The sequence below is a fragment of the Streptomyces luteogriseus genome, from assembly GCF_014205055.1.
Lineage (GTDB): Bacteria > Actinomycetota > Actinomycetes > Streptomycetales > Streptomycetaceae > Streptomyces > Streptomyces luteogriseus.
Genome location: NZ_JACHMS010000001.1, coordinates 2,680,227 through 2,737,897, shown reverse-complemented (window position 1 = coordinate 2,737,897; position 57,671 = coordinate 2,680,227). Strand labels below are relative to the sequence as shown.

The 57,671-nt window shown below is 71.3% G+C and carries 41 protein-coding genes (2 of these 41 cut by a window edge); 16 read left to right on the top strand and 25 right to left on the bottom strand.

From position 1 onward, the window contains the following. The 4 genes from BJ965_RS11860 to BJ965_RS11845 all read left to right on the top strand — a co-directional run. Window positions 1-220 carry the 3' end of a DUF6114 domain-containing protein gene (locus BJ965_RS11860; RefSeq protein ID WP_184908628.1) on the top strand. Its footprint begins 365 nt before the window's first position, so only the last 220 of its 585 coding nucleotides appear in the window; its start codon lies off the left edge, out of view; it ends in the stop codon at window positions 218-220. 91 nt (window positions 221-311) lie between these two features. Next, window positions 312-1,550 (top strand): hypothetical protein, encoded by a 1,239-nt coding sequence (locus BJ965_RS11855; protein WP_221513107.1) that lies wholly within the window; start codon window positions 312-314, stop codon window positions 1,548-1,550. A gap of 415 nt (window positions 1,551-1,965) precedes the next feature. Beyond that, on the top strand, window positions 1,966-5,832 hold the full coding sequence (locus BJ965_RS11850) for a hypothetical protein (protein ID WP_184908626.1): 3,867 nt from the start codon (window positions 1,966-1,968) through the stop codon (window positions 5,830-5,832). An 18-nt stretch (window positions 5,833-5,850) separates the two neighbouring features. Then, the gene (locus BJ965_RS11845) at window positions 5,851-6,240 is read left to right on the top strand and encodes a hypothetical protein (protein WP_184908625.1); all 390 of its coding nucleotides are present in this window, start codon (window positions 5,851-5,853) and stop codon (window positions 6,238-6,240) included. Between the two features lie 98 nt (window positions 6,241-6,338). Here BJ965_RS11845 and pyk read toward each other — a convergent pair whose 3' ends face one another. The 3 genes from pyk to pta form a co-directional block, all read right to left on the bottom strand. After that, on the bottom strand, window positions 6,339-7,766 hold the full coding sequence (gene pyk, locus BJ965_RS11840) for a pyruvate kinase (RefSeq protein ID WP_184908624.1): 1,428 nt from the start codon (window positions 7,764-7,766) through the stop codon (window positions 6,339-6,341). A 74-nt stretch (window positions 7,767-7,840) separates the two neighbouring features. Next, entirely contained in the window at window positions 7,841-9,055 is a 1,215-nt protein-coding gene (locus BJ965_RS11835; protein WP_184908623.1) for an acetate kinase, read from the bottom strand. Further along, window positions 9,052-11,154 (bottom strand): phosphate acetyltransferase, encoded by a 2,103-nt coding sequence (gene pta, locus BJ965_RS11830; protein ID WP_184908622.1) that lies wholly within the window; start codon window positions 11,152-11,154, stop codon window positions 9,052-9,054. The genes BJ965_RS11835 and pta overlap by 4 nt, the downstream gene beginning before the upstream one ends. 221 nt (window positions 11,155-11,375) lie before the next feature. Between pta and BJ965_RS11825 the strand changes: the two genes are divergently transcribed. Continuing rightward, window positions 11,376-12,401 (top strand): ATP-dependent 6-phosphofructokinase, encoded by a 1,026-nt coding sequence (locus BJ965_RS11825; RefSeq protein WP_031105025.1) that lies wholly within the window; start codon window positions 11,376-11,378, stop codon window positions 12,399-12,401. A gap of 51 nt (window positions 12,402-12,452) precedes the next feature. On the opposite strand, the gene BJ965_RS11820 is transcribed toward BJ965_RS11825, so the two are convergent. Beyond that, window positions 12,453-13,214, bottom strand: a complete 762-nt coding sequence (locus BJ965_RS11820) for an XRE family transcriptional regulator (protein WP_221513106.1) — start codon at window positions 13,212-13,214, stop codon at window positions 12,453-12,455. A 168-nt stretch (window positions 13,215-13,382) separates the two neighbouring features. Between BJ965_RS11820 and BJ965_RS11815 the strand changes: the two genes are divergently transcribed. The 3 genes from BJ965_RS11815 (at window position 13,383) to BJ965_RS11805 (ending at window position 16,805) form a co-directional block, all read left to right on the top strand. Then, window positions 13,383-13,841, top strand: coding sequence for a PPOX class F420-dependent oxidoreductase (locus BJ965_RS11815; RefSeq protein ID WP_184908620.1), 459 nt, complete (start codon window positions 13,383-13,385; stop codon window positions 13,839-13,841). Window positions 13,842-14,052: 211 nt separating this feature from the next. Beyond that, complete coding sequence (locus BJ965_RS11810) at window positions 14,053-15,390, top strand: gluconate:H+ symporter (RefSeq protein WP_184908619.1); 1,338 nt, start codon at window positions 14,053-14,055, stop codon at window positions 15,388-15,390. Between the two features lie 77 nt (window positions 15,391-15,467). Next, window positions 15,468-16,805 (top strand): enolase C-terminal domain-like protein, encoded by a 1,338-nt coding sequence (locus tag BJ965_RS11805; RefSeq protein WP_184908618.1) that lies wholly within the window; start codon window positions 15,468-15,470, stop codon window positions 16,803-16,805. Window positions 16,806-17,176: 371 nt separating this feature from the next. Here the strand turns inward: BJ965_RS11805 and BJ965_RS11800 are convergent, their stop codons facing one another. The 5 genes from BJ965_RS11800 to BJ965_RS11780 all read right to left on the bottom strand — a co-directional run bounded on the left by BJ965_RS11800 (window position 17,177) and on the right by BJ965_RS11780 (window position 22,798). Then, on the bottom strand, window positions 17,177-18,016 hold the full coding sequence (locus BJ965_RS11800; protein WP_184908617.1) for a carbohydrate ABC transporter permease: 840 nt from the start codon (window positions 18,014-18,016) through the stop codon (window positions 17,177-17,179). A 5-nt stretch (window positions 18,017-18,021) separates the two neighbouring features. Next, window positions 18,022-18,942 (bottom strand): carbohydrate ABC transporter permease, encoded by a 921-nt coding sequence (locus tag BJ965_RS11795; protein ID WP_184908616.1) that lies wholly within the window; start codon window positions 18,940-18,942, stop codon window positions 18,022-18,024. A 16-nt stretch (window positions 18,943-18,958) separates the two neighbouring features. After that, window positions 18,959-20,326: an extracellular solute-binding protein gene (locus tag BJ965_RS11790; protein WP_184908615.1), complete on the bottom strand. Its 1,368-nt coding sequence runs from the start codon at window positions 20,324-20,326 to the stop codon at window positions 18,959-18,961. Between the two features lie 115 nt (window positions 20,327-20,441). After that, window positions 20,442-21,131 (bottom strand): response regulator, encoded by a 690-nt coding sequence (locus BJ965_RS11785; protein WP_184908614.1) that lies wholly within the window; start codon window positions 21,129-21,131, stop codon window positions 20,442-20,444. Further along, window positions 21,128-22,798 carry a sensor histidine kinase gene (locus tag BJ965_RS11780; protein WP_184908613.1) on the bottom strand — a complete coding sequence of 557 codons (1,671 nt, stop codon included), beginning with the start codon at window positions 22,796-22,798 and terminating at the stop codon, window positions 21,128-21,130. Before BJ965_RS11780 ends, BJ965_RS11785 begins: the two co-directional genes overlap by 4 nt. A gap of 188 nt (window positions 22,799-22,986) precedes the next feature. Here BJ965_RS11780 and BJ965_RS11775 point away from each other — a divergent pair, with 188 nt between their 5' ends. Continuing rightward, window positions 22,987-24,381, top strand: coding sequence for a cation:dicarboxylate symporter family transporter (locus BJ965_RS11775; RefSeq protein WP_184908612.1), 1,395 nt, complete (start codon window positions 22,987-22,989; stop codon window positions 24,379-24,381). A gap of 120 nt (window positions 24,382-24,501) precedes the next feature. On the opposite strand, the gene BJ965_RS11770 is transcribed toward BJ965_RS11775, so the two are convergent. Then, window positions 24,502-25,116, bottom strand: a complete 615-nt coding sequence (locus BJ965_RS11770) for a TetR/AcrR family transcriptional regulator (protein ID WP_184908611.1) — start codon at window positions 25,114-25,116, stop codon at window positions 24,502-24,504. Between the two features lie 109 nt (window positions 25,117-25,225). On the opposite strand from BJ965_RS11770, the gene BJ965_RS11765 reads away from it, so the two are divergent. Continuing rightward, window positions 25,226-26,899: a DHA2 family efflux MFS transporter permease subunit gene (locus BJ965_RS11765; protein ID WP_184908610.1), complete on the top strand. Its 1,674-nt coding sequence runs from the start codon at window positions 25,226-25,228 to the stop codon at window positions 26,897-26,899. A 335-nt stretch (window positions 26,900-27,234) separates the two neighbouring features. Here the strand turns inward: BJ965_RS11765 and BJ965_RS11760 are convergent, their stop codons facing one another. Both BJ965_RS11760 and BJ965_RS11755 read right to left on the bottom strand, forming a co-directional pair. Next, window positions 27,235-28,155 carry an aldo/keto reductase gene (locus BJ965_RS11760; RefSeq protein WP_184908609.1) on the bottom strand — a complete coding sequence of 307 codons (921 nt, stop codon included), beginning with the start codon at window positions 28,153-28,155 and terminating at the stop codon, window positions 27,235-27,237. A 1-nt stretch (window position 28,156) separates the two neighbouring features. Continuing rightward, window positions 28,157-29,071 carry an NAD-dependent epimerase/dehydratase family protein gene (locus BJ965_RS11755; protein ID WP_184908608.1) on the bottom strand — a complete coding sequence of 305 codons (915 nt, stop codon included), beginning with the start codon at window positions 29,069-29,071 and terminating at the stop codon, window positions 28,157-28,159. Window positions 29,072-29,116: 45 nt separating this feature from the next. Here BJ965_RS11755 and BJ965_RS11750 point away from each other — a divergent pair, with 45 nt between their 5' ends. From BJ965_RS11750 to BJ965_RS11735, 4 genes are all read left to right on the top strand, one after another. Next, window positions 29,117-29,626 (top strand): Lrp/AsnC family transcriptional regulator, encoded by a 510-nt coding sequence (locus tag BJ965_RS11750; protein WP_221513105.1) that lies wholly within the window; start codon window positions 29,117-29,119, stop codon window positions 29,624-29,626. Between the two features lie 29 nt (window positions 29,627-29,655). Continuing rightward, on the top strand, window positions 29,656-30,084 hold the full coding sequence (locus tag BJ965_RS11745; RefSeq protein WP_184908607.1) for a MerR family transcriptional regulator: 429 nt from the start codon (window positions 29,656-29,658) through the stop codon (window positions 30,082-30,084). Window positions 30,085-30,089: 5 nt separating this feature from the next. After that, window positions 30,090-30,404 carry a thioredoxin family protein gene (locus BJ965_RS11740; protein WP_184908606.1) on the top strand — a complete coding sequence of 105 codons (315 nt, stop codon included), beginning with the start codon at window positions 30,090-30,092 and terminating at the stop codon, window positions 30,402-30,404. 163 nt (window positions 30,405-30,567) lie between these two features. Beyond that, entirely contained in the window at window positions 30,568-32,829 is a 2,262-nt protein-coding gene (locus tag BJ965_RS11735; protein WP_246545882.1) for a HelD family protein, read from the top strand. 38 nt (window positions 32,830-32,867) lie between these two features. On the opposite strand, the gene BJ965_RS11730 is transcribed toward BJ965_RS11735, so the two are convergent. Continuing rightward, window positions 32,868-33,278 (bottom strand): hypothetical protein, encoded by a 411-nt coding sequence (locus BJ965_RS11730; protein ID WP_184908605.1) that lies wholly within the window; start codon window positions 33,276-33,278, stop codon window positions 32,868-32,870. 237 nt (window positions 33,279-33,515) lie between these two features. Between BJ965_RS11730 and BJ965_RS11725 the strand changes: the two genes are divergently transcribed. After that, a complete protein-coding gene (locus tag BJ965_RS11725; RefSeq protein WP_246545881.1) occupies window positions 33,516-34,100 on the top strand; it encodes an alpha/beta fold hydrolase in 585 nt (194 codons plus the stop codon). A 48-nt stretch (window positions 34,101-34,148) separates the two neighbouring features. On the opposite strand, the gene glgB is transcribed toward BJ965_RS11725, so the two are convergent. From glgB to BJ965_RS11700, 5 genes are all read right to left on the bottom strand, one after another. Beyond that, window positions 34,149-37,133 (bottom strand): 1,4-alpha-glucan branching enzyme, encoded by a 2,985-nt coding sequence (gene glgB / locus BJ965_RS11720; protein ID WP_184908604.1) that lies wholly within the window; start codon window positions 37,131-37,133, stop codon window positions 34,149-34,151. A 31-nt stretch (window positions 37,134-37,164) separates the two neighbouring features. Next, complete coding sequence (locus tag BJ965_RS11715; RefSeq protein ID WP_184908603.1) at window positions 37,165-38,607, bottom strand: maltokinase N-terminal cap-like domain-containing protein; 1,443 nt, start codon at window positions 38,605-38,607, stop codon at window positions 37,165-37,167. Window positions 38,608-38,799: 192 nt separating this feature from the next. Continuing rightward, window positions 38,800-40,500, bottom strand: coding sequence for a maltose alpha-D-glucosyltransferase (treS, locus tag BJ965_RS11710; protein WP_184908602.1), 1,701 nt, complete (start codon window positions 40,498-40,500; stop codon window positions 38,800-38,802). After that, entirely contained in the window at window positions 40,497-42,620 is a 2,124-nt protein-coding gene (locus tag BJ965_RS11705) for an alpha-1,4-glucan--maltose-1-phosphate maltosyltransferase (RefSeq protein ID WP_184908601.1), read from the bottom strand. Before BJ965_RS11705 ends, treS begins: the two co-directional genes overlap by 4 nt. 215 nt (window positions 42,621-42,835) lie before the next feature. Continuing rightward, window positions 42,836-44,038, bottom strand: coding sequence for a S8 family peptidase (locus tag BJ965_RS11700; protein ID WP_184908600.1), 1,203 nt, complete (start codon window positions 44,036-44,038; stop codon window positions 42,836-42,838). Between the two features lie 276 nt (window positions 44,039-44,314). Here BJ965_RS11700 and BJ965_RS11695 point away from each other — a divergent pair, with 276 nt between their 5' ends. Then, the gene (locus BJ965_RS11695) at window positions 44,315-46,933 is read left to right on the top strand and encodes a glycosyltransferase family 1 protein (protein ID WP_184908599.1); all 2,619 of its coding nucleotides are present in this window, start codon (window positions 44,315-44,317) and stop codon (window positions 46,931-46,933) included. 76 nt (window positions 46,934-47,009) lie between these two features. On the opposite strand, the gene BJ965_RS11690 is transcribed toward BJ965_RS11695, so the two are convergent. The 7 genes from BJ965_RS11690 to BJ965_RS11660 all read right to left on the bottom strand — a co-directional run. After that, complete coding sequence (locus BJ965_RS11690) at window positions 47,010-47,540, bottom strand: DUF1990 family protein (protein ID WP_376777915.1); 531 nt, start codon at window positions 47,538-47,540, stop codon at window positions 47,010-47,012. A gap of 68 nt (window positions 47,541-47,608) precedes the next feature. Next, complete coding sequence (locus BJ965_RS11685) at window positions 47,609-49,255, bottom strand: M4 family metallopeptidase (protein WP_184908597.1); 1,647 nt, start codon at window positions 49,253-49,255, stop codon at window positions 47,609-47,611. Window positions 49,256-49,481: 226 nt separating this feature from the next. Further along, on the bottom strand, window positions 49,482-51,542 hold the full coding sequence (locus tag BJ965_RS11680; RefSeq protein ID WP_184908596.1) for a M4 family metallopeptidase: 2,061 nt from the start codon (window positions 51,540-51,542) through the stop codon (window positions 49,482-49,484). Between the two features lie 292 nt (window positions 51,543-51,834). Then, window positions 51,835-53,607: an ABC transporter ATP-binding protein gene (locus BJ965_RS11675; RefSeq protein WP_184908595.1), complete on the bottom strand. Its 1,773-nt coding sequence runs from the start codon at window positions 53,605-53,607 to the stop codon at window positions 51,835-51,837. Next, window positions 53,604-55,319: an ABC transporter ATP-binding protein gene (locus tag BJ965_RS11670; RefSeq protein WP_184908594.1), complete on the bottom strand. Its 1,716-nt coding sequence runs from the start codon at window positions 55,317-55,319 to the stop codon at window positions 53,604-53,606. The genes BJ965_RS11675 and BJ965_RS11670 overlap by 4 nt, the downstream gene beginning before the upstream one ends. A 25-nt stretch (window positions 55,320-55,344) precedes the next feature. After that, on the bottom strand, window positions 55,345-57,231 hold the full coding sequence (locus BJ965_RS11665; RefSeq protein ID WP_184908593.1) for an ABC transporter ATP-binding protein: 1,887 nt from the start codon (window positions 57,229-57,231) through the stop codon (window positions 55,345-55,347). Beyond that, window positions 57,228-57,671, bottom strand: the 3' portion of a protein-coding gene (locus tag BJ965_RS11660) for an ABC transporter ATP-binding protein (protein WP_184908592.1). 1,374 nt of this gene lie beyond the right edge of the window; 444 of the gene's 1,818 nt are visible here — the last part of the coding sequence; the start codon falls outside the window, past its right edge — the gene reads right to left on this strand; it ends in the stop codon at window positions 57,228-57,230. The genes BJ965_RS11665 and BJ965_RS11660 overlap by 4 nt, the downstream gene beginning before the upstream one ends.

Below are 57,671 nucleotides of genomic sequence, written 5' to 3'. Positions count from 1 at the left end.
CGCTCTCGCCGTCGCCTGGGTGCCGGGCAAGTCGGAGGAGACGAGGAAGGGGCGTCGGGCGGCCGGCAAGGGACCGAAGGGGGATGGAGCCGTGGAGCCCTCTTCCGAGGGCCCGGCCGGTGAGACGGGCGGGACCCACGCCCCGTTCGGGACCGGCGACGACGGCACCGCGGAGGGCGTCCGGCCCGAGGCCCACAACGGGGGGTACCGTGTCGGCTGACCCCCGCGACGGTTCTCCCGCCGCCCAGGCGAAGGCGAGAACGGGGCCACGTCACGCGGCTCCCAAGAAGCCGCTCTTCACCCGGTTCCAGATGCCTGCCGGCAAGGCGATAGCCATGGCGGCGATGCCCACCGCGGTCCTCATGGGCATGGGATTCACCCCCACGCTCGCCCTCGCCGACGAGCAGCCGTCGACCTCCAACAGCCTGAAGGCCGACGAGTACAAGGACTGCCTCGCGGCGCTGGAGGACGACAAGGACGGCGCCTCCCCGTCGCCCTCGGCGAGCGAGAGCGAGGCCGCGGGCGACGAGGACAAGGACGCGGCCGAGCCGAGTCCCTCGACGTCCGCCGGCTCGGACGCGGGTGCGGACAAGGGCGACTCGTCCTCTTCGTCGGATTCAGGTTCCGACGACAAGGGCGACAAGACCGAGCCCACCCCGACCCCTTCGGCATCCGAGGGCACGTCGGGCGAGGACGACGAGGCGACGCCCAGCCCGTCGGCCTCCCAGAGCGGCGGCAACGTCCTCGAGGACATCGGCGACGCGATCGGCGGCATCTTCAACGGCGGCAAGTCCACCGAGAGCCCGAGCCCGACGCCCTCCGCGTCCGCCTCGCCGTCCGGGGACACGAGCAAGGCCGAGGACACCGAGACGTCCTCGGACACGAGCGAGGACGACGCGTCCGACGCCGTCGAGAAGACGACCGACACGGTCGAGGACACCGTCAAGGACACGACGGACGCGGCATCGAAGGCGGCCGGGGACACGAGCAAGGCCGTCGAGAAGGCGGCCGAGGATGCGGCAGAGAAGGCCACCGCCTCTCCCAGCCCGTCCGCGAGCCCCTCCGTGGACCCCGAGGACTGCCCGGCCGCCACGGACGCCGAGGGCGGGGTGGACAACGAGCTCCTCGTGCCCGACGAGCCCTGGCGCCTGGAGGCCAGCTCGCTGACGCTGAAGGGTGCCGACTACCAGGGCATCGTCGAGGTGAAGACCGCGAGCGGCGCCACCAAGAAGGTCCTGAAGTACGTCATCAACGACGGGACCGACATCGGGGACCTGCACCAGCTCGTCACGGACAAGCAGTCCGGCAAGACCCACCACGTCCAGGCGGCCAAGGGGTCGAAGTCCACGATCACCGACGGCAAGACGGTGATGTACACGGAGAAGATCTCGGGCAACCTGCTCGGCCTGATCCCGGTCACGTTCGACCCGGAGCACCCGCCGCCCCTGAACATCCCGCTGATCTACTTCACCAACGTGAAGGTCGTCCAGGCCGGCCAGTTCGGCGGCACGCTGACGGTGCCGGGGCTGCATCAGTACGTGACCGACTGATCCGGTCTTCTCCGGGAGCCGCGAAAGGACTGTGCCCCGCCGGGCCTCGAACCGGCGGGGCACAGTGCTGTGCCTCGCCGGTTCATCGCCCGGCGGGGACGTAGTCGAACGTAAACCCGAATAAGGCTTTCGTGAACGGATTCCCGATGTCATGATGATCGCGTCCCCGTGGGGAGGGGGGCGAAGGCTGCGTGCTGACCACACGCACTACATTCGGGGACTCTCATTTCCTGACTTTCCTTGCGGGCGCGCCGTCGGCTGACCACCGGCCGGGCGTCGACGGGACCCTTTGTCATGCCTCCTTCCTGTGTGGACCGACAGACCATTCGGACTGACCACCCGTGGAGGATTTGACGTGCACACATCACGAAGACGCCCGCTGAGACGGTTACGGACCGGCCGCATACCACGGGGCGTGGCGGCTGTCGCGCTTGCGACCGCGACCGCCGTGCTCGGCGGGCTGGTCTCCGCGTCCCCCGCCGTTGCGGACGAACCGGGGGACAATCCGGCAAACCCATACGAGCGCACCCTCCGCATCAGCCTCGGTGCCCAGGCCCGCAAGGACCGTTGCCAGGTGGCGCGGGCCGTCCACTACGGCGGGCCTGAGATGAAGGCGTACGCGGCGGGCAAACTCGCCGGCACCGACGCCGACTTGCGCACCGTTGTGGCCAACTGGAGCTTCGGCGAACTCGGTGACGCCCACCGACGGGACGTGGACGCGGGCACGGCGGATCTGACTGCCTACCGTGACCGCCAGGACAAGCTGGACACCGCCAACAAGCCGTATGCGGCGGTGAACTCGTCGGGTGGCCGCGACTATTTCGCGCCGGACTTCGGCAAGGACGTCGTCGCCTTCACCCTCGGCACCCAGCGCGACCTCTACAACCAGACCTGGGAGAACCCGACACCGAGGCCGGGCAAGGCCTCGCTGGATCAGGCAAAGAAGGTGCTCGACGCGTTCGACACCGGCGACGACGCCTGGGCCTCCGCGTACAAGGACGTCGCAGGGAAGGAACTGCTCGACACGAGCAACCTCGGCTATTCCTCGGCCAACGACGTTGCCACGTTCCTGCGCTTCGGCGGCTTCCCGACCAAGGCTCCGGAGCCGGAGTCGCTGGAGTTCCGTACCGAGGTCGAGGCGCTGAAGACGGCCTGGGCGGCCTGTGACAGCGCCAACCCGATCGACCACTACAGGGTGCTGACCGGGCCGGTCATGCAGGCGTACTCGGAATGGGAGTCGGAGTACGGCGGCCAGGCCGAGCAGCGCAAGGCGATCGTCACCGCCGAGTCCGCCGCGGCGAAGGAGACCCGGATCGCCACGGGCGCCATGATCGAGGCGGTTCGGCAGGCCTGGCAGGCGGACCAGATCCTGTACTGGCAGAAGTACTGGGCCGCGCACAAGGACTCCATCAACTACCCGAAGCCGGCTGTCTTCACGAAGGCGACAGCCGATCTGAACGCGGCGAAGACGGCCGCCGCGAAGCAGGTGGCGGTCGCGGACGCGGCGGCGGCCCGGGCCAAGACGGCCGCGGACACCGCGAACACCCAGCAGACGAAGGCGTGGGCGATCGCCGACGCCGCGAAGCTGCCGCGCGGCCGGGGTCTGCTGCACGCCCAGCAGTCCGTGCAGGTCGCCAAGGCCTCGGCCGCCGCCGCACAGGCAGCGGCAAAGGCCACGCTGACCGCGTCGAACGCGGCGAAGGCCACGGTGGCCGATTCCCAGACGCTGCTGGCGCTGGCGAAGACGCAGACGCACGCGCTGAACACGGAGTTCCGCAAGACCGCGGCCCTGGAGGCAAAGGCGCAGGCCAAGGCCGCCGCCGAGTCCGCGGCCAAGCTGGCCGCCGGGGCCGCGGCCGACGCCGCCACCGCGAAGAAGGCCCGCGATACCGCCGAGAAGGCGGAGCAGACGGCCAAGGAGCAGGCCGCGGAGGCGAAGCGGCAGCGCTCGATCGCGGAGGCCGAGAAGGCCACCGCCGAGCGTGAGCGGGACATCGCCGCGAGCGAGAGGGCGAAGGCCGGCACGGCCGAGGAACGGGCGCGGACCGAGCAGGGCAAGGCTCGCCAGGCCCGTACGGCCGCGGAGTCCGCGGGCACGACGGCGTCGGAGAAGCTGGCGGCGGCGCAGGGTGCCGAACTGCGTGCCTACAAGGCCCGCAACGCGGCGGTGAAGGCCGAGCACGAGAAGAACGCCACCGCCTCCCGCGCGTCGGCCCTGGAGTCCGCGGCAGCCGCTGCCGAGGGCACCGCGGCCGCGGCCGAGACCCGGCAGGCGGCCACCGAGGCACGTTCCGCCGCCAACGACGCGGCGGGCGCGGCGACCCGGGCGCGTACGGCGGCCAACGAGGCGACCACGGCGGCGGTCAACGCCCGAGCGGCGGCGACCCGCGCGCAGGGCGCGGCCGAGCGTTCCCGGTCCGCCGCGGAAGCGGCCCAGTCGGCGTACGCGAAGACCCACGCGGCCGCCCAAACCGCGCACGCCGCGGCGGCGGAGGCGATCGACGCGGCCGCCTCCGCGAAGACGAAGGCCAAGCAGGCGGACTCCGAGGCCAAGAAGGCCCAGGCCGCGGCGATCACCGCGCGCAAGGAGGCCACCGCGGCGGTGGCCGAGGCCGCGAAGACGGCCGCGTGGGCGGCGAAGACCGCCGGGTACGCCGCCGCCACGGCCCACTACGCGCAGGGCGCCCGCGATGCCGCGACCGCGACCACCAAGGCGGCCGACGCGGCGATCACCATCGGCTCCCCGTATCGCGAGACCGACACCTCGGCGGCGTACGCGGTGCTGATCGGGCAGACCTCCAAGACGCTGGCCGAGCAGCAGGCCACGGCGGCCAAGGCCAAGTCGGACGAGGCGAAGAAGGCGGCGGCGCAGGCCAAGGCGCTCGCCGAGAAGGCCGCCGGCGATGCCAAGATCGCCCTCCAGGCGGCGGCCGATGCCGCGGACTACGCGGTGCAGGCGGTCGAGTCCGCCGCCGCGGCGAACGCTTCCGCCAAGGCCGCCGCGACGGACGCCGCCGCGGCGAAGAAGGCCGACGCGAGCGCCCAGAAGTATGACCAGCAGGCGGGCACCGACGCCTTCTACGCCAACTCCGCCGCCAACGAGGCCGAATCGGCGGCCGCCCAGGCCGACCGCGACGCCACGGACGCCGAGCGGGACGCGGTCGGCGCCCGTTCCGCCGCTTCCGCCGCCGAGTCCGACGCTGCCGTCGCGGACCGCGTCGCCACTTCCGCCGAGTCGGACGCGGTCAAGGCCGAGAAGGCGGCCTCCAACGCCGACGGCGCGGCGAAGGAGGCGGACGCCGCCGCCACCCGCGCCGAGGAGGCGGAGCGCAAGCGTCTGGAGGAACTCCGCAAGGAGCAGGCCGACCAGGCGGCCAACCCCGGCCCGGCCCTGTCCTCCGATGAGGAGGCCGCGCTCCTGCGCATGTGCGGGCAGGAGTGCGTGGACCAGTACCGGTCCGCGCTCGCCCTGGCGTCCCTGAGCCTGCTGGACTGGGTCAAGCAGAACGGCGGGCAGATCCTCCTCGACGAGATCGGCTGGACCGACCTCAAGAACTGCCTGACCAAGGGCGATGTCGAGGCCTGCCTGTGGACACTGGCCAAGGCCGTCCCGGCGAACAAGATCCTCGGGGTGGGCAAGGCGATCGTCCGGATCGCCTCGGGTGTCTACGGGTTCTTCGAGAAGTCGGCGAAGGCGAAGAAGACCCTCGACAAGCTCCGCAAGCTGGCCGAGAAGGCGAAGAAGGAGCCGGACCTCCCGGCCTGCAAGAAGAAGCCCGCGAAGAGCGCCGCGTCCGCCAAGAGCGCCGCGTCCGCCAAGAGCGCCGGGACCGTGCGGACGGCAGGGTTCGCCACGGCGTCGTCGTCCGCCGCGGCCTCGTCGGACGATGACGACGACGAGCCCATCGACCTGGGTGCCTGCGACTTCGACCTGGTGGACGACCTGCCCTACGAGGTGCTGGCGGACATCGAGAAGAGGTTCGGCACCGATGTCTCGGAAGGCGTCGAGTACCAGTGGCGGCGGATGGGCGACCCGGACCTCGAGGTCGCGGCGGACCACGACCTTCCGGGTGTCGGCCGCAATCTGCAGGACATGGCCGACTACTTCAAGAAGTGGCAGGGCAAGGCGACCCACTTCGACACGAAGAAGAAGAACCCCGTCGCCTACGATGAGGACAAGGGCCTGATCATCATCATCCAGAATTACCGCATCCACGCCTACAAGATGCACAAGGACACGTTCACCAACGGCGGCCGCTACGAGCCCCTCAACAAGAGCTGACGGGGGAAGGCGAGACAGTTGAGAACACAGTTGAAGGTCACCCGCGACGGCGACGCGTTCATCGCCCGGCTCGCGCCCTCCCAGGCGTCGGCGATGTACGAGGCGTTGAGCTATCTGCGTGGGAGGGACCGCGGCGACACGGAGCTGATCCTGCTGGTCGGTGCGGGCCGGGAGGCGGTCGACGCGTTGTTGGAACGCCTGGCCGGACCTCACAAGGAGTCACGGGACTTCCGGCTCGCCCTGGAGGAACTGCACGTGCTGCACAGCGCCCTGTGCGCTACGCCCACCCTGTTCCTCGAGCGCAGCGGCCTCTTCGCGGAGGAGCCGTTCAACATCCGCCTGGGCTTTTATCGGGAGAACTTCGACGCCCTGGCCCAGGCCGTCGTTCGGGCGGTTGCCGAGGCGTGACACCCGACGGACGTCACTGAGCGCCGAAGGACGAGGGCGCCCCCTGGATCCCAGGGGGCGCCCTCTGTCGTGTACGGGCCTTCACGGCCCTGTGCGGATCAGCCCTTGGCCTCGCCCAGGTGGTGGACCCGCACCATGTTGGTGGTGCCGGGCACGCCGGGGGGCGAACCGGCGGTGATGACCACGATGTCGCCGTCGTTGAAGCGGTTCAGCTTCACCAGCTCCTGCTCGACCAGGTCGACCATCTCGTCGGTGCTGTTCACGAACGGCACCACGTGGGGCTCCACGCCCCAGCTCAGCGCCATCTGGTTGCGGGTGCCCTCGTCGGTGGTGAAGGCGATGATCGGCTGGACCGCGCGGTAGCGCGAGAGACGGCGGGCGGTGTCGCCGGACTGCGTGAAGGCCACCAGGCCCCGGCCGCCGAGGAAGTCGGCGATCTCGCACGCGGCGCGGGCCACCGAACCGCCCTGCGTGCGCGGCTTCTTGCCCGGCACCAGCGGCTGCAGGCCCTTGGACATCAGCTCCTGCTCGGCCGCGGCGACGATCTTCGACATCGTCTTCACGGTCTCGATCGGGTAGGCGCCCACGCTCGACTCGGCGGACAGCATGACCGCGTCGGCGCCGTCCAGGATCGCGTTGGCCACGTCGGAGGCCTCGGCGCGGGTCGGACGGGAGTTGGTGATCATCGACTCCATCATCTGGGTCGCCACGATCACCGGCTTGGCGTTGCGCCGGCACAGCTCGATCAGGCGCTTCTGCACCATGGGGACCTTCTCGAGCGGGTACTCGACGGCCAGGTCACCGCGGGCGACCATGACACCGTCGAACGCCAGCACGACGTCCTCCATGTTCTGCACCGCCTGCGGCTTCTCCACCTTGGCGATGACCGGGACGCGGCGGCCTTCCTCGTCCATGATGCGGTGCACGTCCTGGACGTCCTTGGCGTCCCGGACGAACGACAGCGCGACCAGGTCGCAGCCCATCCGGAGGGCGAAGCGGAGGTCCTCGATGTCCTTCTCCGACAGGGCGGGCACGTTGACGGCCGCGCCGGGCAGGTTGATGCCCTTGTGGTCGGAGATGACACCGCCCTCGATGACGATCGTCTTCACCCGGGGCCCGCTGATGTCGGTGACCTTCAGTTCGACGTTGCCGTCGTTGATGAGGATCTGGTCGCCGTGGGAGACGTCGCCGGGCAGGCCCTTGTAGGTCGTCCCGCAGATCGTCTTGTCGCCGGGGACGTCCTCGGTGGTGATGGTGAACTCGTCACCGCGCACCAGCTCCACGGGACCCTCGGCGAAGGTCTCCAGGCGGATCTTCGGGCCCTGGAGGTCGGCGAGGACACCGATGGCCCGGCCGGTCTCCTTGGCGGCGGCACGGACCCGGTCGTACCGGCCCTGGTGCTCGGCGTGGCTGCCGTGGCTGAAGTTGAAGCGGGCCACGTTCATGCCGGCTTCGATCAACGCGACAAGCTGATCGTGGGAGTCGACCGCGGGGCCGAGAGTACAGACGATTTTCGAACGGCGCATGGGGGCGATCCTATCGGTTTGTTTCGCAACGGAATATTCCGTCTGGCGGAAAATACAAAAGGGCGGGATGCCGCTCAGGTGTGATTCCCCGAACCAATTACCAGCGCGTAGGTCTGTGTCGCGATCTCCAATTCCTCGTCAGTAGGTACCACCGCCACCGCGACCCGGGCGCCCTCGGGCGAGATCAGCCGCGCCTCGTCGCCGCGTACGGCGTTGCGCTCGCCGTCCACCGCCAGGCCCAGCTCCTCCAGACCCGCCAGGGCGGCCGCCCGCACGGGAGCCGCGTTCTCGCCGACACCTGCGGTGAAGGCGACCGCGTCCACCCGCCCGAGCACGGCGTAATAGGCGCCGATGTACTTCTTCAGCCGGTGAATGTAGATGTCGAACGCCAGCTCCGCCTGCTCGTCGCCCTCGTCGACGCGGCGGCGGATCTCCCTCATGTCGTTGTCACCGCACAGACCGATCAGACCGCTCTTCTTGTTGAGAAGAGTGTCGATCTCGTCGGCGGACATTCCGCCAACACGCATCAAATGGAAGATGACGGCCGGGTCCATGTCTCCGGAGCGCGTACCCATCACGAGCCCCTCCAAAGGCGTCAGCCCCATGGAGGTGTCCACGCAGCGACCGCCCCGCACCGCCGAGGCGGACGCCCCGTTGCCCAGGTGCAGCACGATCACGTTCGTCTCGGACGGGTCCTTGCCCAGGAGCTCGGCGGTGGCGCGCGAGACGTACGCGTGCGAGGTGCCGTGGAAGCCGTAGCGCCGCACGCGGTGCTCGTCGGCGGTCTTCACGTCGATCGCGTAGCGGGCGGCCGACTCCGGCATGGTCGTGTGGAACGCGGTGTCGAACACGGCGACCTGCGGCAGGTCCGGACGCAGCACCTGGGCCGTGCGGATCCCGGTGAGGTTGGCCGGGTTGTGCAGGGGGGCCACCGGGATGAGCCGCTCGATCTCGGCGAGCACGGCGTCGTCGATCACGGTCGGCTCGGTGAAGGTCTTGCCGCCGTGCACCACCCGGTGCCCGATCGCGGCCAGTTCGGGCGAGTCCAGGCCCAGGTCGTCCTTGGCGAGCTCCTCGGCGACGGCCTTCAGGGCGGCGTCGTGGTCGGCGATCGCACCCTCGCGCTCGCGGCTCTCGCCGCCCGCCGGGGTGTGCTTCAGCCGGGACGTCTGCTCGCCGATGCGCTCCACCAGGCCCACCGCGAGCCGGCTGCTGTCGCGCATGTCGAGCAGCTGGTACTTCACCGACGAGGAGCCGGAGTTGAGGACGAGGACACGGGTGGGGCTCACTGGGCGGTCGCCTTCTCGCTCGGGGACGGGGCGGGCATCTGGGCCTGGATCGCCGTGATCGCGACGGTGTTCACGATGTCGGAGACCATGGCGCCCCGGGACAGGTCGTTGACCGGCTTGCGCAGACCCTGCAGCACCGGGCCGACCGCGATCGCGCCGGCCGAGCGCTGCACGGCCTTGTAGGTGTTGTTGCCGGTGTTCAGGTCGGGGAAGATCAGCACGCTCGCCTGCCCGGCGACCTCGGAGCCGGGCAGCTTGGTCGCCGCGACCGACGGCTCCACCGCGGCGTCGTACTGGATCGGTCCCTCGATCTTCAGGTCGGGCCGGCGCGCGCGCACCAGCTCCGTGGCCTCGCGCACCTTGTCGACGTCGGCGCCGGAGCCGGAGGTGCCGGTGGAGTACGACAGCATCGCGATCCTGGGCTCCACGCCGAACTGCTCGGCCGTGGCCGCCGACTGGATGGCGATGTCGGCGAGCTGCTCGGCGTTCGGGTCCGGGTTGACCGCGCAGTCGCCGTAGACGAGGACCTTGTCGGCCAGGCACATGAAGAACACGGACGAGACGATGCCGGCGTCCGGCTTCGTCTTGATGATCTCGAACGCCGGGCGGATGGTCGCGGCCGTGGAGTGCACCGAGCCCGACACCATGCCGTCGGCGAGGCCCTCCTGGACCATCAGCGTGCCGAAGTAGTTCACGTCGGAGACCACGTCGTAGGCGAGCTCCACGGTGACGCCCCGGTGGGCGCGCAGGGCGGCGTACTTCTCGGCGAAGGAGTCGCGCAGGTCGGAGGCGGCCGGGTCGATCAGCTGGGACTCCCCGAGGTCGATGCCGAGATCGGCGGCCTTCTTGCGGATCTGGTCGACCGGGCCGAGCAGGGTCAGCTCGCACACGCCGCGGCGCAACAGCACCTCGGCGGCGTGCAGCACCCGCTCCTCGGTGCCCTCGGGCAGGACGACCCGGCGCAGGTCGGAGCGGGCCTGCTCCAGCAGCTTGTGCTCGAACATCATCGGCGTGACGCGGTCGCTGCTCGGAGCGGAGACCCGGCGCGCGAGGTCGACGGTGTCGGCGTACCGCTCGAACAGGCCGAGGGCCCGCTCGGCCTTGCGCGGGGTGGCCGCGTTCAGCTTGCCCTCCAGGGAGAACAGCTGCTCGGCGGTGGGGAAGCTGGTGCCGGCCACCGACAGCACCGGGGTGCCGGGGGCGAGGCGGTCGGCGAGGGTGAGGATGTGGTCGCCGGGCACCTCGTCGAGGGTGAGCAGCACGCCCGCTATCGGCGGGGTGCCGGCGCTGTGCGCGGCGAGCGAGCCGACGACCAGGTCGGAGCGGTCGCCCGGGGTGACGACGAGGCAGCCCGGGGTCAGGGCGCTCAGGAAGTTCGGCAGCATCGCGCCGCCGAAGACGAAGCCCAGCACGTCCCGGGCGAGCCCGGAGTCGTCGCCGAGCACCACCTTGGCACCGAGGGCGTGGCCGATCTGCGAGACGGTCGGCGCGGACAGCGCGGGCTCGTCGGGCAGGACGTAACAGGGCACGGGCAGCCGGGAGTCGAGCTGGCCGGCGATCTCGTCGCGGTCCTCGCGGGCCACCCGGTTGGCGACCATGGCCAGGACGTCGCAGCCCAGGGTGTCGTAGGCGCGGTAGGCGTTGCGCGTCTCGGCGAGCACCGACTCCACGGTCTGCTTGCGGCCGCCGACGACCGGGATCACGGACGCGCCGAACTCGTTCGCCAGCCGGGCGTTGAGCGACAGCTCGTCCGGCAGCTGCGTGCCGGCGTAGTCGGTGCCGAGGACCAGGACGACGTCGTAGTCCCGCGCGACCCGGTGGAAGCGGTCGACGAGGGTGGACACCAGCTCGTCGGTGCCGGCCTCGGCCTGGAGGGCGGACGCCTCGTGGTAGTCCATGCCGTAGACGGTCGCCGGGTCCTGGGTGAGCCGGTAGCGGGCGCGCAGCAGCTCGAAGAGGCGGTCGGGTCCGTCGTGGACCAGGGGGCGGAACACACCGACCCGGTCCACCTGCCGGGTGAGGAGCTCCATGACCCCCAGTTCGACGACCTGGCGTCCGTCGCCGCGGTCGATGCCGGTCACGTACACGCTGCGGGTCACGCGCGCTCTCCGTTTCGTCTCGAGTGGGGGGAGGCCTCACACCCACGGCTTTCCAGCCTGGGGCACAAAAATCGCCCACCGAGGTGAGCAGAACCCTCTTGACAATACCCCTGCCGCTGGATAAGGCGCCCGTCAGCGTAGGGGTTCCACAGGGGCCTCTGGGGCGTGAAACAATCGGCAGTGGCTCACCGGTGTCAACAGCGAGCAGGAGACACAGCACGATGCGTATCGGAGTTCTCACCGCAGGCGGCGACTGCCCCGGCCTGAACGCCGTGATCCGGTCGGTCGTGCACCGGGCGGTCGACAACTACGGCGACGAGGTCATCGGCTTCGAGGACGGCTACGCCGGTCTGCTCGACGGCCGCTACCGCAGCCTCGATCTGGAGTCCGTCAGCGGCATCCTGGCCCGCGGCGGCACCATCCTCGGGTCGTCCCGGCTGGAGCGCGACCGGCTGCGCGAGGCCTGCGAGAACGCCTCCGACATGATCCACGAGTTCGGCATCGACGCGCTCATCCCGATCGGCGGCGAGGGCACGCTGACGGCCGCGCGCATGCTGAGCGACGCCGGCCTGCCCGTCGTGGGTGTCCCGAAGACGATCGACAACGACATCTCCTCCACGGACCGCACCTTCGGCTTCGACACCGCCGTGGGCGTCGCCACCGAGGCGATGGACCGCCTGAAGACCACCGCCGAGTCCCACCAGCGGGTGATGGTGGTGGAGGTCATGGGCCGCCACGCGGGCTGGATCGCCCTGGAGTCCGGCATGGCGGCCGGCGCGCACGGCATCTGCCTGCCGGAGCGGCCGTTCGACCCGGCCGACCTCGTGAAGATGGTCGAGGAGCGGTTCTCCCGCGGCAAGAAGTTCGCGGTGGTCTGCGTCGCCGAGGGCGCCCACCCCGCCGACGGCTCCATGGACTACGTCAAGGGCGCCATAGACAAGTTCGGCCACGAGCGCTTCCAGGGCATCGGCACCGCCCTGGCCCACGAGCTGGAGCGGCGCCTCGGCAAGGAGGCCAAGCCGGTCATCCTCGGCCACGTCCAGCGCGGCGGTGTGCCCACCGCCTACGACCGGGTGCTCGCCACGCGGTTCGGCTGGCACGCGGTGGAGGCCGCGCACCAGGAGCAGTTCGGCAGGATGACCGCCCTGCGCGGGACGGACATCGTGATGGTCCCGCTCGCGGAGGCCGTGACCGAGCTGAAGACGGTGCCGAAGGACCGGATGGACGAGGCCGAGTCGGTCTTCTAGGGCTTCCAAGGTCTTTCAGGGTCTTTCCAGGGGCTTGCGGGGGTCGGTCCTCTAGCCGGCCTCCAGATCGGTGTCGTCCTGGAGCTTCGTCCAGAAGTGCTCCACGATCCGGTCGAGGAAGTCCTGGCCGGCGCCGCCCGCGTCACCCCTGCCGCCGCCCCAGCTCAGGGTGGCGGCCATGTGCCCCTGGTAGTCCTCGTGCAGGCCCCGCAGGGCGTCCTCGAGGAACCGCCGGTCCAGGGGCACGAGTTTGGCCACCGGGCGGACGTAGGCCTGCCAGCGGGTGGTGGCGGCGCTGCGCAGCAGGGCGCCGAGTCTGCCGTCGCGGCCCGTGACCGTGACGAAGTCGGGCAGGCCGAGCCCGAGCAGATCGGCCAGGGCGGCGGACTGCCGGTCCGTGCCGCGCCAGGTGTCGGTCTCCTCCATGCGCAGATACGCCTGCACCTCGTGCCCCACGGCCCGGGCCACGTCCTCCGGGGCGAGGCAGCGGGCGATGCGGTGTTCACGCAGGGTGCGCGGTCTGCCGATGAGTTCGGCGGGCGAGCACCACAGCACGCCCGCGAGCGCGGTGAGTTCGGAGTTGGTCGGGGCGGCGGCCCCGCGTTCCCAGGCCATCACGTGGTCCGGGGTGACGTGCGGGTGCCCGTACGAGACGCGCATGCCGTAGGCGACGTGCTCGGGGGCCATGCCGAGGGCCGCGCGCAGCCGGCGGGCGGCGGGGGCGTTGAAGGGTGGGGCCGTCGGGGCGGACGGTCCGGGGGGAGGGGGCGGGGGCTGGCTCGGTCGGGCTGAAGGTCGGCGCACGGCCCACAAGCTAGGGCGGCGGGAGTGGGCTGACTACGGTCTGTTCGGCCAGGATCACGGATTGTACGAAACTACGGCTACCGGCGGGTTCGACCGGGGCCGAAGATCGTCTGTCGACGGGGGCGCGGGTGCGGCGAGGATGGCGCCGGGCCCGGTGATCATGGGCCCGGAAAGGCAGTGAATCACGTGAACGGCAAGCTCAACGGGCATATTCGCGAGCGACTTCTCGCGCCGAACTTCTGGCATCTCGCCACGGTGGGGGCGGACGGGGCGCCCCAGGTGTCGCCCATGTGGGCGGACATCGAAGGGGAGTACGTCATGGTCAACACCTCGATGGGGCGGGTGAAGGAGGAGAACCTGCGGCGCAATCCGTACGTTTCGCTGTCGCACCACGACCCCGACAACCCGTACGACCGCGCCGAGATCCGCGGGAAGGTCATGCGGTTCGTGGAGGGGGAGGCCGCGGAGCGGGCGATGGACCGGCTGGCGCGGAAGTACCTCGGCGAGGACCGGTACCCGTGGCTGCTGCCCGGCGAGCGCCGGGTGATGCTGCTGATCGAGCCGACGCGGGTGCGGAGGCTGGAGGGGGTCGAGCCGTTCCGGGCCGGGGTCCTGCCGGAGGGGACGGCCGACTGACCCCTCGGGAACATGTGGCCGGCGGAACGGAGCGCCCGGTGAGCAGGTCTCGCCGGGCGCTTCTGCGTGTGGTGGTCCGGCGAGGTGTGATCGCCCGACCCATTGACCCTGATCCGTTCACCCACCTAGCCTCCATCCTCATACGTGGACGCCATCTCCATACAGAGATGGCGGTTTCAGAGATGGGTCATCGGTTCAAAGGGGAACTGCCTTGCCTCTGCTCATCGTCGGGATCAGCGTTCTGATCCTGCTCGTCCTCATGACCAGGTTGAGACTGAACGGCTTCGCGGCCCTGCTGCTCGTGGCGGTGGGCGTCGCGCTCGTCCAGGGCATTCCCGTGGCGACCATCCCGGACGTCCTCTCCGAGGGCATCGGGGACCAGATCGGCGACACCATGCTGACCATCGGGCTCGGCGCGATGGTGGGCCGGGTGATGGGGGACTCGGGCGCCGCCCAGCGCATAGCCGGCAAGCTCCTCGACGCCTTCGGGCCGCGCTGGGTCCAGGTCGCCATGGTGGTCACGTCCATGCTGATCGGCGTGACCATGTTCTACGAGGTCGCGTTCATCATCATCGTGCCCATCGCGTTCACGCTGGTCAGGGTCACCGGGGCGAAGCTGCTGTGGGTGGGCCTGCCGATGTCCATCGCGCTGTCCACCATGCACAGCTTCCTCCCGCCGCACCCGGGCCCCACCGCCGTCGCCGCGACCTTCCACGCCTCCGTCGGACTGACCCTGTTCTACGGCCTGTTCATCGCCGTGCCCGTCGGCGCGCTCATCGCCCTGACCTGGCCCCGGCTTCCGTTCGTCGCGCGGCTGACGCCGTCCATCCCCAAGGGCCTGGTCAGCGAACGCGAGTTCACCGACGAGGAGATGCCCGGTCTCGGCTGGTCCCTGTTCGTGGCGCTCTTCCCCGTCGTGCTGATCGTGGCCGCCGCGGTGACGGACATGGCCACGTCGGGCGAGAGCCCCCTGCTGCACGCCGTCGCGTTCATCGGGTCGGCGCCGATCGCGCTGCTCCTGACGCTGTGCCTGGCCGTGTGGGCGTTCGGGCCGCGGATCGGGCGCAGCCTGAGCGACGTCGGGGCGTCCTGCACGTCGGCGGCCCAGGCGATGGCGATGATCCTGCTGGTCATCGGCGCGGGCGGGGCGTTCAAGAACGTGCTGGTCGAAGGCGGGATCTCCGACTACATCAAGGACGCCACGGACGGCTGGTCCATCTCGCCGATCGTCCTCGCCTGGCTCGTCGCGGTCATCCTGCGTATCGCGCTCGGCTCGGCGACGGTGGCGGTGGTCACCGCCTCCGGTGTCGCGCTGCCGCTGCTCGCCGGGAGCGGGGTCCACCCGGAGGTGATGGTGCTGGCCGTCGCCTGCGGCTCCATCGCGTTCTCGCATGTGAACGACCCCGGGTTCTGGCTGTTCAAGGAGTACTTCAACCTGTCGGTCGTCGAGGCGATCAAGGTGCGGACGTCCTACACGACGGTGCTGGCCGTGCTCGGGCTGGGCGGGGTGCTGGTGGCCGAGTGGGTTCTCGACGGCTTGAGTCTGTGAACCGGGTGTTCGGGAGCAGGCGGTCGATGAGAACAGGCAGTCGCTGAGAAGAGCAGTTGATGAGAAGGGGCAGTTTGATGGGCATCGGACAGCAGCCGACCGTCACGGCGTTCGCCGTCTATCCGGTCGCCGGGCGGGACAGCATGGAGCTGAATCTCTCCGGCGCGCACGGGCCGTACTTCACCCGCAACGTCGTCGTGCTCACCGACTCCGAGGGGCGGACCGGGCTGGGGGAGGTGCCCGGCGGGGAGAAGATCACGCGGACGCTGCGGGACGCGGAGTCCCTGGTCGTCGGGGCGAAGGTCGGCGACCACAAGCGGGTGCTGCGCGAGATCGGGGAGCGGTTCGCCGACCGGGACGCGGGCGGGCGGGGTGCGCAGACGTTCGACCTGCGGACCACGGTGCACACCGTCACCGCGGTCGAGTCGGCGCTGCTGGACCTGCTGGGGCAGCACCTCGACGTGCCGGTGGCGGCGCTGCTGGGGGACGGGCAGCAGCGGGACTCCGTGCGGGTGCTGGGCTATCTCTTCTACGTGGGTGACCCCGACCGCACGGATCTGGAGTACGTGCGGGAGCCCGGCTCTCCCGTGGAGTGGTACCGGGTGCGGCATGAGGAGGCCCTGTCGGCCGAGGCGATCGTGCGGCAGGCCGAGGCGGCGTACGCGCTGTACGGGTTCCGGGACTTCAAGCTCAAGGGGGGTGTGCTGGAGGGGGCCGAGGAGGTCGCGGCGGTCCGGGCGCTGAAGCGGCGCTTTCCCGAGGCGCGGGTCACGCTCGATCCGAACGGGGCGTGGTCGCTGCGGGAGGCGGTCGAGCTGTGCCGGCCGCTGGTGGGGACGCTCGCGTATGCCGAGGATCCGTGCGGGGCGGAGGGCGGGTACTCGGGGCGGGAGGTGCTCGCGGAGTTCCGGCGGGCGACGGGGTTGCCGACCGCGACGAACATGATCGCCACGGACTGGCGTCAGCTGGCCCATGCGCTGGCTCTGCAGTCGGTGTCCATTCCGCTGGCCGATCCGCACTTCTGGACCATGCAGGGGTCGGTGCGGGTGGCGCAGTTGTGTGACGCGATGGGGCTGACGTGGGGGTGTCACTCCAACAACCACTTCGACATCTCGCTGGCGATGGTGACGCACTGCGGGGCGGCGGCGCCGGGGGAGTACAACGCGCTGGACACGCACTGGATCTGGCAGGAGGGGCTGGAGCGGCTGACGGTCGAGCCGCCGCGGATCGTGGGGGGCGAGGTCGCGGTTCCGGATGCGCCGGGGCTGGGGGTGCGGGTGGACATGGAGCGGTTGCTGGCGGCGCACGAGCTGTACCGGGAGAAGGCGTTGGGGGCGCGGGACGATGCGGTGGGGATGCGGTATCTCGTGCCGGGGTGGTCGTTCGATGCGAAGCGGCCGTGTCTGGTGCGGTGACGCCTGCGGCGGGCCGTGGGGTGCGGTGGTGGGGGTGCGCGCTCGTTTCGCCTTCGCGGTGGGGGTGGGTCGGGGCCGCGCAGGGGGCCCGTCCTCGGAACGGGGCGATGAACCCTGACACCGACTGACTGTCCGTTGACGCGCCAACCGCTGCGGGCGGACACCCCCCGGCACGACCCCTTCTCGCCGTCCGCGGGTGCGGAAGCGCCGTGGCGCGCCCAGCTGCGGGCATGCGTGCCGCCAGGGGCGGCACGGGTGGGCGCAGCGGCACCCCGCTGCGCCGGGTTGCGGACCTACGCGGCCTCAGCACCGACGCCGAGCACCCCGCTCCGCCGGGCTGCGGACCCACCCGGCCTCGGCAACCGTGGGGTTCAGCCCTTGACCGCGCCGCCCAGCGCGAAGCCGCCTCCGAGGCGTCGGGCTATCAGGACGTACAGGAGGATCACCGGGGTCGAGTAGACGATGGAGAACGCTGCCAGCTGGCCGTACGCCACCATGCCGCGGTTGCCGAAGAAGTCGTTGATGCTGACCGATGCCGGCATCTGGTCGGGGGTGAGCAGGAGCATGAAGGGGACGAAGAAGTTGCCCCACATCATGACGAAGGAGAAGACCGTCACGACGGACACGCCCGGGCCCATGAGGGGCAGGACGATGCGGAGCAGGGACTGGAACGCCGAGGCTCCGTCGGTCCAGGCGGCCTCCTCCAGTTCCTTCGGTACGCCGTCCATGAAGTTCTTCATCAGCCAGATGGCGAAGGGGAGTTGGGACGCCGCGAAGAAGAGGATCGTGCCCTGCATGGTGTCGATCAGGTCCACCTGCACGAAGAGCGCGTAGACCGGAACCATGATCGCGGTGATGGGCAGGCTCGTGGCGAAGAGGATGGTGAGGAGGAAGGGGCGGTTGAAGCGGGAACGGAAGCGGGAGAGGGGGTAGGCGGCCAGGGCCGCGCAGACCACCGTCAGCAGGGTCGCGCCGCCGCACAGGATCAGGCTGTTGAGAAGCGGCGTGAAGGTGATCTCGGGGGTGAGGATCGCGTCGAAGTTGTCGAACGTGAGGCCGTCGGGGGCCTTCACCCGCAGGTTCGCGTGGGGGTCCAGGGCCGACAGGACCACCCAGGCGAGGGGGAGGACGAACGCTCCCGCGACCACCAGGAGGCCCGCGTCCGCGGCCAGGCGGCGAGTCGTGCGGCGGGAAACCGACGTGAGGGCCATGCGTGTCAGACCTCCGTCCGCAGCAGGCGCAGGTAGATGAGGGAGAAGAGCGAGCCGACCAGGAGCAGGAGCAGGGCGACCGCCGTGCCGTAGCCGATCAGGCTGTTCTGGAAGGCCTGTTCGTACATGAAGAGGGGCAGGGTCTGGGACCTGCCGCCGGGGCCGCCTCTCGTCATCACCCAGATCAGGCCGAAGACGGACAGGGTCTGGAGGGTGTTGAGCATCAGGTTCGTGCCGATGGAGCGGCGGATCATGGGGAGCGTGATGTGCCACATGCGGCGCCTCCCCCCGGCCCCGTCGACCTCCGCCGCCTCGGTGATCTCCCTGGGGATCTCGTTCAGCGCGGCCGAGTAGACCAGCATCGAGAAGGCCGTGCCGCGCCAGACGTTCGCGAAGGACACCGCCAGGATCGGGAGGGTGAACAGCCAGTTCTGGGAGGGCAGATGGAGCCAGTCCAGGATGGCGTTGAGGGTGCCCTCGCGGCGGAAGAAGGCGTAGAGGAGGAAGCCGGCGACGACCTCCGGCAGGACCCACGCCGTGACCACGATGCCGCCGGTGAGGGTGCGGACCGGTTTCGACGCGCGCCGCATCAGTACCGCCAGGGCGAGGCCGAGGGTGTTCTGGCCGATGAGGGACGACACCACCGTGAACACCAGCGTCAGCCATACGGCGTTCAGGAACGCCTCGTCGCCGAAGGCGCGCGTGAAGTTGTCGAGGCCGACGAACGACTCCTCGGCCTGGCCGGTGAGCTGGAGGTCCGTGAAGGCGATGTAGACGCAGTAGGCGATGGGGCCCGCGAGGAAGAGGAGCAGGAGGACGACCGCGGGGGTGAGGGGCAGGATCCGCAGCGGCCGACGGGGGCCGTGTGCCGGGTGCCCGTCCTCGGGGGTCTTGGTGAGGCGGGGGTGGGGTGCCGTGGCGGTCATGACCGGAGGTCCTCGCTCACCGCTCGACCACCTGGTTGTCCGTCGCGTCCTTCAGCGCGTCCGTGTACGAGCTCGTCGCCTCCGCCACCGAGGTGTCGCCCGTGGTCACGCCCTCCATCGCCTCCTGGATGGCCGTGGAGACCTTGGGGTAGGCCGGGTAGGCGGGGCGGTAGTGCGTCGTCGAGACCAGGTCCGTGAAGAACTTGATGCCGGGCTGGGCGTCGACGTAGGCGGGGTCCTCGGCGACGTCCTCGCGGACCGCGATGCCCGAGTTGGCGACGTACCACTTCTGCGCGTTCGCCTTGGTCTGCATCGTCTTGACGAACTCGAAGGCCAGGTCCGGGTTGCCCGCCTTGGCCGGGATCGACCAGGTCCAGCCGCCGGACATGCTCACCTTGCCGGGCGCCTGCCCGTGCTGCGTGGGCATGGCCGCAAGGCCCAGTGTCCTCGACCACTCGGGCCACTCGTGGCCGCTGCCGGGCAGCCAGTCCTGGGGGAGCCAGGAACCGTCGAGGGCGATGGCCAGCTTGCCCTGCGGCAGCCACTCGCCGCGGACCCGGGTCATGACGTTCGGGTCGAGGGCGTCCGAGACGTCCGGGCCGAGCTTCTCCCTGTAGACCGTCTCGACGAAGGAGAGGGCATCCTCGAAGGCTTTGCCGCCGGCGATCCACTTCTTGGAGTTCTTGTCGTAGAGGGGGTCCGTGCCGCCGTCGACCGTGCCGTAGAGGAGCATCTCGAAGGTCTGCATGGCGGCCGCCTCGCCGACCGGTTTGCCGGTGTAGGCGTTGAGCGGGATGACGTCGGGGACCTTCTTCTTGATGGTGCGGGCGGCGGTGAGGACGTCGTTCCAGGTCCTGGGCTGCCAGTCGGCGGGGAGGCCGGCCTTCTCGAAGACGTCCTTGTTGAACCACAGGCCGCGGGTGTCGGTGCCGTCGGGGACGCCGTACGTCTTGCCGTCCTCGCCCTTGGCCGCCGCCTTCGCCGTGTCGATGAACCGGTTCCAGTCCGGCCACTTGGCGAGGTACGGGTCGAGGGGCTTCAGATAGCCGCTGGTGATGTCCGAGTTGATGAGGAACGTGTCCTCGTAGACGAGGTCCGGTGCGGTCTTGGGGGAGCGGAGCATCTGCTGGAGCTTGGTGTAGTACTCCGAGTCCGGGGCCTTGATCGGGACGAGCTCGACCTTCTTGCCGGGGTGGGCCTTCTCGAACTGCTTCCTGATGTCCGCGAGATAGGTGTCCATCACCTTCACGGAGTTGTCCGTGGACTGTTTGAAGGAGACCTTCACGGTGTCCGGGTCGCTGCCGGATCCGCCTCCGCAGGCGGTGAGCGTGGTTGCGGCGAGGGCCAGGGCGACGAGGGGGGTGAGAGCGGCGGTGGGGCGCACGGCAACGACCTCCTGCGGGCGCACTTCGTTGTGGCCGGGACGGCTGCGTCGTGAACCTAAGTTGAGTGGTCTAGTCAGGTCAATGCGTGTGCGGGGATCGGCGGCTGATGGGCCGTCACTGGCCCGTCACCCAGCGGTACTGCAACTCCGGCCGCCCCACCGTGCCGTACTGCGGGCGGCGCGCCGCGCGGCCCGCGTCGACCAGATGCTCCAGGTAACGGCGGGCCGTGATGCGGGAGATGCCCACGGACTCCGCGACGCCGGCGGCCGTGAGGCCCTCCGCGCTGTCGCGCAGGGCGCCCGTCACCCGCTCCAGCGTCGGTGCGCTGAGCCCCTTGGGCAGCGCGGCCGGGCCCGGTGCGCGCAGGGCCGCGAGCGCCCGGTCCACCTCGTCCTGGCCGCTCGCCTCGCCGACCGCCGCGTGGAACTCGGCGTAGCGCACGAGGCGGTCGCGCAGGGTCGCGAAGGTGAACGGCTTCAGGACGTACTGCACGACCCCGAGCGAAACACCCTCGCGGACGACGGCCAGGTCGCGCGCCGACGTCACCGCTATCACGTCCGCGTGATGGCCGGCCGTCCTGAGGGACCGGGCCAGTTGCAGTCCGTGCACGTCCGGCAGGTGCAGGTCGAGCAGGAGGAGGTCCACCGGGGTGCGCTCCAGGACCCGGCGGGCCTCCGTACCCGAGTGCGCCTTGCCCACCGCCACGAACCCCGGCACCCGCCCCACGTACAGCACGTGCGCGTCGGCGGCGACCGGGTCGTCCTCCACCACCAGGACGCGGATGGCCTGCTCGCTGCTCGTCATGCGTCGCCTCCAGCGCCTCTGGCCACCGGGGCCCCGGATGTCACGCCCGCGTCCGCCGCCCCGGACTCCCGCAGCGGCAGCCGTACCTCGAACTCCGCCCCGCCCCCGTCGGCCTCGGCCACCGTCAGGGAGCCCTCGTGCCGCTGGGTCGCCTGCCGGACCAGCGCCAGCCCGAGACCCCGGCCGCCCGGACCCGCCGGCTTCGTCGAGAAGCCCCGCTGGAAGACCGCCTCGGTGTGCTCCGGGTCGACGCCCGGGCCCGTGTCGGAGACCCGCAGCACCAGCTCCGGGGCGTCACCGGAGTTCCTGGTGTACGCCGCCACCGTCACCCGGGCCCGGGCGCTGCCCTGCGCCGCGTCGACGGCGTTGTCGATCAGGTTGCCGAGGATGGTCACCAGGTCCCGCGCCGGGAGGGTCTCGGGCAGCAGGCCGTCGTCCAGGCTGCTGTCCTCCGACACCATCAGCTCCACGCCCCGCTCGTTCGCCTGGGCCGTCTTGCCCAGCAGCAGTGCCGCCAGCACCGGCTCGCTCACCGCCGCCACGACCTGGTCGGTCAGTGCCTGCGCCAGCTCCAGTTCGGCCGTCGCGAACTCCACCGCCTCCTCCGCCCGGCCCAGCTCGATCAGCGAGACGACCGTGTGCAGCCGGTTCGCCGCCTCGTGCGCCTGTGAGCGCAGCGCCTGTGTGAAACCCCGCTCGGAATCCAACTCGCCCATCAAGGACTGGAGTTCGGTGACATCGCGCAGGGTGACGACCGTACCGCGCCGCTCACCGCCCGACACCGGCGAGGTGTTGATCACCAGGACCCTGGACGCCGTCAGATGCACCTCGTCGACCCGGGGCTCCGAGGCGAGCAGGGCGCCCGTCAGCGGGGCCGGCAGCCCCAGCTCCGCCACCGACCTGCCCACCACGTCCCCGGCCACGCCGAGCAACTCCCGACCTCCGTCGTTGATCAGCGCCACACGGTACTGCCCGTCCAGCATCAGCAGCCCCTCGCGTACGGCGTGCAGGGCGGCCTGATGGTAGTCGTGCATCCGGCTGAGCTCGGTCGCGTTCATACCGTGGGTGTGGCGGCGCAGCCGGGCGTTGATGACGTACGTGCCGACCGCGCCCAGCATCAGCGCGCCGGCCGCGACGCCGAGCAGGGCCGTCAGCTGGTCCTGGGCCCGCTGGGTGATCTGCTCGACCCGGATCCCCGCGCTGACCATGCCGACCACCGTGCTGCCGTCCTGGATCGGGGTGACGGCGCGGACCGACGGGCCGAGCGTGCCGGTGTAGGTCTCGGTGAAGGTCTCGCCCTTCAGGGCCCGCTCGGTGTGCCCCTGAAAGGGCTGGCCGATCTGCCGGGGGTCGGGGTGTGTCCAGCGGATGCCCCGGGGATCCATGATCGTGATGAAGTCGACCTCGGTGTCCCGCATCACCTTCAGCGCGTACGGCTGGAGCTCGGCGGTCGGGTCGCCGGTGCGGGTCGCGGTCAGCACGGACGGGGAATCGGCCACCGAGCGGGCCACCGCCCTGGCCTGGCGCGTCGCGGCCTCCTCGGCCTGGCTGCGGTCGCTGACGTAGGTGAACAGCGCGTATCCGGCCACGACGACCGCTATCAGGACGGCCTGCATGGCGAAGAGCTGGCCCGCCAGACTGCGGGGACCGGGGACGGTGAGGCGCATGCCGTCAGTCTGCACCGTGGCTGATTGTGAACTAAATGAACGGAAGGGTGACCGCGCTCACAGAGCAGGACATAGTCACGGCATTCCCCATAACGCATCTCCGGGAGCCCCGCTCCGAGATTCCCGGAGTCTCCCCGGACGTGAGCCGCACGCCGGTGATGCCGACGACGTCGTCAAGGAGGGCCGCCGTGACCAGCGCAGCCGATACGGCACCTACCGCACGCAAGCCCAAGCGGGACCGCACGCACTATCTCTACATCGCGGTGATCATCGCGGTCGCCGCCGGTATCGCGGTGGGCCTGGCCGCACCGGAATTCGCGCAAGAGCTGAAGCCGATCGGCACGGGGTTCGTGGCCCTGATCAAGATGATGATCTCGCCGATCATCTTCTGCACGATCGTGCTGGGCATCGGCTCGGTACGGAAGGCCGCCAAGGTCGGTGCCGTCGGCGGTATCGCCCTCGGCTACTTCATGGTGATGTCGCTGGTCGCGCTGGGCATCGGCCTGGTCGTCGGCAACATCCTGGACCCGGGCTCGAGCCTTGCGATGACCGACGCGGTCAAGGACGCCGGTCACGCACAGGTCGACCCCGAGGCCACCGCGAACACCGCCGACTTCCTGCTGGGCATCATCCCGACCACGATGGTGTCCGCCTTCACCAGCGAGTCGGTCCTGCAGACCCTGCTGATCGCCCTGCTCGCCGGCTTCGCGCTGCAGGGCATGGGCTCGGCAGGCCAGCCGATCCTGCGCGGCATCGAGCACATCCAGCGGCTCGTCTTCCGCATCCTCGCGATGGTCATGTGGGCCGCCCCGATCGGCGCCTTCGGTGCCATCGCCGCCGTCACCGGCTCCGCGGGCGTGGAAGCGCTCAAGAGCCTCGCCGTGCTGATGCTCGGCTTCTACGTGACCTGTTTCCTGTTCGTCTTCATCGTGCTCGGCGCCCTGCTGCGCGCCGTCTCCGGCCTGAACGTCTTCTCGCTGTTCAAGTACCTGGGCCGGGAGTTCCTGCTGATCCTGTCCACCTCCTCCTCCGAGTCCGCGCTGCCGCGGCTCATCGCGAAGATGGAGCACCTGGGCGTCAGCAAGCCGGTGGTCGGCATCACCGTCCCGACCGGCTACTCCTTCAACCTCGACGGCACCATGATCTACATGACCATGGCCTCGCTGTTCATCGCCGACGCCATGGGCACGCCGATGTCGATCGGTGAGCAGATCCCGCTGTTGCTCTTCCTGCTGGTGGCCTCCAAGGGTGCCGCCGGTGTCACCGGCGCCGGCCTCGCGACCCTGGCCGGTGGCCTCCAGTCGCACAAGCCGGCCCTGGTGGACGGCATCGGCCTCATCGTCGGCATCGACCGCTTCATGAGCGAGGCCCGCGCCCTGACCAACTTCGCGGGCAACGCCGTCGCCACGGTGCTGATCGGCACCTGGACCAAGGAGATCGACAAGGACCGTGTGAACCAGGTTCTCGCCGGTCAGCTGCCCTTCGACGAGAAGACGCTGCTGGACGACGGCCACGACGGCCCGTCCGGGGACCACGTCGAGGTGCCCGATCAGGGCGGCGAGAAGGAGCTGGCGAAGGCCTGACGGCCGCGCCGCCCCCGTGAGACTCCGGGCGGCTGGGTGTCCCCCCGTCGCTCAGCCGCCCGGTCCACAGCGCACCGACAGATCGGCAGCGCACATACGCATCAGCAGCGCACGGACAGATCAATCGTTCAGCTTCGCCACCAGATCGGTGGCCTTAGAGGCGGGCACGCCCGCCGCGGTCAGTACGGTGACCGCGGCGCAGCGGCCCGCCTCTCGCGCTGCCAGCAGGCCGTCGTTCACCGCCTCCATCACCGCGAACAGCATCTGCTCGTGCACATACGCCAGGGCCGGAGCCGGCAGCGGTGAGCTGAAGACGTCCTCGTCCAGCCCGCGCTGCAGCAACCCGATGCTCTCCTGGCGGACCGGGGCGAGCCGCTCCCGGATGCCCTGCATGGTGACCGTGCGCTGGGCGAGTGCGACCAGCAGCCGGTAGCGGTCGGCGATCGCCCACACCGCCAGCACCGAGCGAGCCACGGCCTCCGCCGGGTCCCGCACGTCCTCGCGGCCCGCCGCGTGCGCCGCCGACAGCGCCTCCACGGCCTCGTCCACGAGCGTGCTGATCAGCGCCTCGCGGCTCGGGAAGTGCCCGTACACCGTGCGCCGTACGACGCCCGCGGCCCGCGCGATCTGGTCCATGGACGCGTCGGGGTCGCGCAGCAGCTCGGCGAGGGCGACGTCGAGGATGCGGCGACGGTTGGCGTCGGCCCGGCTGGTTCCCGTGGTCATGGACGTCATTGTGCCCCTCTCCCATCGAGTTGCACAGCGCTGTGCAACGGCGTAGATTGCACATCGTTGTGCAAGTGCACAGTTGTGTGCAACTCAAGCCGGGAAGGCAACCCCCGCCATGCGACTCCTCATGAACGAACCGGCCGAGAGGATGGACCGCCCCTACGCACGCCGCTGGTGGGCGCTCCTCGTGCTCTGCCTCAGCCTGCTGATCATCGTGATGGCCAACACCGCCCTCACGGTCGCCGCGCCCGACATGACCGCGGACCTCGGCCTGAACAGCGCCGACCTGCAGTGGGTGATCGACGGCTACACCGTCCCCTACGCCGCGCTGATGCTGCTGCTCGGCGCGATAGGCGACAAGTACAGCCGCCGGGGCGCGCTCGTCCTCGGGCTGGTGGTGTTCGCGGGCGGCTCCGTCTTCGGCTACCTCGCCGACAGCGCCACGACGGTCATCGCCGCTCGGGCCGTGATGGGCGCCGGTGCCGCGATGATCATGCCCGCCACGCTGTCCCTCCTCGCCTCGACCTTCCCGCGCGCCGAACGGGCCAAGGCCATCACCCTGTGGACCGCCACCGCCGGTCTCGCCATCGCGGCCGGGCCGCTGGTCGCCGGCGCGCTGCTCGCGGACCACGGCTGGTCGTCGACGTTCCTCATCAACGTCCCCATCGCGGTCCTCGCCATGCTCGGCGCCTTCGTCCTCGTACCGCCGTCCAAGGCCGCGGACCGCGGGCGCATCGACTACGGCGGCGGACTGCTGTCGGTGGTGTGGATCGCCGCGCTGGTCTACATGATCATCGAGGGTCCGCACTTCGGCTGGGGCGTCAAGGCCGTCACGGCGGCGGTCGTCGCCGGAGCCGGGCTGGTCGCCTTCATCGTCTGGGAGCTGCGCCACCCGCGCCCGCTGCTCGACGTCCGCCGCTTCACGAACCGCGGCTTCGCCGGCTCCAACCTCGCCGTCGCCCTGTTCTTCCTCGCGGTCTTCGGCGCCTTCTACTACCTCACGCAGCACCTCCAGTTCGTCCTCGGCTACGACGCCCTGGACACGGGCCTGCGCATGCTGCCGCTGGCGGGCGCCGTGTTCGTGGGGGCGGCCCTCACCGGCTTCCTCACACCCCGGGTCGGCATGAAGTGGACCGTCACGGCCGGCATGGTCGGCGGCACGGCGGCCCTGGCGCTCCTCACCCAGGTCGACGCCGGTTCGTCGTACGGCGACTTCGTCGCGCCCCTGATCGTCCTCGGCCTCTCCATCGGGCTCGCGCTGTCGCCCTGCACCGACGCGATCATGGGGGCGTTCCCGGAGTCGGAGCTGGGCGTCGGCGGCGCCGTGAACGACACGTCGCTGGAGCTCGGCGGCTCGCTCGGCATCGCCATCCTGGGCTCGCTGCTGGCGACGTCGTACTCCGGCCACCTCTCGGACGCCACGGCCGGCAGCAAGCTCCCCGCCTCCTCCCTGTCCACCGCCCAGGACTCCGTCGGAGCCGGATACGCCGTCGCCCAGGGCATCGGCGACAAGGCGCGGCAGCTCGCCGAGCAGGCCGCGCACACCGGTGACCCCCAGCAGGCGGAGCGACTCCGGGCCCAGGCCGGGCAACTCGGCGGCGGCGCCCGGCAGATGGCCGACGCGGTCGGATCAGCGTTCTCCGACGCGGTCGCCCACACCAGCATGATCGGGGCCGTGATCCTGGGCATCGGCACGGTGGTGGTGGCGCTGCTCCTGCCCGGCAAGGAGAAGACGGCGGACGAGCCCGCGGACGAGAACAGGGAACTGGAGTCCGCCGGGGCCCGCTAGACCGTGACCGCGACCTCCCGCCGCCCCCCGGCAGGCGGGACGTCGCGCACACGGCGGCCCCTGACTGACGCGAGAGCGGCGCCACCGCCAATGAGCGGCAGGCGCCGCATACGCGCCCGACCCGACGTGGTCCGACCGCGCAGTCCGTCACGGTGCCCGAGTCCGTGACCGCCTCCGGCTCGCCCCGCCGGGAGACCGGTGTGGTGGCGCGTCGGTGACCGTGACCGAAGACGGCCGGGCACCGGGCCGGCTGTCTCCTCCGGCCGGACACGTTCGCCGCGTTGGCCGGGTTCCCGTCCGCCCTGCGGTCGCTGCCCCACCCGCACTCGGGACGACTACACGTGCGTGACCGGTGCCGGGTGCGCCCCGCCCCCGGTCGCCTCGTCCAGCCGGGTCGTCTCCTCCGGGGTGAGCAGCAGGTCCGCTGCTGCTGCCGAGTCCCTGATCGTCCCTGGCCGGGTCGCCCCCGGGATCGGGACGACCGACGGGGAGCGGGCCAGCAGCCAGGCCAGGCCGACCTGTTGGGGACTGACACCGCGCTCCGCCGCCACCGCGTGGAACGCGGCGAAGCGATCCGCCCCCTCCGTGCGCGACGGCCCGTCCAGGGAGCTGCGGGACAGCCCGCCGAGCGGGCTCCACGGCAGGAACGCCAGCCCCAGCTCCTCGCACAGCCGCAGCTCCGGCTCACTGTCCCGGAAGGCGGGGGAGTACCGGTTCTGCACCGACACCAGCCGGTCGCCGAGGATCCCCCGCGCCCGGCGGATCTGGTCCGCGTCCGCGTTGGACACACCGGCCAGCCGGATCGTGCCCGCGTCGAGCAACTCGCGCAGGGCGCCGACCGACTCCTCGAAGGGCACCGCGGGGTCGGGCTTGTGCAGTTGGTAGAGGCCGATCGCCTCCACCCCCAGCCGCTCACGCGACGCCTCCGCCGCGGCCTTGAGGTGACGGGGGGAGCCGTTCACCGTCCAGTCGCCGCCCGCCGGGCGGCCGCGGCCGCCCTTCGTCGCCACCAGGACGCCGGAGGTGTCACCGCCGTAGGCGGCCAGCGCGCGGGCCACCAGGCGTTCGTTGTGCCCGGGCTCCGCGCCCGGCAGATGGTACGAGTCGGCCGTGTCCAGCAGCGTCACGCCCGCGTCGAGGGCGGCGTGCACGGTGGCCAGGGCGCGCTCCTCGTCCGGCCGGCCCTCGATGGACAGCGGCATCGCGCCGAGCCCGACCGCACTCACCCGCAGCCCGCCGAGTGTCCTGTAGCGCATGTCAGCCGCCCTCCCCGAGTGTCTCGGCGACGGCACGCGGCAGCCACTGGCGGGCCTCGCCGAAGGTGAAGCCGAGCCGGGCGGCCCGGCCGTTGTCCATGCCGTAGGAGCGGCGGAAGGAGAAGGGAGAGACCTCGCCGACCTCCACGGGCCGGAACCCGGCCCGGCCGCCGGGGACATGAACGGCGACCGCCGCGCACAGCTCCTCGGTGCTCAGCGCCCCGGAGGAGGCCGCGTTCACCGGGCCGGTGAAGTCCTCGCCCGCCGCCCAGGCCAGGAAGCGGGCGATCTCCTCGACGTACACATAGGTGGCCGGCCGGTTCACCGCCGGCACGGCGATCGGCTCGCCGGTGCGTATCCGCTCGGCGTAGTGGGCCAGCCTGCCGGTGAAGTCATCGTCCCCGCCCAGCACATGGGCCACCCGCACCGCCGTGTACGGCAGCGCGGCGCCCCCGGCGGCGAAGACCGCCTCGGCCTGCCGCTTGCCCTCCCCGTAGTGGGCCTCCAGGAACGCGGGTTCGTCCCAGGGGAGTTCGAGGTCGACGGTGACGGTGGCCGGGTCGACCGCCTCCTCGCGTACGAGGGCGGGGGAGTCCTCGTATTCGTACACCTCGACCGTCGAGGTCATCACATAGCGGCGGGTGCGCCCGGAGAAGACGCGGCGGGCGATCGCCGCCTGGCGCGGGGTGTAGCAGACCTGGTCGACGACGACGTCGAAGAGCCGCGAGCCGAGCGCACCGGCCAGTGCCCCTTCGTCGTTCCGGTCGGCGCGCAGGTGCTCCACCCCGGCGGGCGGCGGGGATGACCCCCGGTTCAGCACGGTGACGCGGTGGCCGTCGTCGAGCAGCCGTGCGAGCAGACGCTTTCCGACGTAACGGTTCCCGCCGATGACCAGGACGTTCAGAGCCTTTTCCATGGCCATAATTCTCCCGGCGTACATTCGCGCTCTGAAGGGGGAACCATGGGAGTTCAGACCTCGGCACCGAAAGAACCACGGCAGTTGCGCGCCGCCGCCGACGAAACATCGGTGGCCTTCGACGCGGTGGACCGGCAGATCCTCCTGCTGCTCCAGACCGACGGCCGGATCAAGCTCAGCGAGCTCGGCCGCCGGGTCAGGCTCAGCCCCGCGGCCGTCACCGAGCGGGTGCGGCGGCTTGAGGCGGCGGGCGTGATCAGCGGCTACGGCGCCCATGTCGTGCCGGCCCGGCTCGGCTACGGCATCCAGGCGTTCATCCGCGTGAACCCGCACGGCGGCTACACCCTCAAGCACCCCAGGACCCTGGAGCTGATCGAGCGCCCCGAGATCACCGAGGTGCACCACGTGGTCGGGGAGGACTGCTGGATCCTCAAGGTCGCCGTCCGCGACACCGTCCACCTGGAAAACGTCCTGGAGGACGTCTCCGTGCTCGGCCGCACCACGACGTCGATCGTGCTGACCTCCCCGGTGGAGCGCACACCGCTGTTGCCTTGACGCCGGGGTCAAGGATTACGTTCGACCGCATGCGAATCGGCGAGCTGGCCGCACGGGCCGGGACCACGACGCGGACGCTGCGGTACTACGAGTCGCGGGGGCTGCTGCCCGCGCGGCGCACGGGCAACGGATACCGGACCTACGACGAGAGCGACCTGCGGCTGCTGCGGCAGATCAGGACGCTCCAGGACTTCGGGTTCGACCTGGAGGAGACGCGGCCCTTCGTGGAGTGCCTGCGCGCCGGGCACCCCCAGGGCGACTCCTGCCCGGCGTCGCTCGCGGTCTACCGGCGCAAGCTGGACGAGCTCGACGCGCTGATCGGCCAGCTGAGCGGGGTGCGGGACACCGTCGCGCGGCAACTGGAGAAGGCCGAGCTGGCGCGCGACGGGCTGGCCGCCGAGGCGGAGGTTCCGGGCGGTCCGGAACCCGCGTGCGAGCTGGGAGGGGACCCATGGTGACCGGTGTGACCGACGTGACGGACGCGGACTTCGAGGCGGAGGTGATCGGCGCTGAGCTGCCGGTGCTGGTGGAGTTCACCGCCGGCTGGTGCCCGCCCTGCCGGCAGATGGGCCCGGTGCTCAAGGCCCTCGCCTCCGAGGAGGGCGACCGGCTGAAGGTCGTGCAGCTGGACGTCGACTCCAACCCGGAGACGACCAACGCCTACAAGGTGCTCTCGATGCCGACCTTCATGGTGTTCCGCGGCGGCGAGCCCGTGAAGTCGATGGTCGGGGCCCGGGCCAAGCGGCGGCTGCTGGAGGAGCTGGCCGACGTGATGTGAGCGGCCGCCCGAAAACACGGCCCGGATACAGAAATCCCCCGAGTAATTGCGCTCGGGGGATTTCTCTGCGTATATTTGTTTGTTCGTGACTTCACGCGGATTGAAGCCCGCCAGAAGTCACAGTGAAGTTCAGTGAGCACAGTATATCCGGGCGGGAGCGGAATTGTCAAACACCGAATTTCCGGACGATGAATTGCGCCAGGAACAGGAATTCATCGACGGGTTGTACGCGCGCGTGGACGCGCTGCGCGGCGACGCCGAGACCTCCGTCACGGACGCGCTCGCGCAGGGCAACACCCCCATGCAGGCCAGACTCGAGCGGGACATCCTCGTGGCCGAGCGCTCCGGGCTGCTCGCCGCGCTGAACGCGGTGGACGGCTCCCTGTGCTTCGGCCGGATCGACCTCACCTCGGGCATCACCCACCGCATCGGCCGGATCGGCCTGCGCACCGACGACGCGGAGCGCACCCCCGTCCTCATCGACTGGCGTGCCGACGTCGCACGCCCCTTCTACCTGGCCACCGGCCACACCCCGATGGGGCTCAGGCGCCGGCGGCACATCGCCACCGACGGCCGCCGGGTCACCCATCTGCACGACGAGATCCTCGACCTCGGCGACCAGACCCGCACCGGCCACGAGGACCCGACGGGCGACGCCGTCCTGCTCGCCGCCCTCAACTCGGCGCGCACCGGCCGCATGAGCGACATCGTGCAGACCATCCAGGCCGACCAGGACCGCATCATCCGCGCCCCGCACCGCGGCGTCATGGTGGTCGAGGGCGGCCCCGGCACCGGCAAGACGGCCGTCGCCCTGCACCGCGCCGCCTACCTGCTCTACGAGCACCGGGAACTGCTCGCCAAACGGGCCGTGCTGATCGTCGGGCCCAACCCGGCGTTCCTCGGCTACATCGGCGAGGTGCTGCCCTCCCTCGGCGAGACCGGTGTGCTCCTCGCGACCGTGGGCGAGCTGTTCCCCGGGGTGAAGGCGAGCGCGACCGACACACCCGAGGCCGCCGCGGTGAAGGGCCGGGCCGGCATGGCCGACGTCCTCGCCGAGGTCGTCCGCGGCCGGCAGGCGCTGCCCGACCCGGTGATCGCCATCGAGCACGACCGCGAAGTCCTCATGCTCGACGACGGCCTGGTCGGCGTCGCCCGCGAGCGCACCCGTGCCGCCAAGCTGCCCCACAACGCCGCCCGCGAGCACTTCGAGGGCCACATCCTCAACGCCCTCACCGACCTGTACGCGGAGCGGATCGGCACCGACCCCTTCGACGGGTCCAGCCTGCTCGACCCCAGCGACATCACCCAGATCCGCGACGACCTCGCGGAGAACCCCGACGTCTGGTCCGCCATCGACCAGCTGTGGCCGGTGCTCACCCCGCAGCGGCTCGTCGCCGACTTCCTCGCCGCGCCCGAGGAGTTCCTGTCCGCCGAGGACGCCGAGGCCGTACGTCGCCCGGTGACCCGGCGCTGGACGGTCGCGGACGTGCCGCTGCTCGACGAGGCCGCCGAACTCCTCGGCGACGACGACCGGCTGGCCCGGGAGCGCGCCGCACGCGAGCGGGAGGAGCAGATCGCCTACGCGCAGGGCGTGCTGGAGGTGTCGTACGCCTCCCGGACCTACGAGTTCGAGGACAAGGAGGAGGGCGACCCCGAGGGCTCCGAGGTGCTGTCCGCGCACGACATCATCGACGCCGAGCGGTTCGCCGAGCGGCACGAGGAGGACGACCACCGCAGCGCCGCCGAGCGCGCGGCGGCCGACCGCACCTGGGCGTTCGGGCACATCATCGTCGACGAGGCGCAGGAGTTGTCGCCGATGGCGTGGCGGCTGCTGATGCGGCGCAGCCCGACCCGCTCGATGACCCTGGTCGGCGACCCGGCCCAGACGGCGGAGGCGGCCGGGGTCGGTTCCTGGTCGGGCATCCTCTCCCCGTACGTCGAGGACCGCTGGGAGCACACCCGACTGGGCGTCAACTACCGCACCCCGGCCGAGATCATGGACGTCGCGGCGGCCGTGGTGCGTGCCGAGAACCCGGAGTTCGAGCCGCCCAGCTCGGTCCGCTCCACGGGCGTACGGCCCTGGGCACGCGCCACCGACGACCTTCCGGGCGCCGTCGCCAAGGCGGTCGGGGAGCTCACCCCCTCCGAGGGCAGGCTCGCGGTGATCGCGCCGCGCGACGTCCACCGCTCCCTCGCGGCCCGGCTGGACGGGGTGACGGCGGGCGCCGAACCCGACCTCACGCAGACGGTGGTCCTGCTCGACCCGCGCCAGGCCAAGGGCCTGGAGTTCGACTCCGTCCTCGTGGTCGAGCCCGGCCGGTACGGCACCAGCGACCTGTACGTGGCCCTGACCCGGGCCACCCAGCGGCTGGGCGTGCTCCACACCGGCGAGCTGCCGAAGCCCCTGGCGGACGCCTTCGCGTAGCGGAGCGGCCCCGTACCCGGCCGGGTACGGGGCCCCGCCTACCGCAGGAGCGACCTCGGATCCCGCAGGGCGTGCCACAGCCCGGCCGCGAGCGGTACGACCGTCAGGGCGAAGAAGACCCAGAACAGGAACTCGGCCCCGGGCGCGAGGTCGTAGACGGTGCCGTCCTCCCAGACGCAGTAGGCCCGCGGCGGGAACGGCGTGGAGACCCCCGTCACCTTCCCGTTCCCGATGACGCCCTCCCGGTAAGGCTCCCTGGGGCAGGGGGCGGTGTCCGGGAACAGGAAGGCGTCGTCCGCCGTCATGATGACCAGCCAGGTGGCGGCGCAGAGCGGCACCGACCAGAAGACCGCCGTCCGCACCCACAGCGGCAGCAGCGGATGCGCCAGCAGCCCCCGCAGCGCGACCCACCCGACCACGAGCCCGACGAACACCGGGAGCAGCGTCATGACGCCGTCGCGGCCTTGCGGGCACGCGGTTCGGTCGCACCCCACGCGGTCGTGGCCGCCGCCCGGCGCGGCGGCTGCACCGGCCTCGGCGGACCCGGCGAGACGGGCGGGGTGTCATCCATGGGGCCACCCCACCAGGACCGGACCGGCCGGGCTGTGACGGAGGCCACTCCTCCGGCCACAGCCGTGTCACAGGAGGAAGAGCTCGACCCGGCTCGCCCGCGGTCGGATTGCCGGGTGGTTCGGGCAGCCAGTCGCGCGCCGGGTCGTACTCCAGCCATCGACTCCGTCCCGCCTGCGCGGCGAAGGCGCCGGGGCGCCCTCACGGCCACGACCACCCTCACGCCGGACTACGAGCGGGTCGTCGGCCGGGTCGTCGACGCACTCGGCGTCGCTCGCGTCGGGCTCGTCGGTCTCAGCCTGGGCGGCTACTACGCGGCGCGGACGGCGGCACTGGAGCCGCGCGTGGCGGCCGTCGCCACCGTCAGCGGCCCCTTCCGCCTCGACTGGGCCGAACTGCCCCCGCCCGTGCGGGACATCATGACCGAGCGGGCCGGAGGGGTCGATGCCGCCCGTGCCTTCGCCCGCCCGGTGGATCTCGCCGGCCTGACACCGCGCATCACGGCCCCGCTGCTGGTCGTGGACGGCGGCCGGGACGTCATCCCCGGCGTGACGAACGGCGAGCCGCTCGCCCGCCTCGCACCGCACGGCACCCACCTGTCGGTACCGCACGGCGACCACCTGCTCGGCAACGCGCGGGGCGACTGGCTGTTCCCGCTCGCCGACCACATCGCGCACGCGCTGACGGGAGCGGCGGGATGAGCCGCCCCCGACAACGCTCCCTGGGCTCCCTGTCGCGTGCCCGGCCTCCTACGCCGGCCGCAGCCACACCGTCGCCAGGGGCGGCAGGGCCAGGCGGATGCTGGCCGGGCGGCCGTGCCAGGGCTGGGGTTCGGGCTTGACCGGGTCGGGGTTGGTGACGTCGCTGCCGCCGTAGCGGGCCGCGTCGGTGTTGAGCGCCTCGTGCCAGGCGGGGACGTCGTCGGGAACGCCCAGGCGGTAGTCCTGGCGGGTGACCGGCGCGAAGTTGGACACCGCCAGCACGGGGACGCCCTCCGGGTCCAGCCGCAGGAACGCGAGGACGTTGTCGTCGGCGGCGTCCCCGACGATCCACTCGAAACCGGCCGGGTCCGTGTCGAGCCGCCACAGCGCAGGGGTCGCCCGGTAGACGGTGTTCAGGTCGCGGACCAGGTCCCGCACACCCCGGTGGTCGGGCTCCGCCCCGTACCCCGGGTCCAGCAGCCACCAGTCCGGCCCGTGCGCCTCGGACCACTCGGCGCCCTGCGCGAACTCCTGCCCCATGAAGAGCAGTTGCTTGCCCGGATGGGCCCACATGTAGCCGAGGTAGGACCGCACCCCGGCGCGCTGCTGCCACCAGTCGCCCGGCATCTTCGACACCAGGGACCGCTTGCCGTGCACGACCTCGTCGTGGGAGATCGGCAGCACGTAGTTCTCGCTGTACGCGTACACCATCGAGAACGTCATCTCGCCGTGGTGGTACTTGCGGTGCACCGGCTCGTGACTCATGTACTGCAACGAGTCGTGCATCCAGCCCATGTTCCACTTCAACCCGAACCCGAGGCCACCGAAGCCGCTCGGGCCCTTGTGGTGGGTGGCACGCGTGACACCGTCCCAGGCGGTGGACTCCTCGGCGATCGTGACCACGCCGGGCACCCTGCGGTACACCGTCGCGTTCATCTCCTGGAGGAACGCCACCGCGTCCAGGTTCTCCCGGCCGCCGTGCTCGTTGGGCGTCCACTGGCCCGGCTCGCGCGAGTAGTCCAGGTAGAGCATCGAGGCGACGGCGTCCACGCGCAGCCCGTCGATGTGGAACTCCTCGCACCAGTACACGGCGTTGGCCACGAGGAAGTTGCGCACCTCGTTGCGCCCGAAGTCGAACTCCAGCGTGCCCCAGTCGGGGTGCGCGGCCCGCAGCGGATCCTCGTGCTCGTACAGGGGCTTGCCGTCGAACTCGGCCAGCGCCCAGTCGTCGCGCGGGAAGTGCGCGGGCACCCAGTCCATGAGCACGCCGATACCGGCCTGGTGCAGCTTGTCGACCAGGAACCGGAAGTCGTCCGGCGTGCCCAGCCGGGCCGTCGGGGCGTAGAAGCCGGTCACCTGATAGCCCCAGGAGCCGCCGAACGGATGCTCAGCGACCGGCATCAGCTCGACGTGCGTGAAGCCCAGGTTCTTCACGTACCCGGGGAGCTGCTCGGCGAGTTGACGGTACGTCAGCCCCGGCCGCCAGGACGGCAGATGGATCTCGTACACCGAGAACGGCGCCTCGTGCGCCGGGGCCTCGGCGCGCCGGGCCAGCCACTCGGCGTCGCTCCACTCGTACTCCGAGGAGGTGATGACCGACGAGGTCGCGGGCGGCACCTCCGTGCGGCGGGCCATCGGGTCGGCACGCAGCGTCTTCGAGCCGTCGGGGCGCGTGATCTCGAACTTGTACAGCTCGCCCTCGCCGATGTCCGGCAGGAACAGCTCCCACACCCCGGACGACCCCAGCGACCGCATGATGTGCCCGGTGCCGTCCCAGAAGTTGAAGGTGCCCGTCACGCGCACCCCGAGCGCGTTCGGCGCCCACACCGCGAACCGGGTGCCGGTCACACCCTCGTGGGTCATCGGATGGGCGCCCAGCGCCGTCCACAGCTCCTCGTGCCGGCCCTCGCCGATCAGGTGCAGATCGAGATCGCCCAGCGTGGGCAGGAAGCGGTACGCGTCCTCGGTCTCCAGGACCGTCCCCTCGTACTCCACGACCAGCCGGTACGCCGGGACCTCCCGCAGCGGCAGCAGCCCCGAGAAGAACCCCTCCCCGTCGGCGTGCAGCTCGGCCCGCAGTTCCCCGGAGACGACGGTCACCGACAGGGCGTACGGCCGGAACGCCCGGAAGGCGATGCCGCCGGGCACGGGGTGCGCGCCGAGCACGGAGTGCGGGGCGTGGTGCGTGCCGGCGAGCAGCCGCTCGCGGTCCACCGCGTCGACGGCGGGCGAGACGGCGACCTCCATCTCCGGCGGAACGGCCTGGGCGGAAGCGGCGACCCCGGCGGGAGCCCGCCCGGCGGGAGCCTTCCGAGCAGGGGCTTTTCGAGCCGGGGCCTTCTTGACCGCGCTCTTCTTCGCGACGGGCTTGCCCACGGGCACCTTGTCGGCACCGGTCTTCTTCGCGGGGCTCTTGGCGACCGTGCTCGCGGCGGGGGCGGTCTTCTTGGCGGTGGCGGTCTTCTTCGCGGTGGCCTTCTTGGCGGTGGCCTTGGCGGGGGTGGCCTTCTTCGCGACGGCCTCGGCGGCCGTGGTCGTGGCAGCGGCGCTCTTGGCAGTGCCGGCCTTCTTGGCGGCGGCCTTCTTCGCGGTGGTCTTCGCCGCAGGGGACTTCCCGGCCGCCGCCTTGCCGGCGACGGTGTCCGCGGCCGTCGACTTCGCGGCAGCGGCCTTCACGGCGGTGGTCTTGGCCGCCGTCGCCTTGACCGTCGTGGCCTTCTTGGCGGCCGTCTTCTTCGCGGCGGCCTTCTTCGCCGTCGTCGTCCCGGCCGCGGGCTGCTCGACCGCCGAGTTCTTGGCGGCGGCGTTCTTCGTCGCCGCCTTCTTGGCCACCGTCTTGCCGACGGTGGTCTTCGCGGCGGCGGCCTTCTTGGCGGTCGCCTTCGCGGGGGCCGCCTTCTTCGCCGCTGCCTGTTTGGGCACCGCCGTCTTCTTCGCGGCGCTCTTCTGCTGGGTGGCCGTGGGCTGCTCGGGGATCTTCTCCCCGGCGGTCCCCTTGGGACGCGAACCGCTGGACTCAGGGCGGGGGGTCACGGGCGGAGCCTCCAGGGCGAGGGGTGGTCGGTCAGGTCAGGTGGCCGGTCGAGGCGAGCCGGTCTATGGCGGCCAGGGGCACCGGCAGCCAGTCGGGGCGGTGCCGGGCCTCGTACACCACCTCGTAGATCGCCTTGTCGGTCTCGTAGGCCCGCAGCAGCACCGGGTCGGTGCGCGGATCGCGGCCGGAGGCCTCCGCGTAGCCGGCGCAGTACGCGGAGCGGCAGGTCTCGGCCCAGTCCGGCTGGGGCGGATCGGCCGAGCGCGCCGCGTAGTCGAAGGACCGCAGCATGCCGGCGACGTCCCGCACGGCGGGCTGCGGCATGCGGCGCTCTGCCAGCGGCCGGGCCGGCTCGCCCTCGAAGTCGATCAGCCACCACTCGCCGGACGGCGAACGCAGGCACTGCCCGAGGTGCAGATCGCCGTGCACCCGCTGCGCGGTCCACGTGCGGCCCTCGGCGGCCAGATCGCCCAGCGCCGTGAACGCGGAGCGCAGCCCGTCGGCGTACGGCCGCAGCGCGGCCACCGCCTGGACGGCCGCGTCCAGCCGCTCGATCATGCCGTCGACCATGAGCTGGAGCTGCATGTGACCGAGTGTGACGGTCGGCAACGCCCGGGCCAGCGCGGTGTGCACCTCGGCGGTGGCCCGCCCCAGTGCCCGCGCCGCGGCGCCGAAGTCCTCACCCTTGGCCAGCTCGCGCAAGGCCAGCTCCCAGCCGTCGGAGGCGCCCTGCAGGAACGGCTGCAGCACCCCCAGGACGTACGGCTGGCCCGCCGGGTCCGCCGGACCCCCCGAGACGACCGGGTCCGCGGCGGGGGCGATGTCCGCGACCATCCAGGCCGTCGGCGCGGGCACCCGGGGGCAGCCCTCGCGGGCCAGCGCGAGCGGCAGCTCCAGATCGGGGTTGACCCCGGGCACGATCCGGCGGAGCAGCTTCAGGATGAACGTATCTCCGTAGACGATGGACGAGTTGGACTGCTCGGCGGTCACCACGCGCGCCACCAGACCCGAGCGGATGTCCTGGCCGGGGTCCCGGTCGAAGCGGAGCCTGCCGATGCGGCCCCGGGTGCGCAGGGCCTCCAGGAGCAGCTCGGACGGCCTGGTGTCGTGCAGGGCGTCGTAGACCGTCCGCCCGGCGAGCGGTCCCGTCGGCACGTGTCCGATGAGCGCGGGCGCCAGCCGAGGCGGCAGCGCCTCGCGCACGCCTATCAGCAGCTGGTAGCAGTCACCGGGGTGGCCGGGCGCCCCGTGGGACGGCACGGCGGGCTGATGGGCGCGGACGAGCAGGTGGTACAGGCCCAGCTTGGACGTGGCCGGGAGCAGCTCGGTGGCCTCGACCAGCGTGAACCCGGTGACCGGCCGCCCCTTGCCCGCGAACCAGCGCTGCCGCGGCAGCCACTCCCGCAGCAACGGGTCGAGGGAGGCAAGGAGGCCGGGCGGGGTGGTGACGGTGCGTGTGACGGCTTCCGACATGGCGTCGCGTCCTTTCACCCATTCTTGGTGCGCCTCCGGGTGCCTGCAGCCGGCCCCGGGCGGCGCCCCTCCGGCTCACGCGGGTGGGCGGGGTGTTACTGATGCGTGCCCCGGGCGGGGCGGAGGAAACGCCCCGCCGCCGGGGTTTGCGGCCCACCCCGCGGGTCAGGCCTCAACAGGCCTTTTCAGGCCTCACATGGTCTCCCTGCGGAGCCTGAACCAGTAGAACCCGTGGCCCCCGAGGGTCAGCAGGTACGGCAGCTCGCCGATGGCCGGGAAGCGGACCCCGCCGAACAGCTCCACCGGGTGCCGCCCCTCGAAGGCGCTCAGGTCCAGCTCCGTGGGCTGCGCGAACCGCGAGAAGTTGTTCACGCACAGCACCAGGTCGTCCTCGTACTCGCGCAGGAACGCCAGCACCGCCGGGTTGGAGGACGGCAGCTCGGTGTAGGAGCCGAGCCCGAAGGCCGGGTTCTGCTTGCGGATCTCGATCATGCGGCGGGTCCAGTGCAGCAGCGAGGACGGTGAGGCCATGGACGCCTCGACGCTCGTGACCTGGTATCCGTAGACCGGGTCCATGATCGTGGGCAGGAACAGCCGTCCCGGGTCGCACGAGGAGAACCCGGCGTTGCGGTCGGGTGTCCACTGCATCGGCGTGCGCACCGCGTCGCGGTCGCCGAGCCAGATGTTGTCGCCCATGCCGATCTCGTCGCCGTAGTACAGGATCGGCGAACCCGGCAGCGACAGCAGCAGGGCCGTGAACAGCTCGATCTGGTTGCGGTCGTTGTCCAGCAGGGGAGCGAGCCTGCGGCGGATGCCGATGTTGGCGCGCATGCGGGGATCCTTGGCGTACTCGGCCCACATGTAGTCGCGCTCTTCGTCCGTGACCATCTCGAGCGTCAGCTCGTCGTGGTTGCGCAGGAAGATGCCCCACTGGCAGTTCGACGGGATCGCCGGGGTCTTGGCCAGGATCTCGGAGACCGGGTAGCGCGATTCCCGCCGTACCGCCATGAAGATGCGCGGCATGACCGGGAAGTGGAACGCCATGTGGCACTCGTCGCCGCCGTTGGCGTAGTCGCCGAAGTAGTCGACGACGTCCTCGGGCCACTGGTTGGCCTCCGCCAGCAGCACGGTGTCCGGGTACTGCGCGTCGATCTCCTTGCGGACCCGCTTCAGGAAGTCGTGCGTCTCCGGCAGGTTCTCGCAGTTCGTGCCCTCCTGCTGGTACAGGTACGGCACCGCGTCCAGCCGGAACCCGTCGATGCCCAGGTCCAGCCAGAACTTCAGGGCGGAGATCATCTCCTCCTGCACGGCCGGGTTCTCGTAGTTGAGGTCAGGCTGGTGGGAGAAGAAGCGGTGCCAGTAGTACTGCTTGCGGACCGGGTCGTAGGTCCAGTTGGAGGCCTCGGTGTCGACGAAGATGATCCGCGCGTCCTGGAACTGCTTGTCGTCGTCCGCCCACACGTAGTAATCGCCGTAGGGCCCGTCGGGGTCCTTGCGCGACTCCTGGAACCACGGGTGCTGGTCGCTGGTGTGGTTCATGACGAAGTCGATGATCACGCGCATGCCGCGCTGGTGGGCGGCGTCGACGAACTCCACGAAGTCGGCGAGGTCGCCGAACTCGGGCAGTACGGCCGTGTAGTCGGAGACGTCGTAGCCGCCGTCGCGCAGGGGGGACTTGAAGAACGGCGGCAGCCACAGGCAGTCGACGCCGAGCCACTGGAGGTAGTCCAGCTTCGCGGTCAGGCCCTTGAGGTCGCCGACGCCGTCGCCGTTGCTGTCCTGGAACGAGCGGACGAGCACCTCGTAGAAGACGGCGCGCTTGAACCACTCCGGGTCACGGTCCCTGGCAGGAGTGTCCTCGAAGGTGTCCGGAACGGGTTCGTTGACGATCATGTTGTGGGTGACCCTCCGATCTCCGGGGTGGACGGTCGCAGGACCGTGAAGACGTGCGCGGGCCGGTGGCCCGGTTCGAGGCGCACATAGTTGGCCCTGCCCCAGTGGTAGGTCTCGCCGGTGAGCTCGTCGCGCACCGGCACCGACTCGTGCCAGTCCAGGCCGAGTTGCGGCATGTCCAACGAGACCGTGGCCTCCTGGGTGTGGTGGGGGTCGAGGTTGGCGACCACCAGAACCGTGTTCGAACCCTTCCGCTTCGAGTAGGCGATCACCGCCTCCTGGTCGGCGTGGTGGAAGTGCAGGTCGCGCAACTGCTGGAGGGCGGGGTTCTGCCGCCGGACGGTGTTGAGCCGGGTGAGCAGTGGGGCGAGGGAGCGGCCCTCGCGTTCGGCGCGTTCCCAGTCGCGGTGCCTGAGCTGGTACTTCTCCGAGTCGAGGTACTCCTCGCTGCCTTCTCGCAGCGGGGTGTTCTCGCACAGTTCGTAGCCGGAGTAGATGCCCCAGGACGGTGACAGCGTCGCGGCGAGCACGGCCCGGACCTCGAAGGCGGGCCGTCCGCCGTGCTGGAGGTAGGCGTGCAGGATGTCGGGGGTGTTGGGGAAGAAGTTGGGCCGCATGTAGGAGGCGGCCTCACCCGACAGCTCCGTCAGGTACTCGGTCAGCTCCTCTTTGGAGTTGCGCCAGGTGAAGTAGGTGTAGGACTGCTGGAAGCCGATCTGGGCCAGGGTGTGCATCATCGCCGGCCGGGTGAACGCCTCGGCCAGGAAGATCACGTCCGGGTCGGTGCGGTTGACCTCCCCGATGACCCGCTCCCAGAACACGACCGGCTTGGTGTGCGGGTTGTCCACCCGGAAGATCCGCACCCCGGCGTCCATCCAGTGCCGCAGCACCCGCACCGTCTCGGCGACCAGGCCGTCCATGTCGGCGTCGAAGGCGATGGGGTAGATGTCCTGGTACTTCTTCGGCGGGTTCTCCGCGTAGGCGATGGTGCCGTCGGGGCGGTGGTGGAACCACTCGGGGTGCTTCTGCACCCAGGGATGGTCCGGGGAGCACTGCAACGCGAAGTCCAGCGCCACCTCCATGCCCAGCTCCCGGGCCCGCCCGACGAAGCGGACGAAGTCCTCCAGGGTGCCCAGATCGGGGTGCACGGCGTCGTGCCCGCCCTCCGGCGAGCCGATCGCCCAGGGCACGCCGACATCGTCCGGGCCGGGGGAGAGGGTGTTGTTCTTGCCCTTGCGGAAGGTGGTGCCGATGGGGTGGATCGGCGGCAGGTAGACCACGTCGAAACCCATCGCCGCGATCGCCGGCAACCGGCGGGCGGCGGTGCGGAAGGTGCCGTGGGGCTGCTCGGGGGTGCCCTCCGACCGCGGGAAGAACTCGTACCACGAGCCGTACAGGGCCCGCTCCCGCTCCACCAGGAGCGGCAGCGGCTCGCTGCTGGTGACCAGGTCCCGCAGCGGATGCCGGTCCAGGACCGCGTCCACCTCCGGCGTCAGCGCCGCCGCCAGACGAGCCGCCGCAGGGCGGTCCTCGTCCCGCAGGGCGTCGACGGCGGTGAGGATCACGTCGCGCAGTCCCTCCTCCTCGGGCACGCCCGCGGCCGCCCGCTCGTACAGACGCGCGCCCTCCTCCAGGACGACGTCCGTGTCCATGCCCGCCGGGATCTTGATCTCGGCGTGGTGGCGCCAGGTGCTGACCGGGTCCCCCCATGCCTCGACGGTGAACGTCCACAGGCCGGGTTCCCCGGCGGTGACCGTCGCACCCCACCGGTCCGTCCCCGGGGCGAGCTCGCGCATCGGCGTCCACGGGCCCGGACGGCCCTCGGGATCCTTCAGGACGACATTGGCGGCCACCGCGTCGTGCCCCTCCCGGAACACGGTCGCCGAGATCTCGAAGCTCTCGCCGGTGACGGCCTTGGCCGGCCGGCGGCCGCGCTGGACCACCGGGCGGACATCCAGTACGGGTATGCGCCCCACGGCGGTCGCGTCGTGATCGGGTGGTGGCGGCGAGGCCGGTGGACCGGCGTCGGCCGGGCGCGCGGGGCGTGCTTCGCCGCCGGGTGCGCGCGCCCCGGTGGCGCGGCGGCTGGGGGGTGCTGGCGAATGGTGCTTGGCGGGCATGACCGCTCCTGTCCGCGTCAACGTGGGTAGGCGGATGTCTGTGGGGAGGTGGGTCCTGCATGGTGCTCCTGAGAGGGGTACCCGCTGGAGCCTTCCCACCCTATTCGGGTGGGCAATCCGGCACGTTGTTAACTACTCACGCGTATGTCGACACACAAGACCGGCCTCGTCCGCGACGGACGAGGCCGGCCCCCTGGCATGGCTGCTCCTTCGTCCTACGCGCGCGGCACCCGCAGTAATTTGTCCGGCGAACCGATGCCCCGGCCGGAGACCTTCCCGGTCTCCGCGGTGGTGGTCAGGACCGCCCCGACCTGGGCCGGAGTGGCTTTCGGATGATCGGCCAAATAGAGCGCGGCGGCGCCCGCGGCGTGCGGGGACGCCATCGACGTACCCGAAAAGGTGGCCCGTGCCGTGTCGCTCGCGGCGGACGCGGAGGTGATCCCGGCGCCCGGGGCGAACAGATCGAGGGCCGGACCGTGGTTGGAGAAGGCCGGTTTTGTATCCCTCCGGTCGGTCGCGCCGACCGTGACGGCCTGCTTGACGCCGCCCGGGGAGTACAGGCCGGCCGGCCTGCCGTCGTTGCCCGCGGCGACCGTGTAGGTGACGCCGGAGGCGATGGAGGCGCGTACGGCCGCGTCCAGCCGGTCGTTGCGCGGGCCGCCCAGGCTGAGGTTGGCGACCGCGGGCTTCCTCGCGTGCCGGGTCACCCAGTCGATCCCGGCGATCACCCGGGCCGTGGTGCCCCCGCCCGCGGCGTCGAGGACGCGCACGGAGACGATCCGGGCCCGCTTCGCGACGCCGTAGGACGTCCCGGCGACCGTGCCGGCGACGTGGGTGCCGTGGCCGTTGCCGTCCGAGGCCACCCGGTCGTTCCCGACGAAGTCCCAGCCGTGGCCCGCCCGGTCGGCGAAGTCCTCATGGGTGGTCCGGACGCCGGTGTCGATCACGTACACCGTCACCACCGCGCCGGCCGACCGGGGCCAGGTGTAGCTCCGGTCCAGCGGCGGCTTGTGCTGGTCGACCCGGTCGAGCCCCCAGGACGGCGGGTTCCGCTGGGTGCCGTCGAGCCGTACGCGGGTGTCCTGGGCGACCGAGGCGACCCGGGGGTCGGCGGCCAGCCGCGCGGCCTGTCTCCCGCCCGCCCGGACCGCGTAGCCGTTCAGGACCGCGCCGTAGGTATGGCTGATCTTCGCCCCGTACTGTTCGGCGAGGCCCTTTCCGGCCGCCGACCGGGCCCGCATGCCCTCCTCCAGTGTCACCAGGTAACTTCCGTGCACGGAGCCGGGTGAACCGGCGCCGAGTATGCGCCCCTCCGGTACGGCGTGCGCGGGCAGGGTGGTGGCCGAAAACGCCGCGGCGCAGATCGCCGCCGTCAGGCCCCCCGTCCGGCGCAGACGTCGCTCGCGCGTCCGAGCCATGGTCCGAGTTCCCCTCCTCGACTCGGCGTACGGCCGCCGCGCGGCGCCGCGTGCGGCGGGCGCGGGCCGGTACGCCAGAGGCAGCCTCTCGTGACGTGTGAAGCACCACAAGGACGCCTATGGGTGCGGAATCGGCCATATCCGCCGATGGTGCTGTTCAGGCCGATCGGGGGGCGGGTGGCGGAGCCTCAGCGGCGGGGGCGTCGACGCCGGTACTGTCGTAGGAGACGTCGTCGAAGCCCTGCGAAATCCAGCGAACGCGCCGAGGTGGAACCCGTGAAGGCGATCCGTCGATTCACCGTCCGACCCGTTCTCCCCGACCCCCTCCGGCCGATCGGTGATCTGGCCCGCAACCTGCGCTGGTCGTGGCACGCGGAGACCCGTGACCTGTTCCGGTCGGTCGACCCCGAGCGGTGGGCCGCCTCGGGCGGCGACCCCGTCCGGCTGCTCGGCAGCGTGCCGCCCGCGCGACTGGCGGAGCTCGCCGGGGACGACTCGTTCCTGCGCCGCCTCGCCGCGGTCGCGGACGATCTGCGCGACTACACGACCGGCGAGCGCTGGTACCAGACCCAGCCCGAGGAACTGCCCGCCGCGATCGCCTACTTCTCACCCGAGTTCGGCATCACGGCCGCTCTGCCCCAGTACTCCGGCGGCCTCGGCATCCTGGCCGGCGACCACCTCAAGGCGGCCAGCGACCTCGGCGTCCCGCTGATCGGCGTCGGCCTGCTCTACCGGCACGGCTACTTCCGCCAGACCCTGTCCCGGGACGGCTGGCAGCAGGAGCACTACCCGGTCCTCGACCCCAACGAGCTGCCCGTCGTCCAGCTGGAGGAGCCCGACGGCACCCCCGCCCGGGTGGCCCTCGCCCTGCCCGGCGGCAAGCAGCTGCACGCCCGCATCTGGCTGGCGCAGGTCGGCCGGGTCCCGCTGCTGATGCTGGACTCCGACGTCGAGGAGAACGACCTCGGCGAGCGCGGCGTGACCGACCGGCTCTACGGCGGCGGCAGCGAGCACCGGCTGCTCCAGGAGATGCTCCTCGGCATAGGAGGTGTCCGGGCGGTACGGACGTACTGCCGGCTGACCGGCCACCCCGAGCCGGAGGTGTTCCACACCAACGAGGGGCACGCCGGGTTCCTCGGCCTTGAGCGCATCGCCGAACTCTGCGCCGAGGGGCTGGACTTCGACTCCGCGCTGGAGTCGGTCCGCGCCGGGACCGTCTTCACCACCCACACACCCGTCCCGGCCGGTATCGACCGCTTCGATCGCGAGTTGGTCGCCCGCCACTTCGGACCCGACGCCGAGCTGCCCCGCATCGACGTCGAGCGCGTTCTCAGGCTCGGCATGGAGACCTACCCGGGTGGGGAGCCCAACCTCTTCAACATGGCCGTGATGGGCCTGCGCCTCGCCCAGCGCGCCAACGGTGTCTCCCTGCTGCACGGCAACGTCAGCCGCGAGATGTTCGCCGGTCTGTGGCCCGGCTTCGACGCCGACGAGGTGCCGATCACCTCCGTGACCAACGGGGTGCACGCGCCCACCTGGGTCGCCCCCGAGGTGTTCCGGCTCGGTGCGAAGCAGATCGGTGTGCAGCGTGCCGAGGACGCTCTGACCGTCGGCGGCTCGGACCGCTGGGACACGGTGGCCGACATCCCCGACCAGGACATCTTCGACCTGCGGCGGGTGCTGCGCGAGCAGCTCGTCGAGGAGGTGCGGGAGCGGCTGCGGGCCTCCTGGCGGCAGCGCGGCGCGCATTCGGCCGAGCTGGGCTGGATCGACGGCGTGCTCGACCCGGACGTCCTCACCATCGGCTTCGCCCGGCGCGTGCCCTCGTACAAGCGCCTGACACTGATGCTGCGCGACCGGGACCGGCTGATGGACCTGCTGCTGCACCCCGAGCGGCCGGTCCAGATCGTCGTGGCGGGCAAGGCGCACCCCGCGGACGACGGCGGGAAGCGGCTGGTGCAGGAGCTGGTGCGGTTCGCGGACGACCCGCGGGTGCGGCACCGGATCGTGTTCCTGCCGGACTACGGCATGGCGATGGCGCAGAAGCTCTACCCCGGCTGCGACATCTGGCTGAACAACCCGCTCAGGCCGCTGGAGGCCTGCGGCACCTCCGGCATGAAGGCCGCGCTCAACGGCTGCCTCAACCTGTCCGTCCTCGACGGCTGGTGGGACGAGTGGTTCCAGCCCGACTTCGGCTGGGCGATCCCGACGGCGGACGGGGCGGGGACGGATCCCGACCACCGTGACGACATAGAGGCCGCGGCGCTGTACGACCTGCTGGAGCAGCGGGTGACGCCCCGCTTCTACGAGCGCGGGCGCAGCGGGCTGCCCGACCGCTGGATCGAGATGGTCCGGCACACGCTGAGCCTGCTCGGGCCGAAGGTGCTGGCCGGGCGGATGGTCCGCGAGTACGTCGAGCGGCTCTACGCGCCGGCGGCGCTCGCCCACCGCTCGCTCGTGCCGGAGTCCGCGCGGGAGCTCGCCGCGTGGAAGGGGCGGGTGCGGGCGGCCTGGCCGGGGGTCACGGTCGACCACGTGGAGACGTCGGCCTCGGCTGCCCTGGCGGAACTCGGCACGACACTCGCTCTGCGGGTGCGGGTCGGGCTCGGGGATCTCGGTCCGGACGACATCGAGGTGCAGGTGGTCTCCGGCCGGGTGGACGAGCAGGACCGGATCGGTGACGCGACGGTCGTCCCCCTGAAGCCGGTGGGATCCCCCGACCAGGACGGGCGCTGGGTGTACGAGGGGCCCTTGTCGCTGGATCGCACCGGGCCTTTCGGATACACGGTGCGGATCCTTCCCGCGCATCGGCTGCTGGCGTCCAGCGCGGAGTTGGGCTTGGTTGCCGGACCCTCCGAAGAACTGGTCGCGGCTGCGGGGCTGTTGATGCGGTAGTTCGACGTCTGCGGGTGCGTGGGGGGCTGAGCGCGCCCGCGCGGCGGAGCCGCACATCGGTACAGCCCCGCGCCCCTCAGGCGTCCGCACCACCCTGCGTTGCCAGGTTCCGTAGGACACTGCCGCACCTGCGCGCGTACGCGTGCTGGAAGCCCCTGGTCGCCGGGCCGCCCGCCTTCGCGTACCACTTGGCGGCCCGGCTGAACGCGTTCACTGTCAGCCACACCGTGCCGTCTCCCGTGCGGTCGACCACGAAGGACTCCTCGCCGGTCTCCGGGTGGCCGGGCAGGGTGCCGTAGGCCCAGCCCGCGCGGCGGGGCTCCTCGACCGTCCAGACCACGCGGCAGGGGGCTTTGATCATGCCGGCGAGGGTGACGGTGACGTCGACGCCGGGGGCCGCGCGGTCCGCGCCGGCGTCGATGCCCACGCCCATGGCGCGGTGCATCTCCCAGGTGAGGACCGCCTCCGAGGCCCGCCGGAAGACCTCCTCGCCCTCGCCGAGGCGGGTGCGCACGTTCATGGAGTGGAAGCCCGGAGGGCAGAATCCCTGGTCACGGGTGGCGCCGACATCGGCGTAGGTGAAGTCCTGCGAATCCGTAGAAGACACGGTCCCCAAGAGTAGGGCGGTACCCGGACCCGCTTCGGGTCCGGGTACCGCCCAGGGGCGTGGACCGGTCAGCCGACGTTCACGGCCGACCAGGCGGACGCGACCGCCTTGTACTCGGTGCTGGACGCGCCGTACAGGGCCGAGGCGGCGTTGAGGGTCGCCGTGCGGGCCTGTGCGTACTTGGTCGTCGACGTCATGTACGTCGTCAGCGCCTTGTACCAGATCTGCAGCGCCTTGGTCCGGCCGATGCCGGTGACCGTGGAGCCGTTGGACGTGGGCGAGTTGTAGGTCACGCCGTTGATCGTCTTCGAGCCGCTGCCCTCGGACAGCAGGTAGAAGAAGTGGTTGGCGGGACCGGAGGAGTAGTGGACGTCCACCCCGCCGAGGCCGGAGGACCAGCTGTCCTTGGACGCGCCGTCCTTGCTCGGCTTGTCCATGTAGCGCAGCGGCGTGCCGTCGCCGTTGATGTCGATCTCCTCGCCGATGAGGTAGTCACCGACGTCCGAGGAGTTGTTGGCGAAGAACTCGGCGCCCGCGCCGAAGATGTCGGAGGTGGCCTCGTTCAGACCGCCGGACTCGCCGCTGTAGTTCAGACCCGCCGTGGCCGAGGTCAGACCGTGGCTCATCTCGTGCGCGGCCACGTCGAGCGAGGTCAGCGGGTTGGTGTTGCCCGAGCCGTCGCCGTAGGTCATGCAGAAGCAGCTGTCGGACCAGAAGGCGTTGACGTAGCTGTTGCCGTAGTGGACGCGAGAGTAGGCGGCCTTGCCGTCGTTGCGGATGCCGCTGCGGCCGAAGGCGCTCTTGTAGAAGTCCCAGGTGACCTGGGCGCCGTAGTGCGCGTCGGCGGCGGCGGTCTCGGCGTTGGACGGGTTGCCGGTGCCCCAGACGTCGTCGGAGCCGGAGAAGAGGGTGCCGGTGCCGGAGGTGCCGCGGTTGAGGTTGTACGTCTTGTGGCCGCCGCGGGTGCCGTCCGTCAGGTTGTACGTCGACCCGGACTTGGTGGTGCTGAGGGTGACCTGGCCGCTGTAGGTGGTGTTGCCGGTGCCGGTCTCGATGCCCTGGTACTCGTAGAGCTTCTTGCCGGTGGCGGCATCGGTGATGACGTGCAGCTCGTTCGGGGTGCCGTCCTCCTGGAGGCCGCCGACGACGGTCTCGTAGGCGAGGACCGGCTTGCCGCTAGCCGCCCAGATCACCTTGCGGGGAGCGGAACTCGCCTCGGTCTTGGCCGAGCCGGCCGCCTTGGCGAGGGTCACGGCCTGCTTCTCCGCCTTGGCGGCGGTGACCGCGGGTTTGAGCGAGGTGACCTTCAGGGCCGCCTTGGTGGCTCTGGTGACGCCCTTGGCCGCGCCGGACTTCGACTCGTGCACCACGAGGTCGCCGCCGAGGACCGGCAGGCCCGCGTAGGTGCGCTCGTAGCGGGTGTGGACCGTGCCGTCGGCGTCCTTCACGACGTCACGGACGACCAGCTTCTCCTGGGCGCCGAGGCCTATCTCGTCGGCGGTCCTCGTGGCGTCGGCCTGCTGCTCCTGGATGAGCGCGGTACGGGCGGGCGCGGAGAGCAGGACGGGGGCGGCGGCGAGGGCCGGCTTGCTCGCGGAGTCCGCGGCGACGCTGCTGCCGGAGCTCAGGCCGGTGGTGAGCAGGGCACCTGCGGCGACGGCGGTGGCGATGGCGAGCGTGGCGCGCTTTTGACGCGCGTAGAAAGAGGTGGACACACAAGCTCCTCGATGTGGGGGAAGTGCTGTGCTGCGGTGGTGCTGTGCGGGTGGGGGAAGAGTGGCACTCAGGGCGCGTACATGTCAGGAGTCGGCGTGATGTTGGCCGGAACTCGACGGCCAGATGTACGCGAGGGCAGGTGAAACGGACGCCGCCCCGGGGGATTCGAACCCACCGGGGCGGCGCCCTGACTTCGAGGCCCTGCGGGCCTGCTGATCTACCGGCCTACGGGAACGTCAGCTTCCAGCTGTTGATGTAGCCGGTGTCGATGGCCGCGTTGTCCTGGACCCGCAGGTTCCAGACGCCATTGGCCACCTCGGAGGAGGCGTTCACCGTGTAGGTGGTGTTGATGTTGTCCGCGCTTCCGCCGGTGCCGTAGCCCTTCAGCGTGTACACCGAGCCGTCGGGGGCCACCAGGTCCACCTTGAGGTCGCCGATGTAGGTGTGGACGATGTCCACCGCGACCTGGAGGTTGGACGGCGCGTTGCCCGTCCGGCCGGAGACGGTGACCGGCGAGTTGACCGCGGCGCCCCGGTCCGGGATCGCCACGTCGGCGGTGTTCTCGAAGGACGTGCCGCCGCCGCCCCCGCCGCCGGAGCGTGCGCCGACGTTGATGCCCGCCCACGCGTCCTGGACCGCCTTGTACTCGGCGCTGTCCGTGCCGTAGAGCTCACCCGTGGCCGCGAGGGTGCCGGTACGGGCGCCCGCGTAGTTGGTGTTCGAGGTGAACTTCGTGGTGAGCGCGCGGAACCAGATCTTCTCCGCCTTGTCCCGGCCGATGCCCGTGACCGGAAGGCCGTCCGAGGTGGCCGAGTTGTACGTGACACCGTTGATCGTCTTGGTGCCGCTGCCCTCGGAGAGCAGGTAGAAGAAGTGGTTGGCGGGGCCCGACGAGTAGTGCACGTCGATCGAGCCGATGCCCGAGTACCAGCTGTCCTTGGACGCGCCGTCCTTGCTCGGCTTGTCCATGTAGCGCAGCGGGCTGCCGTCGCCGTTGATGTCGATCTCCTCGCCGATGAGGTAGTCACCGACGTCGGAGGAGTTGTTCGCGTAGAACTCGACCGTCGATCCGAAGATGTCGGAGGTGGCCTCGTTCAGACCGCCGGACTCGCCGCTGTAGACGAGGCCCGCGGTGTTGGACGTGACGCCGTGGGTCATCTCGTGACCGGCCACGTCGATCGACGTCAGCGGGTGGGTGTTGCCCGAGCCGTCGCCGTAGGTCATGCAGAAGCAGCTGTCGGACCAGAAGGCGTTGACGTAGTTGTTGCCGTAGTGGACCCGGGAGTAGGCGCCGACGCCGTCGCCCTTGATGCCCGAACGGCCATGCACGTTCTTGTAGTAGTCCCACGTCAGCGCGGCGCCGTAGTGGGCGTCCGCGCCCGCGGTCTCGGCGTTGGACGGGCTGCCGTTGCCCCACACGTCGTCGGGGCCGGAGAAGGGGGTACCGGTGCCGGAGGTGCCGCGGTTGAGGTTGTACGTCTTGTGGCCGCCGCGCGCGCCGTCGGTGAGGTTGTACGTCGACCCCGACTGCGTGGTGCCGAGCGTTACCGTTCCGCTGTACATCGTGTTGCCGGTGCCGGTCTCGATGCCCTGGTACTCGTAGAGCTTGGCGCCCGTGGCCGCGTCGGTGACGACGTGCAGCTCGTTCGGGGTGCCGTCCTTCTGGAGGCCGCCGACGACGGTCTCGTAGGCGAGGACCGGCTTGCCGCTCGCGGCCCAGATCACCTTGCGCGGCGCCTTGTCGACGTCGGCGCTCTTGGCGTCGTCCGCCTTGGCGGCGGCCAGCGCCTGCTTCTCCGCCTTGGCTGCGGAGACGGCGGCGGTGGTGGTGGCCGGCTTGATGGCGGCGCGGGTCGCCTTGACGACCGCCTTGGTCGCACCGGACTTGGCGGCCTTGACGACGAGGTCGCCACCGAGGACGGGCAGGCCGTCGTAGGTGCGCTCGTAGCGGGTGTGGACCGTGCCGTCGGCGTCCTTCACGACGTCACGGACGACCAGCTTCTCCTTGGCGCCGAGACCCAGGTCCCGGGCGGTCTGCGCCTTGCCGGCCTCGGCCTTGCGGATCAGCTCGGCACGCTGGGCGGGGCTGAGCTTGACCGATTCCGAGCCGGGTATCGCCTTGCTCGCGGCCGGCGGTGTCTTCTCGGGCGCCGCGAGGGCCGTGCCGCCCTGGACGGCGGCGGCCATCAGCGCGGCGACGCCGACGAGGGCCACGGCCGCGGTGCGGCGAGGGATGTGGGGAGTGCGTCTGTGGGAGGTGCCTCTTCGCGAGGAACTGCTTCTCAACACTGACTCCTTCTGCGGGACCGGGGGTCGCCCGGCCTGGGGAGGTGGAGGTGTTGCTGTGGGGTTCCTGTGGAGCAGTCGTGGGAAGCGTGGCAGGGGAGGGCGCTTTCTGTCAGGACCGCGTCAAAAGTATGGCCGGAAACGGTTCGTTGTCCGGAAGTTCATGTTCGCTATACGGACGCGTCGCCTTGCCGGACGCTTCGGCTGTCCCCGGGCGGGTCCGCTGTGCGGGTGCTGCGCCGTCCCGGGGCGGATCCGCGACGCGGGTGCTGCGCGGTACCGGGGCGAGCCGCTACGCGGTCGCTGCGCCGTCCCCCGGCGGATCCCCGTGCCAGGAGTGCCACAGTGCCGCGTAGGCGCCACCGGCGGCCACCAGCTCGTCGTGCGTGCCGAGTTCGGTCAGCCGGCCGTCCTCCATCACCGCCACCCGGTCGGCGTCGTGCGCGGTGTGCAGCCGGTGCGCGACGGCGATGACGGTGCGCCCTTCGAGCACGGCGGCCAGGGCCCGCTCGGTGTGCCGGGCGGTCGTCGGATCCAGCAACGCGGTCGCCTCGTCGAGGATCAGCGTGTGCGGGTCCGCCAGCACCACCCGGGCCAGGGCCAGTTGCTGGGCCTGTGAGCCGTCGGTACGGCAACCGCCCTGCCCCAGCGGGGTGTCCAGGCCCTGCGGCAGCTCCCGCACCCACCCGTCGGCGCCGACCACGGCCAGCGCGTCCCACAACTGCTCGTCCCCGGCGGACGGTTCGGCGATCCGCAGGTTGTCGCGGACCGAGCCGAGGAACACGTGGTGCTCCTGGGTGACCAGGACGACCTGGCGGCGCAGCCGCTCCGGCCCCAGCCCGACGACCGGCACGCCGCCGACCGTCACCGAGCCCGCGGTCGGCGCGTCGATGCCCGCCATCAGCCGGCTCAGCGTGGTCTTGCCGGCGCCGGACGGCCCGACCACGGCGAGCCGCTCCCCGGGCCGCACCGTCAGATCGACGCCGCGCAGCACCTCGACGCCCCCGTCGTACGCGTAGCGCACCCCGGTGACGTCGATCCGGTCACCGTCGGGATCCGGACAGTCGCCCTCACCGGGCGCCCGCGGGGCCCGGGCGAGTCCCTCCACCCGGGCGAAGGAGGCGCCGCCGGACTGGAGTTGCTCGATCCGCACCAGGACCTCGTCCAGGGGCGCGCTCAGCTGGTGCAGATACAGCGTCGCCGCCACCACCGCTCCGAGGCTCATCGAGCCGGACGTGTGCAGCGCGCCGCCGATCACCAGCACTCCGGCCACCGGGAGGACGTACGAGGTCTCCATCACCGGGAAGAACACCGAGCGCAGGAACAGTGTGTGGAAGCGGGTGCGGCGGGAGGTCTCCAGGGCGTCCCGACTCGCGGCCGTGCGCTGCTCCCGGAGCCCGAAGGCCTCCACCGTGCGCGCCCCGGCTGCCGTCGACGCCACGATCTCGGCCACGTCCGACGTGGCGGCACCCTCGGCGAGGTACCCGTCCCGGGCCCTGCGCAGATACCAGCGCAGCGCGATCCAGATCGGTGTCAGCGCCAGCACCCCGAGGAGGCCGAGCAGCGGGTCCATCAGAAACACCGCGACGATCAGGAACAGCGCCTGGACCAGGTTGACCAGCAGGACGGGACCCGCGTCCCGCAGGGTGTTGCCGACCGTCGTGACGTCCGCCGTGCCGCGTGCCGTCAGGTCACCGGTGCCGGCCCGCTCCACCGCCGACGCGGGCAGCGTCAGCGCCCGGTCCACGAACCGCTCCCGCACCCGGGCCAGGGTCCGCTCCCCGAAGCGGTGCCCCACGTACCGGGCCCAGCGCGCCAGCAGCACCTGCGCGAGGGCGGACAGCAGCAGGAGCAGGGCCAGCCGGTCCACGGCGGCCGTTCCGTGCCCGGCCCGCACGTCGTCGATCATCCGGCCCAGCAGCCACGGCCCGGCCAGCCCGGCCACGGCCGCGAGTGCGTTCAGGCCCAGCACGACAGCGAAGGCGCGGCCGTCGGCCCGGACGAGGCCCAGCAGGGCGCGCCGGACGTCGGCCCGTTCGGCGACCGGCAGATGTGCCCGGCTCATCCCAGGACCTCCTCGGTGTCCCTCGCGACGAGGGCACGGTAGCCGGGGGTGGTGGCGAGCAGTTCGTGGTGAGAGCCGGAGGCTTCGACCTTGCCGTCCTTGAGGTAGAGGACGGTGTCCGTGCGGTCCAGGACGAGGGGGGAGGTGGTGGTCACGACCGTGGTGCGGCCTTCCCTCGCCTTCCTCAGCCGGGTGGCGACGGTGGCTTCGGTGTGGGCGTCCAGGGCCGAGGTGGGTTCGACGGCCAGGAGGATCTCCGGGTCCGTGAGGAGGGCTCTGGCCAGGCGGACGCGCTGGCGCTGGCCGCCGCTGAGGTTGCGGGCCTGGGCGTCCATGGGGGTGTCGAGGCCGTGGGGGAGGGCTTGGACGATGTCTTCCGCGGCGGCCGTGTGGAGCGCCTTCCGGGTTGCGGCTTCGGGTTGTCCGGCGAATGCGGGAGAGGGCCTGATCATCGCCTGGAGGGTTCCCGCGAACAGGTCCGCCTCGTGGTCGGCCACCAGGATGCGCGACCGGATCTGGCTCAGGGCGATGTCGTCCAGGCGGGTGTCGCCCCAGGTCGCGCACGACGGGGCGTAGCGGCCCAGGCGGTCCACCACCGTCGTGGCGTCCGCCGGGTGTTCCGCCACCAGGGCCGTCAGACGGCCCGGCAGGACACGTACGCCCGACTCGGGGTCGTACAGGGCCGACGGTTCCGACGGGGCGTCCAGGGTCCCTGTGTCGGCCGCCGGTTCCAGGCGCAGGAACCGTACGACCCGGCGTGCGCACACCACGCCGCGGCTGACCTGGTAGCCGCACTCGACCAGGAAGGCGACCGGCCACACCAGCACCGCCACATAGCCGTAGACGGACACCAGCTGGCCCACCGTGATGTCGCCCTGCGCCGCGAGCCGGGCCGCGAGCCAGGTCACCACCGCGAGGAACAGGCTCGGCAGCCCGACGCCCAGGGCCTGCACCCAGCTGGTCACCGCCCCCACCCGGTACCCCTGTTCACGCAGCCGCCCCGAGTCCTGCCGGAAGGCGTCCGCCACCAGCTGCTTGCCGCCCAGGCCGGCGAGGACCCGCAGTCCGCCGGCGAGGTCGCCGATCCGCGCGGTCAGCACGCCCTGCCGCTCGCGGTACTCCGCCTCCGACCCCTGCAAGCGGCCGAGCAGCGGCCCGACCAGCAGGGCGAGCACCGGAATGCCCAGCAGCACGACCAGCGCGACGACCCCCGAGACCGACACCAGCAGCACGGCGATCACCAGATACCCCACGACCGCGCCGATCCCGGGCCCCACGACCGTCAGCGACTGGCTGACCGTCTGCACGTCGCCCACGCCGATCGTGACGACCTCCCCGGCGCCCGCCTGCCGCCGCAGGGAGGCCCCGAGCCGCACCGCCTGTCCGACGACCACCTTCACCGTCCGGAAGTTGGCGTCCATGCGGACCCGGGTCATGGTGCGGTGGCGCATGATGCTCAGCCAGGCGTTGAAGGCCCCCACCACGAACAGCGCGCCGCTCCAGAGCGTCAGCGCGCGCATGTTCCCGGGCTCCAGGCCGTCGTCGATCGCCCGGGACATCAGGTACGGCGTCGCCGCCAGCAGCACCATCCACACCGTGCCGAACATCGCCCCCGCGGCGCACCGCCCGGCCTGCCGCCTGACCAGCCACCACAGGTAGCGGGCGCCACCGCGCTGGTCGGGTGTTCCGGGGTCCTCGTACGCGTCGATCATCCGCCCGCCCTCTGCCGCCGTCGCCCTACGCCAGACTGTCCCGCCAGGCCCGGTGCAGATCCGCGAACCTGCCGGTGCCCTCGATGAGTTCGGCCGGCCCGCCGTCCTCCACGATCCGTCCGTGCTCCATCACCAGGACCCGGTCCGCGATCTCGACGGTCGACAACCGGTGCGCGATGACCACCGCCGTACGGCCCTTCAGCACCGTCGTCATGGCCCGCTGCACCGCACGCTCCCCGGGGACGTCCAGCGAGCTGGTCGCCTCGTCGAGGATGAGCACCGCCGGGTCGGCCAGCAACGCCCGCGCGAACGCCACCAGTTGCCGCTGCCCGGCCGAGATGCGGCCGCCCCGCTTGCGGACGTCGGTGTCGTAGCCGTCGGGCAGGGTGCTGATGAAATCGTGCGCGCCGATCTCCTTCGCCGCCTGCTCGATCTCCTCGCGGGTGGCGTCCGGGCGGCCGATCGCGATGTTGTCGGCGACCGTCCCGGAGAACAGGAACGCCTCCTGCGTCACCATGACCACCCCGCGCCGCAGCTCGGGCACGGCGAGGTCGCGCAGGTCGACGCCGTCCAGCAGCACGCGGCCGTCGGAGGGGTCGTAGAAGCGGGCCAGCAGCTTGGCCAGCGTCGACTTGCCGGCGCCCGTGGAGCCCACGACCGCGACCGTCTGCCCGGCCGGGAGGGTGAGGTCGAACGTGGGCAGCACCTCGCCGCCGGTGCGGTAGCCGAAGCGGACGCCGTCGAAGACCACCGCGCGGCCGGGGTGTTCGCTCTCGAGCGGCGGGAGCCGCCGGGGGGTTTCCGGCTCGGGGACCGACGGGGTCTGGGCGAGCAGTCCGGCGATCTTCTCCAGGGAGGCCGCCGCCGACTGATAGGAGTTCAGGAACATGCCGAGCCGGTCGATCGGGTCGTACAGCCGCCGCAGGTACAGCACGGCCGCCGCCAGCACACCGAGGGCCAGCGTGCCGTCCGCGACCCGGTGGGCACCCCACAGCACGATCGCCGCGACCGCCGTGTTGGCGACCAGCCGCGAGCCGGTGACGTAGCGGGCCATCTCCAGCAGCGCGTCCCCGTTGGTCCGTTCGTGCCGTCGGTTGAGCTCGCCGAAGTCCGCGTCGTTGGCGGCCTCGCGGCGGAAGGCGCGCACCGGCCGGATGCCGTTCATCGTCTCGACGAACTTGACGATGACGGCCGCGATGGCGGTCGACCGGGCCCGGTACACCCGCCCGGCCCGCTGCTGGTACCACCGCACCAGCGCGTAGAGCGGCACCAGGGACGCCACCGCGACGCCCCCGAGCCCCAGGTCGAGCCAGAGCAGCATCGCCGAGATGTAGACGAAGGACAGGATGACCGTCACGAGTTCCTGGAGGCCTTCGTCCAGCAGTTCCCGCAGCGACTCCACGTCGGTCGTGGAGCGGGAGATGAGCCGGCCCGAGGTGTAGCGCTCGTGGAAGTCGACGCTTAGCGCCTGCGCGTGGCGGAAGATCCGGCCGCGCAGATCCAGCAGCACGTCCTGGCTGACCCGGGCCGCGGCGGCGACGAACGCGAACTGCAGCCCGCCCGCGGCCAGCGCGCACGCCAGATAACCGGCGCCCACCGCGATCAGCGGCCCGTGGTCCTGCGCCCGGAACGCCGGTACGGCGCGGTCGATGGCGTAGGCCACCAGCAGCGGGCCCGCCTGCACGACCGCCTGCTGGAGCAGCAGCAGGAGCGTCGTGGCCGCGACCCGGGCCCTCAGCGGTGCGAGCAGGGAGCGCAGCAGGGTGCCGGTGGCGCCCGGTGGAGTGGGCAGGACGTCCCGGTCGAAGGGGTCGCCCGTGGCCAGGGGGCGGTCGCCGGCCCGGCCGCCGGGTTGGCCGTCTGGTTGGTCGTCGGGTTTGTTGCCGGCCGGTGCGCTGGTGGCCGCCGTCATCGTGCGCCCTCCTCTTCCCCTGACATCAGGTGCGCGTACTCCGCGTTCGTACGCAGCAGTTCGTGGTGGGTGCCGACCGCGGCGATCCGGCCGCCGGACAGCAGGGCGACGCGGTCGGCGAGCAGCACGGTCGAGGGGCGGTGCGCCACGATCAGGGCGGTGGTGTCCGCGAGGACCTGCCGCAGGGCGGCCTCCACGGCGGCCTCGGTGTGCACGTCCAGGGCCGACAGCGGGTCGTCCAGGACGAGGAACTCCGGCTGCCCGACGACGGCCCGGGCGAGCGCGAGACGCTGGCGCTGGCCACCGGAGAGGCTGAGGCCCTGCTCGCCCACCTGGGTGTCGGTGCCCTGGGGCAGGGCGTGCACGAAGCCGGCCTGGGCGACGGCGAGTGCCCGCTCCAGGTCGGCCGTTCCGGCGGTGTCCCCCGCCCCCATGAGAAC

Coding starts and splice junctions, on each gene's coding strand:
- BJ965_RS11855 (WP_221513107.1), top strand. CDS start 312: ATGCCTGCCGGCAAGGCGATAGCCATGGCGGCGATGCCCACCGCGGTC.
- pyk (WP_184908624.1), bottom strand. CDS start 7,766: ATGCGCCGTTCGAAAATCGTCTGTACTCTCGGCCCCGCGGTCGACTCC.
- BJ965_RS11825 (WP_031105025.1), top strand. CDS start 11,376: ATGCGTATCGGAGTTCTCACCGCAGGCGGCGACTGCCCCGGCCTGAAC.
- BJ965_RS11805 (WP_184908618.1), top strand. CDS start 15,468: ATGGGCATCGGACAGCAGCCGACCGTCACGGCGTTCGCCGTCTATCCG.
- BJ965_RS11800 (WP_184908617.1), bottom strand. CDS start 18,016: ATGGCCCTCACGTCGGTTTCCCGCCGCACGACTCGCCGCCTGGCCGCG.
- BJ965_RS11795 (WP_184908616.1), bottom strand. CDS start 18,942: ATGACCGCCACGGCACCCCACCCCCGCCTCACCAAGACCCCCGAGGAC.
- BJ965_RS11785 (WP_184908614.1), bottom strand. CDS start 21,131: ATGACGAGCAGCGAGCAGGCCATCCGCGTCCTGGTGGTGGAGGACGAC.
- BJ965_RS11780 (WP_184908613.1), bottom strand. CDS start 22,798: ATGCGCCTCACCGTCCCCGGTCCCCGCAGTCTGGCGGGCCAGCTCTTC.
- BJ965_RS11770 (WP_184908611.1), bottom strand. CDS start 25,116: ATGACGTCCATGACCACGGGAACCAGCCGGGCCGACGCCAACCGTCGC.
- BJ965_RS11765 (WP_184908610.1), top strand. CDS start 25,226: ATGCGACTCCTCATGAACGAACCGGCCGAGAGGATGGACCGCCCCTAC.
- BJ965_RS11760 (WP_184908609.1), bottom strand. CDS start 28,155: ATGCGCTACAGGACACTCGGCGGGCTGCGGGTGAGTGCGGTCGGGCTC.
- BJ965_RS11755 (WP_184908608.1), bottom strand. CDS start 29,071: ATGGAAAAGGCTCTGAACGTCCTGGTCATCGGCGGGAACCGTTACGTC.
- BJ965_RS11750 (WP_221513105.1), top strand. CDS start 29,117: ATGGGAGTTCAGACCTCGGCACCGAAAGAACCACGGCAGTTGCGCGCC.
- BJ965_RS11745 (WP_184908607.1), top strand. CDS start 29,656: ATGCGAATCGGCGAGCTGGCCGCACGGGCCGGGACCACGACGCGGACG.
- BJ965_RS11730 (WP_184908605.1), bottom strand. CDS start 33,278: ATGACGCTGCTCCCGGTGTTCGTCGGGCTCGTGGTCGGGTGGGTCGCG.
- BJ965_RS11715 (WP_184908603.1), bottom strand. CDS start 38,607: ATGTCGGAAGCCGTCACACGCACCGTCACCACCCCGCCCGGCCTCCTT.
- treS (WP_184908602.1), bottom strand. CDS start 40,500: ATGATCGTCAACGAACCCGTTCCGGACACCTTCGAGGACACTCCTGCC.
- BJ965_RS11705 (WP_184908601.1), bottom strand. CDS start 42,620: ATGCCCGCCAAGCACCATTCGCCAGCACCCCCCAGCCGCCGCGCCACC.
- BJ965_RS11700 (WP_184908600.1), bottom strand. CDS start 44,038: ATGGCTCGGACGCGCGAGCGACGTCTGCGCCGGACGGGGGGCCTGACG.
- BJ965_RS11675 (WP_184908595.1), bottom strand. CDS start 53,607: ATGAGCCGGGCACATCTGCCGGTCGCCGAACGGGCCGACGTCCGGCGC.
- BJ965_RS11670 (WP_184908594.1), bottom strand. CDS start 55,319: ATGATCGACGCGTACGAGGACCCCGGAACACCCGACCAGCGCGGTGGC.
- BJ965_RS11665 (WP_184908593.1), bottom strand. CDS start 57,231: ATGACGGCGGCCACCAGCGCACCGGCCGGCAACAAACCCGACGACCAA.